Consider the following 52,076-nt stretch of genomic DNA (forward strand, 5'->3'; position numbering starts at 1 on the left):
AACCTGAAAACCTTGTGGGAAGGTTCTGCCTGCTGCACACAGATTTAAACAGCCTCAATTCATCGGGTGGATGGCTGGCTCCTACAATTAAACGGAGTGCAATCAGTTGGAGAATAGTCGGCTGACACACCGCTATCGCGAGCAGGCTCACTCCTACAGGGGATTTACGCAGTCCAGGGTGAATGGCGGATGACCTCAACGAAGTTCATCGGCTTGAACCCCGGCTCCTGATCCACCAGCACATCGGTCTTCACATTGCCAAACGTGGTCTGCGGACGATGGCGCAAGCCATCGGCGAACGCGCAGATGATGCACTCCTTGAAACCTTCCCCGCGCGGGTGCGCATGCACCACCGCTTCACGCTGCACAGTGCTGAACGCGGCGTAATCCATCCCCAGCACGTCCATTTCCACCCCAGCGGTTACCAGCGCCACGGTTGGCCGCAGATGCTTCGGCACGCCGGGCGTCGTGTGCAGGGCAATCGACAGCCAGACCTGTTCGATATCGTCATCGCTCAACCCGTACGGCTTGAGAAACGCTGCCGCCGCGTTGGCGCCGTCGACTTCAAAGCGTTCGTCATCGCTGCGATGGCCTTCGACCAGACCGAGGTCGTGGAACATCGCGCCGACGTAGAGCAACTCCGGATCGTAGGCCAGTTGCTGACGCTCGCCACTCAATGCGCCGAACAGGAATACCCGGCGCGAATGGTGGTAAAGCAGATCGGACTCGATGTCGCGGATGTGCTCGGTGGTGGCGCGGGCGAGGGCGCTGTCGGGGATTTTGATACCGGCGATGGTGCTACTCATAACGGTTTCCTCGTCGAAAACGCCGTCGTGGCGCTGATGGGGAAAGTCTGTTCCCGGCGCTGAAAACGAACAATCGGCGCATGGCTGCGATCCTTGCCAATCCACCTGCAAATCGTGCCAAGCTAAAAGATCGGACGATCTTTTGCTCTTGAAGGGGAATCAACAGCCATGAGTAAAACCGTCGCCATCGTGGTGTTCTCCGGCGTGCAGTCGCTCGACGTCAGCGGCCCGATGGATGTGTTCGCCGAGGCCAACCGCTTTCTGGCGCCCGAGGATCACTATCGGCTTGAGGTGATTGGTGTCGAACACGGCCCGATGGCCTGTTCCAATGGACTGAACTTGAATGCCCACCGGCATTTCAGTGAAGCCCTCGACGCCTATGACCTGCTGCTGGTCGCCGGTGGTCCGCAATTGCCCTTCATGAATTTCGGCAGCGCATTCGATACCTGGCTGCGTGAGGCCTGCGCCCGCGCCGAGCGCTTCGGTTCGATCTGCAACGGCGCGTTCATGCTGGCGCGGGCCGGATTGCTGGAGGGACGTACCGTCACCACGCACTGGAACGATGCCGAGGCGTTGGTGCAGTTGTGCCCGTCGACGCAGGTCGAAGCCGATCGGTTGTATGTCGAGGACGGCACGCTGTACACCTCGGCCGGGGTCACGGCGGGGATCGATCTGTCGCTGTATCTGCTGGCGCGGGATCACGGCGCTGAGGTGGCGTTGAGCGTGGCCAAACGTCTGGTGGTGTTCACTCAGCGTTCGGGCGGCCAGTCGCAGTTCAGCCCGTTCCTCACGCCGCACGCGGAGCCGACGTCGGCGGTGGCGATGGTGCAGTTGTATGTGCTGGCCAATCTCACCGGTGATCTGACGATCGCCGATCTGGCCAATGCGGCGAACATGAGTGCGCGTAATTTCTCGCGGGTGTTTGCTCGGGAATCGAAGGTGACGCCGGCGGAGTTCGTTGAGCGGGCGCGGGTGGACGCGGCGCGGGTCATGCTGGAAAGCACCACGGCGCCGTTGAAGACCGTGGCGTATCAGTGCGGGTTTCGCGATGCGCAGCATATGCGCGGGGTGTTTAACCGGCGGCTGGGCGTGACGCCACAGCAGTTTCGGCTGAATTTTGCGGTGATGGTTTGACCCTCACCCCAGCCCTCTCCCGGAGGGAGAGGGGGCCGATTCGGGGATATTGGGGAGATACGCCGACGTGATGTTGCTGTACCGAATCCATAATCGACTCGATCTCTCAGGCCGGTGCATAGCGAAAGACACCTCGGTCAGTCCCCTCTCCCTCCGGGAGAGGGCTAGGGTGAGGGGCTCTTAAGGTTTCGCCCGCATCGGCAACAGCTTCAACGTACCGTGCGTATTCGCCGTCACCTCTTCCTCGCTGAAATGCGCCTGCACGTACATCCCGTCGACGTACGCTTCAGCCTGATCGTCATAGTGACTGTCGAACGGCACACCACTCTGCCCAACCGGGTTGATCGTCAGCCCATGCGCCGGGTCAGCAAAATCCACCAGGCGCCGCGTCGACGGCCCATACGTCACCGGCCACGGCGCCGGGCCGAGCTTGGCGGAAAGATTGTTCGGCACTTCATGACTGCCGGGTGCCGCAAACGGCCCGACATTAAAAATCCGCTCCAGCGGTTTTTGCTGCCCCAACGGATGGCCATGGGTCAGCGTGTGCGCCGCGCCCCATTTCCACTCGGCAGGGTTGTCACCGAGGGTCAGCTTCAAGTGCTGCATGCTCGCTGCCCACGCCGCGCGCACGACATCGGCACGGGTCTCTTTGGCCGGCGTGTTGCGGTTGTCCCACCACGGTGAATCGGCGTTCGCCGCCAGCCGTGGCAGCGCTGAGTCGATCACCCGCGTCGACAGCAAGGTGTCGAAGAAATCATTGCCCAACTCGTCTCGCATCGCTGCATCGGCGAGGTCGTAGAGGAACTGGTTGAACACCGTGGCGCTGACCGAATTCAGCGGATAGTCGCCCGGCCACTGCGCCAGTTGCTCGACCAGTTTCAGCTGTGCCGGATCGCTGACCACCTCACGCAATACCGGCAGCAATGGCGCGAGCAGACGCGGGCCATAATCGGTGGCGGTGCCCAATTGCAGTTTCTGGTTGGCTTCGTTGCTCCACTTCACGTTCTTGTCGCTGAGCTGGCGATTGAGCTGTTGGCCGCGATCGGCGAGGTTGTAGTAACCGGGAATCTCCATGCCGGTCGGTGACAGCGGTTGGAAGTTGGCCGAGACGATGTAACCGCGCGGCGGGTTCTCTTCCTGCGGGTTGGCGCTGAACGGGTAGAAACCGTCCTTGTCCGCCTGATTGCTGCTGCCGTCGAGAATGAATTCCGGTCTGACCCCGGCCGGGCGCTTGGGCAGCAATGCCGAGGCCCACCAGGCGATATCACCCTTGGCGTTGGCGTAAACCAGATTCAGCCCCGGTGCCTGCACCTTGGCTGCGGCGGCCCGTGCCTTGGCCAAGGTGTCGGCGCGATTGAGCTGGTAGAAACCTTCGAGAATCGGGTTCGGCGTTTCCAGAAACGCCCACCACATTGCAATCGGGGTTTTGCCGGCAGCAGTGCCCAGCGCATCGTTGACGATCGGTCCGTGGGGCGATTGGCGCAGGGTCAGGGTCACCGGCGTTTGGCCCTTCACGTTGATCTGCTGTTGGGTGACGAGCATGTCGGTCCACTGGCCGCGATACCAGACCTGATTCGGGTTGTCCGGGTTGACCTTCTCGGCGATCAGATCCAGATCGTCGTTCTGAAACATGGTCAAGCTCCAGCCGAAATCGAGGTTGTGACCGAGAAACGCAAACGGCACCAGCGCCTGATGATGGCCGTACAACTCAAAGCCCGGCGCCGACAGTTGCGCTTCGTACCACACCGACGGCACCGAGAAACGAATGTGCGGGTCACCGGCCAGCAGCGGCTTGCCGCTCTGACTGCGGCTGCCGGCGATTACCCAGGCATTGCTGCCTTCGAACTGCGGCAAGCCGTTGTCGATCAGCGCCTGTTCGCTGAGGCGGGAGAGGGCATTGAGGTCTTTCCAGTCGCCGGCGGCGAGGCTCGGAATCGACTTGCCATGATCTTTGGCGAGCACGCCCTTGGTCTGCCAGTCGAGGTCGAAAACGTTGAGGTAATCGGCGCCGAGTTGATCGCGCACGTAGGTCAGCAACGGTTCGGTGCGAAACGCCGCCGCAAAGCTGTAAGCCATGTAACCGGCGACGCTGATGCTGTCCTCGGCAGTGAACGGCCGTTTGGGGATGCCCAGCACGTCGAACTCGATCGGCGCGGCGTGGGTGTCCTGATATTGGTTGATGCCATCCAGATAGGCTTGCAGACCCTTCCACGCCGGCGATTGCTTGTCGAGGCTGGCGACATAACTGGCGGCGCGCTCACGGATGCGCAGGCTGCGGAACAGCTTGTCGGTGTCGAGCAGTTTCGGCCCGAGCACTTCAGCCAATTCGCCACGGGCAAGACGGCGCATGGCTTCCATCTGGAACAGGCGATCCTGCGCATGCACGTAACCGAGGGCGCGATAGAGGTCGGTTTCGTTTTCGGCACGAATGTGCGGCACGCCGCGTTCGTCGTAGCGCACGGTCACCGAACCTTGCAGGTTGCGCAGCTCGACCTGGCCTTGGCGCGTTGGCTGTTTGCTGTAGACGTACCAGCCGACGCCGGCGAGCAGGACAACGATGAGCAAGGCGAGAACGGTGAACACGCGCTTCATGGTGACTCCTTGTACCTGCAGGATTGCCGCCCGTCGGGCTGCAAACAATTAGCACAGACCGTTGGGTCGGTGCAGCGCTGTCCTTGAAAAGTCCGGAATGCCTTACTTCGTTTCCACCGGCCACGGGCAATAACAGCCGACCGCCAGGGTGTGCGTGGCGTTGACCGGACGATCGTCCGTCAGAGCGTTGAGAATCGGTTCGATGAAGCTGTTGCTAGAGTTGCAGGTCAGGCCTTCGCTGTACGGGCCGAAGTAGGCCAGTTTGCCACTGCGATCCCAGATCGCCACGGCCGGGCTGGCGGGGACTTGTTCGGAGCCGGGCAATACGGTGATGGTTTTCAGGTTGCTGAGGGTCGCGGGCAACTGGCCGTGGCTGCCGGTTTTCTGCACCGCGAAAAACTCGACACCCTTGGCGCTGAACTGCTCGACCATCTCGTTCAGGTGCTGTTGATTGCCGACGTTGCAGGGGCAGGCCGGGTCCCAGAAGTGCACCAGACGAATCGGCCCGGGCCCGGCGAGATCGTCCGGCAGGCGCAGCGGATCGCCGGAAAACACCGCCGTGTGTTCGCTGAATGCGCGCAGGTAACGCCCCTGAAACCAGTCGTACGCCGCCCACAGCACCCCGGCGCAGATCAGCGCGAGCAGGCTGGCAAACAGTGCGGTGCGGTAGGGCGAACGCATGGTTTTCGATCCCGAAAAGGTGGGCTAGCTTGCCATGTCTGCCACGACAGATGAATATCGCAGGCCGATAAAGTCTGTTTACCGTTTTGGAATTCCCGCATGCCTGCCACTTTCGACCCCGATCAGATCCGCGCCAGCCTCAAGCCTTTGGCCGAGTGGCAGCCGTTGTCGGACGAAGCCAAGGCTTATCAGCGCTTTTATCAGACCGATTTTCCCGAGCGTGATGTGTGGCGTGGCATGGGCCGTTTCGAGGTCGATGGCTACGAACTGGTCAGCCATTGCTGGTGGCCGGAGAAGGTCAAGGCGACGCTGTTTTTGCTGCACGGCTATTACGATCACACCGGGCTCTATCGGCATGTGATTGAGTGGGCGCTGGATCAGGATTTTGCCGTGATCGCCTGCGACCTGCCGGGTCATGGCCTGTCGAGCGGGCCGCGCGCGAGCATTCGCGACTTCTCGGAATATCAGGACGTCCTGCAAGCCTTGTTCGCCGAAGCGCAGTCGATCGCGCTGCCGCAGCCGTGGCACTTGTTTGGGCAGAGCACCGGCGGCGCGATTGTGGTGGATCATTTGCTCAACCATGGCGAGAGCAGTCCGGCGCAGGGTCAGGTGATTTTGTTGTCGCCGCTGGTGCGACCTCGGGCGTGGGGTTGGTCGCAGTTAAGTTATTACGTGCTGAGGCCTTTTGTTCGAGGCATCGCTCGGCGTTTCAGCGAGAACTCGAATGACCCGGATTTTCTGCCGTTTCTGCTGAAAGATCCGTTACAGCCACGACGCCTGCCGACGAAATGGGTCGGGGCATTGTCGCGCTGGATCATCCGGGTCGAGCACGCGAAAAAAAGTCCGCGACGGCCACTGATCATTCAGGGCCAGGCGGACATGACGGTGGACTGGCAGCACAATTTGCAAGTGTTGAAGTGGAAGTTCGATCGACCGCAGATTCTGCTGCTGGCCGAGGCGCGGCATCATCTGGCGAATGAGACGGTGGAGATGCGTGAGGAGTATTTCGAGTTTCTGAGCAAGCGGATCAGGGGCCGGAATCTGTAGCGTTGGTGAGGGCCCTATCGCTGGCAAGCCAGCTCCCACAGGGTTAAGTGTCGATCACGAATATTGTGAACACCCAAGAAAACAGTGGGAGCTGGCTTGCCAGCGATGGCGGCCTATCAGGCTCTGAAGATTATTGCCCGACCGCCAACCCAGCCCGAATCGCCGCCAACGCCGCCTGGTAATAAGCCTTGCCCTCAGCCGATTCGGCAAACGTCGCAAACTCTTCCAGCTCTTCATCCGACAAATCGCGATAAACGTAGAGCAACGTGTTGTTCATGTCCGCGCCGATCTGATCCATCAAGCGCTGGCGCTGACCGTTCAACATGCCTTGCGCCTGACCGCCGCCGAGCAGCCCCGGAATCATCGAACTCAAACTGTCTGCCGCCACGCCAGCAATCGCCAGGCTCACTTCAGCCCCGGCTTCACGCGCCGGCAAGGCTTGGGCGAGGTGGCCGATGATCAGCAGGCGGCTGTCGCTGACCTGCATCTTCGGCAAACCCTTGGCGTTTTTCGCCAGTTGATCGCGGCGCGTTGCGAGCAATTCAGCGGCGACGATTTTCTTGCCCAATGGCGATTGAAAGAAGGTCAGCGCCGGTTTCGGATCGGCGAGGGTCTGCCGCAATTGGGCTTCGGCGCGTTGATCCACGGCCTGTGGGGCGAAGCGCTGGTTGCTGTTGTTCACCAGCGCCTGAAAGACTGCTGGCGGCAGGCTGTTCTGATAGCGCTGCTGCGCGGCGCTCAAGGCATCGTTGAAATGCGCGCGTTGTTCTGGCCAGCCGGCGACCTTGTACAGCTGATCGTGGCCGTCCGCCCAGGCGGGCAAAACACAGAACATCAACAGTGAAAAAAGCAAACGGCGCATAGGGACTCCTGTCAGCAGCGGACTATTCTCCGTGCGGTGCCGGTACTTGTCGAGAATTCGTAGCAAGCCGCCGCGTGGCTCTGTCGGATTTTTCGCCAGCGGCATACTATGCGCGCCATGCAAATATCCTCTGAACACCCACTGCTGTTACGCATTGTCGACGACCTGGCCGAGCACGGCTGGTCGCAGCAGAACATATTCCTGCCCGCCGGTTTGACCCGCGAGCTGGCCGCCGAGTGCCGTAAACGTGAGGCCGAAGGTGAGCTGGCGCCAGCGGCAGTGGGGCGTGGGCCGTTTTCAGAGATCCGCGAGGGCATTCGTGGCGACCACATCCAGTGGATTGATCCGGGCCAGGCGGAGGCCAGCGATCGTTATCTGGACCTGATGGAGAGTCTGCGCGAGGCGCTCAACCGTGGTCTGTTCCTTGGTCTTGAAGACTTCGAATGCCATTTCGCCCTATACCCGCCCGGCGCGTTTTATCGCCGACACGTTGACCGCTTTCGCGACGACGACAAGCGCATGGTCTCGGTGGTGGTCTATCTCAATGAGGCGTGGCTGCCGGAGGACGGTGGTCAGTTGCGCATGTACCTCAACGATGAACGCGTGCATGACGTGCAGCCTACCGGCGGTTGTCTGGTGGTGTTTCTTTCCGGCGAAGTGCCGCACGAAGTATTGCCGGCCCACCGCGAGCGCTTGTCGCTGACCGGTTGGTTCCGTCGCCGTGGCAACGAGCCGTTCTGACATGCACAAGATTCTGGTCAGCCGCTGCCTGTTGGGTCATCGCGTGCGTTACGACGGCGGCGCTAGCGGGCCGTTTGCTGTGCTTGAACAGTGGATTGCCGAAGGACGGGTGGTGCCGTTGTGTCCCGAGGTCGCAGGAGGATTGCCGACGCCACGGGCGGCGGCGGAGATTCCGGGCGGGCAGGGTGCTGAGGTGCTGGATGGCGTCGCTGCGGTGATCACCACTGATGGCGAGGATGTCAGTGCGCAGTTTCTCGATGGCGCACGGCAGGCGCTGGAGCTGGTGCAGAAGCACGGGATTCGGGTGGCTGTGCTGAAAGCCAACAGTCCTTCTTGCGGGAATTTGCTGACGTATGACGGGACGTTCAGCGGTGTGAAGGTCTCCGGCGAAGGCGTCACCGCTGCGCTGCTCAAGCGCCATGGTGTGCAGGTTTTCAGCGAACTCGAATTGCTGCAGGCGGCAGAAGCCTTGGCCCAACTCGACTAAAAACTCACCACAAATCCCGTGTAGGAGTGAGCCTGCTCGCGATCGCGGTGTGTCAGTTAACGGTTATGTCAACTGACCTGACGCCGTCGCGAGCAGGCTCACTCCTACAGGTTTTTGTGTTCACTTGGATTCGGTGAACCACTTCTCGGACAACGCCGCCAAGCGTCCATCCGCCTTGATCCGCTGCATCGCGCTCGCAAGGCTGGCCTGAAACGCTGGATTACCCTTCTGAAACGGTATGGCCAATTCCACCGGCGCGCTGGCCTTAGGCTTTGCCTCAGTCAACGTTTGCACCAGGACCATCGGCTGCGGCTGTTCATCCTTCTTCGCCAGCAACTGCGAATCGACCTTGCCATAAGGCGCGCTGAAGTCGAAACGATCCTTGAGTTCGGGTGTCAGTGCTATGTGATTGAGCGCGACGTCGTACTTGCCGCTTTCGACGCCCTGGAGCAAGTCAGCCTCATCTGTGACGATGAAGTCGGCGCGGACATCCAGCTCGTTGGCCAACAGTTGTCCAAGCTCAACCTCGAACCCCGTGAGTTTGTCGCCGTCATCCTTGTAATTGAAGGGCGGTGTATTAGCCTCAAGGGCTATGCGCAGCTCGCCACGGTCGTTGACGTCATCAATCAGTTCGGCGTGAGCCAAAGGGCTCAAAAGGGGTAGCAGACAGATCAGGCCAGGCAAAAAGCGCATGGTCACTCCTTTGAAATCATTAACGCGATGCTCTGAGTCAGGCTCGCTTTGCTATGGTTGTCGAGTGCCTTCGACAACGAATGGTCATGAAGTTGTCATGACCGTGCGGATTTTACGGAAAAACTGGAGAAGAAAATGAAAAGCTTTATGTCACGTGCAGCGTTGGCGGGTGTGCTGATGGGTGTTTCGGTGCTGGCCAGTGCGGCCACACCGGCGCCAAAAGGCGCCGAAGTGTTCATCGTTTCTCCCGAAGACGGGGCCACGGTTTCGCAAACCTTCACCGTCAAGTTCGGCACCAAGGACGTCGCGCTGGCACCGGCCGGTGACGTCACCAAGAACACCGGTCACCACCATTTGCTGATCGACGTCGACAAGATGCCAGCCGCTGGCGCGCCGATTCCGAATGATGCCAATCACATGCACTTCGGCAAGGCGCAGACCCAGGCCGATATCAAACTGGCCCCGGGCAAACACACCTTGCAGCTGGAACTTGGCGACAGCGGCCATATGCCGTTCGACCCACCAATCGTCTCGAAGAAAATCACCGTCAACGTCGAATAACCTTTTCGCCGTGCATGAAAAAGGGAGCCCGAAGGCTCCCTTTTTTGTCACTCAACGCTAAATCAGAACAACACGCGGCTACGGATAGTGCCGTTGATGTGCTGCAGCTTCTCTTGCGCCAGGTCCGAGTACTCGGCGTCGACGTCGATCACCACGTAGCCAACCTTCTCGTTGGTCTGCAGGAACTGACCGGAGATGTTGATGCCGTTTTCGGCGAAGACCTTGTTGATCTCGCTCATCACACCCGGAATGTTCTCGTGGATGTGCAGCAGGCGGTGCTTGCCAGGGTGAGCCGGCAGGGCCACTTCCGGGAAGTTCACCGACGAAACCGAAGTACCGTTGTCGCTGTACTTGACTAGTTTCTCTGCCACTTCCAGACCGATGTTGGCTTGCGCTTCGGCGGTCGAGCCACCGATGTGCGGGGTCAGGATCACGTTGTCGAGGCCACGCAGCGGGCTTTCGAACTCTTCGTCGTTGGAGCGTGGCTCCACCGGGAATACGTCGATGGCCGCGCCGATCAGGTGCTTGTCCTTGATCGCGTCCGCCAGGGCGTCCAGCTCGACCACGGTACCGCGCGCCGCGTTGATCAGGATGCCGCCCTTTTTGATGGCGCGGATTTCCTTCTCGCCGATCATCCACTGGGTCGCAGCGGTTTCCGGAACGTGCAGGGTGACGATGTCAGACATGCCCAGCAGCTCGGTCAGGCTCCCGATCTGGGTAGCGTTGCCCAGTGGCAGTTTGGTCACGGTGTCGTAGAAATACACCTGCATGCCCAGACCTTCAGCCAGAACCGACAGCTGCGTACCGATCGAGCCGTAGCCGACGATGCCAAGTTTCTTGCCACGGATCTCGAAGGAGTTGGCCGCGGATTTGATCCAGCCGCCACGGTGGCAGGAAGCGTTTTTCTCAGGGATGCCGCGCAGCAGCAGGATCGCTTCGGCCAGCACCAGCTCGGCTACGGAGCGGGTGTTGGAGTACGGCGCATTGAACACGGCGATACCGCGCTCGCGGGCAGCACTCAGGTCAACCTGGTTGGTGCCGATGCAGAAACAGCCGACCGCGACCAGCTTCTTCGCGTGATCGAAGATCTCTTCGGTCAGTTGGGTGCGCGAACGAATGCCGATGAAGTGAGCGTCAGCGATCTTTTCCTTGAGCTGGGCTTCCGGCAAGGAACCTGTCAGGTATTCGATGCTGGTGTAGCCCGCCGCCTTGAGGACGTCGACAGCCGATTGGTGGACGCCTTCGAGAAGAAGGAACTTGATCTTGCTCTTATCGAGAGAAGTCTTGCTCATCTGCGTAAACCTGTATCCCGGAGAAAAATGGCAGGAAATGGTCAACAGACGCTGACCCGGACGACAAGAAAGTCGTCTCCGCGGATCTGGCCTTGGGCACTGTCCTGCGGGGTCGATATGCTAGCATAGCCTCCCCGCTAAACACTCATTCCTGCGACGTGAAGCGTTCTCAGGATGACCATGAATTGTTCGAGAGTTCTGTCGATGACCAATCCTGACCTGATTGATGAACTGAAGACCCTGGTCGAGCCTGGCAAGGTCCTGACCGATGCCGACTCCCTGAATGCGTACGGCAAGGATTGGACCAAGCACTTCGCCCCGGCGCCCAGCGCCATTGTGTTTCCCAAGACCATCGAGCAGGTGCAGGCCGTGGTCCGCTGGGCCAATACGCACAAGGTCGCCCTGGTGCCATCGGGCGGGCGCACCGGGCTATCCGCCGCTGCGGTGGCCGCGAATGGCGAGGTGGTCGTCTCGTTCGACTACATGAATCAGATTCTCGATGTGAACCTCACCGACCGCACCGCCGTTTGTCAGCCGGGCGTAGTCACCGAGCATTTGCAGAACGTCGCCGAAGAAAAAGGCCTGTATTACCCGGTCGACTTCGCTTCCGCAGGTTCCAGCCAGATTGGCGGCAATATCGGCACCAATGCCGGCGGGATCAAAGTGATTCGCTACGGCATGACCCGTAACTGGGTGGCCGGCATGAAAGTCGTCACTGGCAAGGGCGACGTGCTCGAACTGAACAAAGACCTGATCAAGAACGCCACCGGTTACGACCTGCGTCAGCTGTTCATTGGCGCCGAAGGCACGCTGGGTTTCGTCGTCGAAGCGACCATGCGCCTCGATCGTGCGCCGAAAAACCTCACCGCGATGGTCCTTGGCACCGCCGATTTCGACTCGATCATGCCGGTGCTGCACGCCTTTCAGTGCAAGCTCGACCTGACCGCGTTCGAATTCTTCTCCGACAAGGCTCTGGCCAAAGTCATGGGCCGTGGCGACGTACCGGCGCCGTTCGAAACCGATTGCCCGTTCTATGCGCTGCTGGAGTTTGAAGCGACCACCGAAGAAGTGGCTAACAGCGCACTGGAAACCTTCGAACATTGCGTCGAGCAGGGCTGGGTGCTGGACGGCGTGATGAGCCAGAGCGAAACCCAGCTGCAGAACCTGTGGAAGTTGCGCGAGTACATCTCCGAGACCATCTCGCACTGGACGCCGTACAAGAACGACATCTCGGTCACCGTGTCGAAAGTGCCAGCGTTTCTAAAGGAAATCGACGCCATCGTCGGCGAACACTATCCGGACTTCGAAATCGTCTGGTTCGGCCACATCGGCGACGGCAACCTGCACTTGAACATCCTCAAGCCGGATAACCTGAGCAAGGATGAGTTCTTCGCCAAATGCGCGACCGTCAACAAGTGGGTGTTCGAAACCGTCGAGAAGTACAACGGTTCGATCTCCGCCGAGCACGGTGTCGGCATGACCAAGCGCGATTACTTGACCTACAGCCGCTCGCCGGTTGAGATCGAATACATGAAAGCGGTAAAAGCGGTGTTCGACCCGAACGGCATCATGAACCCGGGCAAGATTTTCGCGGTTTGATCTGTAATCTTTGATGAATCAATGAAGGCAGGAGTCGGTAAATGAGCTATCAGCACCAGTACGTCGACGGCACGCGCATCCACTTCCCGATCGGGAAAGTCGTGTGCATTGGCCGTAATTACGCCGAACACGCCAAGGAACTGGACAACCCGGTGCCTACCGAGCCGTTGCTGTTCATCAAGCCGGGCAGTTGTGTGGTTGAGCTGGAAGGCGGTTTCGCCATTCCGACCGAGCGCGGTTCGGTGCACTACGAAGCGGAAATCGCCGTGTTGATCGGCAAACCGTTGTCGACCAAGCCAAGCCGTGAAGAGGTGCTTGATGCGATCTCCGGTTTCGCCCCGGCGCTGGATTTGACCCTGCGCGACAAGCAGGCCGAGCTGAAAGCCAAGGGCCTGCCGTGGGAAATCGCCAAGTCGTTCGACGGCGCGGCAGTGATCGCTCCGTTCGTGGTCGGCAGCACTTTTGCTGATCTGACTGACATCGGCATTCGCCTGACCATCAACGGTGAAGTCCGTCAGGACGGCAACAGCAGCGCGATGCTCAACCCGATCGTGCCGATGATCCAGCACATGGCCGGCTGCTTTTCGCTGCAGGCCGGCGACGTGATCCTCACCGGCACGCCAGTGGGCGTCGGCCCGCTGAATGTTGGCGATGACATCGTCCTCGAACTGCCGGGCGCGAGCAGCTTCACCAGCAGCGTGCGCTGATTCAGCGCGATACCCCTGTAGGAGTGAGCCTGCTCGCGATAGCGGTCTATCAGTAACGATTATTTCGACTGACCGGACGCGATCGCGAGCAGGCTCACTCCTACAGGGTTTTGTGAACCTTCCCACAACGGTGCAGGGCAATCCCGCCATTTGCCGTTTTTTTCACATTCTGTCTGGATAATTCCCGCAATTCTGGCGTCTGAGCCGGCCTCTTTGTGCTATTACCCATAGCCTGAATTTCTGGAACGCGTCCCTCGATGTCCTCTCAAACTCAGCTCAAACCCGTCCGCCGCTCTCGTTTTGCTTTGCGTTGGTATGCCTGGCTGTTGCTGGCCATTGCTGCCGCTTATGGCCTGGCGTTCGCCATGCATTGGGATGACCGTGGCGTGCTCTGGGTGCTGGAGCGTTTCGAGAGCCCGACTGAGCAGAAAGAGAGCGTCTGGCTGCCGGACTATCGCGCGGTGATCGACGCGAAGTTGCTGCCAGGCATGGAAAAGGACGAGGCCTCCGACCTGTCCTATAACCCGCAGACCAAAACCCTGTTTTCGGTGATGGGCAAGAATCCGTTCCTCGCCGAGCTGAGCTTGCAAGGCGACGTCCTGCGCAAGATGCCGCTCAAGGGCTGGAGCAATCCGGAAGGTCTGACCGTCATGGAAAACGGCCTGATGGCGATTGTTGATGAGCGCGAGCACATGCTGTCGATCGTCAAGGTCGACGCCGACACTCGCGAGTTGAACATCGCGGACTTCCCGAAATACGACCTCGGCCCGTCGAAAGACCAGAACAAAGCCTTCGAAGCCATCACTTGGGACTCGCGCAATCAGCAACTGCTGCTGGGTGAGGAGCGACCACCGGCACTGTTCACCTGGAAAAGTGACGGCACCCAGACGCTGAAGGGCGACAAGCAGAAGCTGGACAGCGATGAGCTGGATATCCGCAATCTTTCGGCGCTGGCGATTGACCCGCGCACTGGCCATACATTGGTGCTCTCCGCTGATTCGCACCTGCTGCTGGAACTGGACGAGAAGGGCGAACAGGTCAGCTTCATGACCTTGCTTGGCGGTTTCAACGGCCTGAAGAAAACCATTCCGCGCGCCGAAGGCGTGACCATGGACGAGGCGGGCACGCTGTACATGGTCAGCGAACCGAACCTGTTTTATCGCTTCGAAAAGCAGAAGTAACTTTCCTCGCGGCAATTCCAGACAAGTCTGATTGTCCTGACAGGCAAGTGGCCATTAAGCTTCAGTTCAGACGGGCGTGATATTTCATCCGCCTGTTTTGACTCCGAGCCCGCCCGAATGCGTCGACTTGCCCGTCCCAAGCCCCTGTTTATCTTTCTGTCGGTAATTGCCCTGATCGCGTTGATTGCGATCGGCCAATACATGCGCCTGTTCGAGCGTGCCTGGTTCAATCTGCATACGTTGTGGCAGCCGCAGAGCACTGAGTCCATTGCCTTGGATCAGTACCGCGTGGAAATCGAAGCGCGGGTCATCGACGGTTTGAACGACGATGTTTCAGCACTGACTTTCGATCCGGTGCGCAAAAGCCTGTTCACCGTGACCAACAAGAATGCCGAACTGGTCGAGTTGTCGCTGGAGGGCAAGATCCTGCGGCGCATCGCCTTGATCGGTTTCGGCGACCCGGAGGCGGTCGAGTTCATCAGCGCCGACACCTACGTCATCACCGACGAACGCCAGCAGCGCTTGATCAAGATTCATCTGGAAAAAGACACGACATTCCTCGATGCGGCCGACGCCGAGCAGATGACCCTCGGTGTGCACATGGCCGGTAACAAGGGTTTTGAGGGGTTGGCGTACGATTCGGTGGGCAAGCGCCTGTTCGTTGCGAAAGAGCGCGATCCGATGCTGATCTACGAAGTGCACGGCTTTCCGCACTTCAATCCGGAAAAGTCCTACGCGGTGCACGTCATCAACAACCCCAAGCGCGATGCGGGGATGTTCGTGCGTGATCTGTCTAGTTTGCAGTACGACGAGCGCAGCGGGCATTTGCTGGCGCTGTCGGATGAGTCGCGGTTGATTCTGGAACTGGATGTCGATGGGCGCCCGTTGAGCACCATGTCCATCAGTGGTGGCCGCCAGGGTTTGAAGAAAACCGTGCCGCAGGCTGAGGGGATCGCGATGGATGATGACGGCACGCTGTATCTGGTGAGCGAACCGAATCTGTTCTACGTTTTCAAAAAACCTGCACAGCCCTAACCCACACTACAAAACTAATGTAGGAGTGAGCCTGCTCGCGATAGCGATGTGTCAGTCAACATCTATATCAACCGATACACCGCTATCGCGAGCAGGCTCACTCCTACAAGGGCGCTTCATTTACCCATAAATAGTGGGCAGTCTGGCTTACTCAGCCTTCAGGGTTTTCACGCCTTCAGGTGTACCCAGCAGCAACAAATCCGCCGGACGTGCGGCGAACAAGCCATTGGTGACCACGCCGACAATCGCATTGATCTGCGCTTCCAGCTCCACCGGGTTGGTGATCTGCAGATTGAACACGTCGAGAATGATGTTGCCGTTGTCGGTCAGCACGCCTTCGCGGTACACCGGGTCGCCGCCCAGTTTCACCAGTTGGCGGGCGACGTGGCTGCGGGCCATCGGGATCACTTCGACCGGCAGCGGGAACTCGCCCAGTACCGGCACCAGTTTGCTGGCGTCGGCGATGCAGATGAAAGTTTTGGCCACGGCGGCAACGATCTTCTCGCGGGTCAGGGCCGCGCCGCCGCCCTTGATCAGGTTCAGGTGTGCGTCGCTTTCGTCGGCGCCGTCGACATAGAACTCCAGATCGCTAACCGTGTTCAGCTCATACACCGGAATCCCGTGGCCTTTCAGGCGCGCGGCGGTGGCTTCCGAGCTGGCGACCGCGCCATCGAACGCGCCCTTGTGCTGCGCCAGTGCGTCGATGAAGCAGTTAGCGGTGGAGCCGGTGCCGACCCCGACGATGCTCTTGTCGTCGAGTTTCGGAAGGATGAAGTCGACGGCGGCCTGGGCCACTGCCTGTTTGAGTTGATCCTGGGTCATGCGGGCTCCGGAAGCGGGCAAGGTGAGAACGGAAAGGCCGGCATTATAGCCGCAAGCGCCGCTAAAACCTCTGGATTCGTGTGGTCGTGCGGGCAAAAGCCGGGTTAGACTCCTCGGTCCCGCTCAACCGCTCAGTGATGCTTTCCGATGCTCGAACAGTACGTCAAAAAGATCCTCACCTCGCGCGTTTATGACGTTGCCGTAGAAACCCCGCTGCAGAACGCCCGCCAGCTCTCCGAGCGGCTGGGCAATGACATTTGGCTCAAGCGCGAAGACTTGCAGCCGGTGTTCTCGTTCAAGATTCGCGGCGCCTACAACAAACTGACGCAACTGAGCGATGAAGAGCGCGCCCGTGGCGTGGTCACCGCGTCGGCAGGCAATCATGCGCAGGGCCTGGCCCTGGCGGCGAAAGTGTTGGGCGTTAAAGCCACCATCGTCATGCCCAAGACCACCCCCGAGATCAAAGTCGAAGGCGTGCGTTCGCGCGGCGGCAAAGTGGTGCTGCACGGTGATTCGTTCCCGGAAGCCTTGGCCTACTCGCTGAAACTGGTCGACGAAAAAGGCTACGTCTATATCCACCCGTATGACGATCCGCACACCATCGCCGGGCAGGGCACCGTGGCGATGGAGATTCTGCGCCAGCACCCGCAGCCGCTGGACGCGATTTTCGTCCCTGTCGGTGGCGGCGGTCTGATCGCCGGTATCGCTGCGTACGTGAAATACCTGCGCCCTGACATCAAAGTCATCGGCGTCGAGCCGGACGATTCCAACTGCCTGCAAGCGGCGATGGCCGCCGGTGAACGCGTCGTTCTGCCAACCGTGGGCATCTTCGCCGACGGCGTAGCGGTGGCGCAGATTGGCCAGCACACCTTCGACATCTGCAAAGACTATGTCGATGAAGTGATCACCGTCAGCACCGACGAGATCTGCGCGGCGATCAAGGATATCTACGACGATACCCGCTCGATCACCGAACCTGCCGGCGCGTTGGGCGTGGCCGGGATCAAAAAATACGTCGAACAGCGCGGCGTCAGCGGCCAGACCTTCGTCGCCATCGATTCCGGCGCCAACGTCAACTTCGACCGTCTGCGCCATGTCGCTGAACGCGCCGAGTTGGGTGAAGGCCGCGAAGCGATCATCGCCGTGACCATCCCTGAAAAGGCCGGCAGCTTCAAAGCGTTCTGCGAAGCCGTGGGCAAGCGCCAGATCACCGAATTCAACTACCGCTACAACACCGGCAGCGAAGCGCACATCTTCGTCGGCGTGCAGACCCACCCGGAAAACGACCCGCGCAGTGCGTTGCTGGCGAGCCTGACCGAGCAGGGTTTCCCGGTCATCGACCTGACCGACAACGAACTGGCCAAACTGCACATCCGTCATATGGTCGGCGGTCACGCGGCGCACGTGATTGATGAAGTGGTGTTCCGCTTCGAATTTCCGGAGCGTCCGGGTGCGCTGTTCAACTTCCTCAGCAAGTTGGGTGGGCGCTGGAACATCTCGATGTTCCATTACCGCAACCACGGCGCCGCCGATGGTCGTGTGGTCGCTGGCCTGCAAGTGCCGCACGATGAGCGTCACTTGGTGCCGGCAGCACTTGAGGAAATCGGCTACCCGTATTGGGACGAAAGCGACAACCCGGCCTATCAGCTGTTTCTTGGCTGAACGGCTACGCTGATGGGCAAGCCATAAGGAAATCTGACAATGGAAACGTTAACGGCCCTGAAAATGGCGCACGTGGTCGCAACCGTGGTCTTGCTGGCCAGCGCGCTGGGGCTGGCGATCTGGGTTTTTCTGGCAAAACGCAAAGGTGATGCGACGGCGGGCAGCCGCACGTTGCAGCGGCCACGGGTGTTTATCTGGCTGCTGATGGGTCTGGCGCTGCTGAGCATGCCGTTTACCGGCTGGTGGATGGTCCATCTGGTGGGCTGGCCGCTGGGGCAGACGTGGATTCTGGCGTCGAGCGTGCTCTACACCGTGGCGGCGCTGGCGTGGTTCTGGTTACTGGTGCGCTTGAATCGGTTGCGCAAGGCGCCGGGCGGGGTCGGCAAGTTCAGTTTTGCCTTGGCGTTGTTCAGTTTTGTGTGTTTTGTGGTAATTGCCGGGTTGATGGGTGCCAAACCTGTTTAAGGCTTGAGACCCAGTCGACCCAATCGCTGGCAAGCCAGCTCCCACAAGTTGTTTCTGGTGCTCACAGCATATGTGTTCACTGAAGATCCTTGTGGGAGCTGGCTTGCCAGCGATAGCGGTATCAGCCGCGCAACGAAATCACCGGCCAGCCACGCTTCTGGGCTTCGGCAAGGAGATTCGGATCCGGATCCACAGCCACCGGATTCGCCACTTGCTCCAGCAACGGCAGATCATTCATCGAATCGCTGTAGAAATAGCTGTCGTCCAGCGAATACCCGGTCTCTTCCAGCCAACGGTTCAGGCGCGTCACCTTGCCTTCGCGGAAACATGGAATATCCGTGCTGCGCCCGCTGTAACGGCCATCAACCATTTCACACTCGGTGGCGATCAGGGTTTCAACGCCCAGACGCACAGCAATCGGCGCGGTCACGAAGCGGTTGGTCGCGGTGATGATCACCAGTTTGTCGCCGGCGTCGCGGTGCTTTTTCAGCAGCTCCAGCGCTTTGGGCAGCATGATCGGCTCGATGCAGTCGCGCATGTAATCACTGTGCCATTGATCGAGCACGGCCATTTCAGTGCGGCCGAGGATCTCCAGGCAGAAGTTCAGGTACGCGGCGTTATCCAGTTTGCCGGCCAGGTAATCCTGATAGAACTCGTCGTTGCGCGCTTTGTACGCAATCGGATCGAGGAAGCCGCGTTCACACAGATAGTCGCCCCAGGCGTGATCGCTGTCGCCGCCCAGAAGGGTGTTGTCCAAATCGAAGAGTGCCAGGCGCATTGCAGTTACCCGCTGATAAGTCTGTAAAAAGGCGATAAGAATACGGTCTTTTCACAAGAGTGCACATAAGGTAGGAAGCTTCGTTGCCGCCTTATCAACCTTTGTGGAACAATGCGGCGACATGCGTTTGCGAGGTTGTTGCCGTGATCGACCCCGATGGTTTCCGCCCCAATGTCGGGATCATTCTGACGAATGACGCCGGCCAGGTGCTATGGGCTCGCCGTATCAATCAAGATGCCTGGCAGTTTCCGCAAGGGGGAATCAACCCTGAAGAGACGCCGGAAGACGCCTTGTACCGCGAGCTGAACGAAGAAGTTGGCCTGGAACGTGAAGATGTTGAAATACTGGCCTGTACCCGAGGCTGGTTGCGCTATCGTTTGCCGCAACGTCTGGTGCGTACCCACAGCCAACCGCTGTGCATCGGCCAGAAACAGAAATGGTTTCTCCTGCGCCTGATCTCCAACGAGCAGCGGGTGCGGATGGATTTGACCGGTAAACCGGAGTTCGATGGCTGGCGCTGGGTCAGCTATTGGTATCCGTTGGGCCAGGTGGTGACATTCAAGCGCGAGGTGTATCGCCGCGCCCTCAAAGAGCTTGCCCCGCGCCTTTTAGCGCGCGACTGACGACGGAGTTCGACCCCGAGCCATGCTCAATACGCTGCGCAAGATCGTCCAGGAAGTTAACTCCGCCAAGGATCTCAAGGCGGCGTTGGGGATTATTGTGTTGCGCGTCAAAGAGGCCATGGGCAGCCAGGTCTGCTCGGTCTACCTGCTTGATCCCGAGACCAACCGCTTCGTCCTGATGGCCACCGAGGGCTTGAACAAGCGCTCGATCGGCAAGGTCAGCATGGCACCCAACGAAGGTCTGGTCGGTCTGGTCGGCACGCGTGAAGAACCCCTGAACCTCGAAAACGCTGCGGATCACCCGCGCTACCGCTACTTCGCCGAAACCGGTGAAGAGCGTTACGCCTCGTTCCTCGGTGCACCGATCATTCACCACCGCCGCGTCGTCGGCGTGTTGGTCATCCAGCAAAAAGAGCGCCGCCAGTTCGACGAAGGTGAAGAAGCCTTCCTCGTGACGATGAGCGCGCAACTCGCCGGCGTTATCGCCCACGCCGAGGCCACCGGTTCGATCCGGGGTCTGGGTCGTCAGGGCAAAGGCATTCAGGAAGCCAAGTTCGTTGGTGTGCCGGGTTCGCCGGGCGCAGCCGTCGGTACTGCGGTGGTCATGCTGCCGCCGGCCGATCTCGACGTGGTGCCGGACAAGACCATCACCGATATCAACGCTGAGCTGGCGCTGTTCAAGACCGCCATCGAAGGCGTGCGCGCTGACATGCGCGCGTTGTCCGCCAAGCTTGCGACCCAGTTGCGCCCGGAAGAGCGTGCGCTGTTCGACGTCTACCTGATGATGCTCGACGATGCCTCGCTGGGCAGCGAAATCACCACCGTGATCAAGACCGGCCAGTGGGCCCAGGGCGCGCTGCGTCAGGTGGTCACGGAACACGTCAACCGTTTCGAACTGATGGACGACGCCTACCTGCGTGAGCGTGCGTCGGACGTCAAAGACCTCGGCCGCCGCCTGCTCGCCTATTTGCAGGAAGAGCGCCAGCAGAACCTGGTCTACCCGGAAAAAACCATTCTGGTCAGCGAAGAACTGACGCCGGCAATGCTCGGCGAGGTGCCTGAAGGCACGTTGGTCGGTCTGGTTTCGGTACTCGGTTCGGGTAACTCGCACGTGGCGATCCTTGCCCGGGCGATGGGCATTCCGACGGTAATGGGTCTGGTCGACCTGCCGTACGCCAAGGTCGACGGCATCGAAATGATCGTCGACGGCACACGCGGCGAGGTCTACACCAACCCGAGCGAAGTGCTGCGCAAGCAGTTCGCCGAAGTCGTCGAAGAAGAAAAACAACTGGCGCTGGGCCTCGACACCCTGCGCGACCTGCCGTGCGTGACCCTCGACGGTCACCGCATGCCGTTGTGGGTCAACACCGGTTTGCTCGCCGATGTAGCGCGGGCGCAGAAGCGTGGCGCCGAAGGTGTCGGCCTGTACCGCACCGAAGTGCCGTTCATGATCAACCAGCGCTTCCCGAGCGAGAAGGAACAACTGGCGATCTACCGCGAGCAGCTCGCCGCGTTTCACCCGCAACCGGTGACCATGCGCAGCCTCGACATCGGCGGTGACAAGTCGCTGTCGTACTTCCCGATCAAGGAAGACAACCCGTTCCTCGGCTGGCGCGGCATTCGCGTCACGCTCGATCACCCGGAAATCTTCCTGGTGCAGACCCGCGCGATGCTCAAGGCCAGCGAAGGCCTGAACAACCTGCGGATTCTGCTGCCGATGATCTCCGGCACCCACGAACTCGAAGAAGCCCTCCACCTGATTCACCGGGCCTGGGGCGAAGTGCGTGACGAAGGCACCGACGTGCCGATGCCGCCGATTGGCGTGATGATCGAGATCCCGGCAGCGGTGTACCAGACCAAGGAACTGGCGCGGATGGTCGACTTCCTGTCCGTCGGTTCCAACGACTTGACCCAGTACCTGCTGGCGGTCGACCGCAACAACCCGCGTGTTGCCGATCTTTACGATTACCTGCATCCGGCGGTGCTGCAAGCCCTGCAAACCGTGGTGCGCGATGCCCATGCCGAAGGCAAACCGGTGAGTATCTGCGGCGAGATGGCCGGTGATCCGGCAGCGGCGGTGCTGTTGATGGCGATGGGTTTCGACAGTTTGTCGATGAACGCCACCAACTTGCCGAAGGTGAAGTGGATGTTGCGTCAGGTGAACTTGAGCAAGGCCAAGGAGTTGTTGGCTGAGCTGATGACCATCGATAACCCGCAAGTTATCCACAGCTCGCTGCAATTGGCGCTGAAGAACCTAGGGTTGTCGAAGATGAATCCGCCGGCGGTCGTCAAAGCTCTCTAAAAGATCGCAGCCTGCGGCAGCTCCTACATGGAACGTGTATTCCCGTAGGAGCTGCCGCAGGCTGCGATCTTTAGATTCTGATATCCACCTCGCCCAAATGCCCGCCATACGGCCCAAAACTCCGTTCCACCATCCGCCGCGCTCCATCCGCCTGCACCACCAACGCCGTACTCGCCCGCGTCCCGTAACTCTGGCTGGCAATAAACACACTCGACAATAAAGCCTCAGTCGCCATCCCCACCCCGGTATCCGGCAATTCCGCTTCCGACGCGGTCTGCGCATCGCTTAGCAAATCGAGCAAGCGCTGCGGCTGCGGATCATCCAGCACCGCGCTTAACGCTGCCTTGGCCTTGAGCAACTTCGGCCACGGCGTATCCAGCCCGGCATTCGACAGCCCATAAACCCCAGGCTGCAACATCACCGGCTCCGACATCCGCGCATTGAAATGCCACAGCTCATGACTATTGCCGAGCAGCAGATTGAACCCGGCATATTCCGCCGCACGCCCGACGACATCGCTCAAATAATCATCAATCGACGCATCACCGGTCAGAAACCGCGCCACCAATTCCCCCCGTGACTTGCGCGCGGGCGGCTGCTGCGGATCACGAATATTGGTCAGCGCGGCAAAGCGGCCGTTGGCGCCAATCCCCAGCCAGGTGCCCCCAGCCTCCAGATCACGTCCGGCATGCACATGCGGCGCCTCTGGCCATTGCGCCAGCGGCAAACTGGGACGGGCGTAAAACTCGTCGCGGTTGGCCGCGACGATCAGCGGCTGGGCATGGTCCGGGCGCCAGGCGAAAACAATCAGGCACATAAGGTGGTCCTTGTGTGTTTTTTGTCCACTGTACGCATCCGGCGTCCGTGCATCCATCGCCAGTTCCGCGAGGGGTGTGCATCCGTTACCATGCCGCTCCGGTTTTGCGGATGCGGTCTGGGGAGACGGTCATGGAATTTCTGCTCTATCTGGCGCTGGGCGCCTGTGCGGGCGTGCTGGCCGGACTGTTTGGCGTCGGCGGCGGGATCATCATCGTGCCGGTGCTGGTGTTCAGTTTCACCCTGCAGGGCTTTGATCAGTCGATCCTGACCCATCTGGCGGTCGGTACGTCGCTGGCGACGATCATCTTCACTTCGGTCAATGCCGTGCGTGAACACCACCGTCGCGGCGCGGTGCGCTGGCCGATCTTCATGTGGATGGCCGTCGGCATTCTGTTGGGTGCCGGTTTCGGTGCGCTGACGGCAGAGGCGATCTCCGGCCCGCACCTGCAAAAGATCATCGGCGTGTTCGCCTTGATCATCTCGGTGCAACTGGCGCTGGACATCAAGCCCAAGGCCAGCCGAACCGTGCCGGGCAAATTCGGTCTGACCGTGGCCGGCAGCATCATCGGTTGGGCCTCGGCAATTTTCGGCGTCGGCGGCGGTTCGCTGACCGTGCCGTTCCTGACCTGGCGCAGTGTGCCGATGCAGCAAGCGGTGGCGACTTCGTCGGCCTGCGGTCTGCCGATCGCGCTGGTCAGTGCATTAAGTTTCATGATTCTCGGCTGGCACGATCCGTTGTTGCCGCCGCATAGTCTCGGTTTTGTGTATTTGCCGGCGTTGTTGGGCATCGCCCTGACCAGCATGATCTTCGCCCGCATTGGCGCACGTTTGGCGCATCGATTGTCGCCGCGTTTGCTGAAACGGCTGTTCGCCGCTTTGCTGTTCAGCGTGGGTCTGAGCTTTCTGCTTTAACCGCGTCGCAATCCTGGCTTAATCCTGAGGTGGCAGCGTCGCCCGGGAATTTTGGTTTCAACTCTAACGAGGAGTCGCAATGCTGCCTTACCCGCAGATCGACCCGGTGGCACTGGCCATCGGTCCGCTGAAAATCCACTGGTACGGTCTGATGTACCTGATCGGCATCGGCGGTGCGTGGCTGCTGGCGTCGCGCCGGCTCAACCGTTTCGACCCGACCTGGACCAAGGAGAAACTCTCCGACATGGTCTTCTGGATGTCGATGGGCGTGATCGTCGGCGGACGTCTGGGTTACGTGCTGTTCTACGATCTGAGCGCCTACCTGGCCAACCCGACGCTGATTTTCGAAGTGTGGAAGGGCGGCATGTCGTTCCACGGCGGCTTTATCGGGGTGATGCTGGCCGCGTTGTGGTTCGGCAAGCGCAACGGCAAGTCGTTCTTCCAACTGATGGACTTCGTCGCACCGATGGTGCCGATCGGTCTGGGTGCCGGGCGCATCGGCAACTTCATCAACGCCGAGTTGTGGGGCAAAGCCACCGACGTGCCGTGGGCCATGGTCTTCCCGCCATTCAGCGATCCAGCGCAACTGCCGCGTCACCCGTCGCAGCTGTATCAGTTCGCGCTCGAAGGCGTGGCGCTGTTCCTGATCCTGTGGATTTTCTCGCGCAAACCGCGCCCGACCATGGCCGTATCGGGCATGTTCGCGCTGTTCTACGGCATCTTCCGTTTCATCGTCGAATTCGTTCGCGTACCGGATGCGCAACTGGGCTACCTGGCCTGGAACTGGCTGACCATGGGCCAAGTGCTCTGCGTACCGATGATCGTCGGCGGGCTGTTCCTGATCTGGCTGGCCTATCGTCGCGCACCGGCAGCACCACTCGCGCCGACGGCTTAAACTACGAACCCCGGCGCGCGACGCCGGGGCTCAAAGGACACAGGTAACTCATGAAGCAATATCTCGAACTGGTCTCGCACGTCATCAAGAACGGCAGCAAACAGGCCAACCGCACCGGCATCAACACCATCAGCTTCCCGGGTGCGATGCTGCGTTTCGATCTGCAGGAAGGTTTTCCGGCGATCACCACGCGCAAAATGGCCTTCAAATCGGCCATTGGCGAGATGTGCGGTTTCCTTCGTGGCGTTAACAACGCCGCCGAATTCCGTGCGCTGGGCTGCAAGGTCTGGGACCAGAACGCCAACGAAAACGCGCAGTGGCTGGCCAACCCGTTCCGTCAGGGCGACGACGACCTCGGCGAAATCTACGGCGTGCAATGGCGCAAATGGCCGGCGTACAAGCAGATCCCGCTGAGCAACAGCGCCGCCATCGAGCAAACACTGAGCAACGGCTACAAGCAGATCGCTCAGGGCGAAGAAGACGGCCAGGCTTACGTGGTGCTGTACAAAGCCATCGACCAGGTTCGTCAGTGCGTCGACACGATCATCAAGGATCCGGGCAGCCGCCGCATCCTGTTCCACGGCTGGAACGTCGCTCAGCTCGATGAAATGGCCCTGCCGCCGTGCCATCTGCTGTATCAGTTCCACCCGAATGTCGAGACCAAGGAAATCTCCCTGACCCTCTACATCCGCTCCAACGATCTGGGTCTGGGCACGCCGTTCAACCTCACCGAAGGCGCCGCGCTGCTGAGCCTGATCGGTCGCCTGACCGGTTACACGCCGCGCTGGTTCACCTATTTCATCGGCGACGCGCACGTCTATGAAAACCATCTGGACATGCTCAACGAACAGCTCAAGCGCGAGCCGTTCGCCATGCCGAAGCTGAAGATCTCTGATCGTGTGCCGGATTTTGCCAAAACGGGCGTGTATCAGCCGGAGTGGCTGGAGCTGGTCGAGCCGAGCGATTTCTCGCTGGAAGGCTACGAGCACCACGCGCCAATGACCGCGCCGATGGCGGTCTGACAAGCAATACGCAATAGGATCGTTCCCACGCTCTGCGTGGGAATGAATCCCGTGACGCTCTGCGTCACTTTGGACGCGGAGCGTCCATGGCGGCATTCCCACGCGGAGCATGGGAACGAGCGTTATGCGGTGTTCTTTAGTGGCCGTGGCTGCGGCCTACATGGGAGTGTTCGACTTCCGTCGCGACAACCCCGCCACTCACTTCCAGCCGCTGCAAAATCCCGCATTGATCGGCCATCGGCCCTTCGCCACAGCGTTGGCGCAGGTCGAGCAGTTGCGTCTGCAACGCCAACAACCCATCGATCCGCGCCTTCACATGCTGGATATGCTCGTCGATCAGCGTATTCACGCTTTCACACTGGTCCTGCGGGCTATCACGCATGGCCAGCAGGCTGCGGATTTCTTCGAGGGTCATGTCGAGGGTGCGGCAGTTGCGGATGAAGGTCAGGCGTTCGGCGTGGGCCTGGGTGTAGACGCGGTAGTTACCGTCGCTGCGGGCCGGTTCCGGCAGCAGGTTTTCGCGCTCGTAGTAGCGGATGGTTTCCACGGCGCAGTCGGTCAGCTTGGCCAGTTCTCCGATCTTCATGACGGCAATCTCCAAAAGGGTGCTTGACCCTATAGTGGCTACAGGGTCTTTACTTGGCAACAGGCACCTTCATGGACGCGACCAATGAGCGATTCCCAGCACACCCACAAGCCCGGCGACGGGCACGAACACAGTCATAAATTGCAGCCTGTGCATCAGCATGCCCATGGCGGCGATTCTTGCTGCGGGTCGAAAGCCGCTGCGCCGGCACCGGTTCATTCGCACGAAGACGCCTGCTGCTCGTCGACAGCGGCCGCGCCTGCGTTGGTGCAGCTGAGCGAGAAAACCACTGCCGACGCGCGTCTGAGCAGTTTCCGCATCGAGGCGATGGACTGCCCGACCGAGCAGACGCTGATTCAGAATAAGCTCGGCAAACTCGCCGGTGTGCAGCAACTGGAATTCAACCTGATCAACCGCGTGCTCGGCGTTACCCATAACTTGCCGGGTACCGAGCCAATCGTTGAGGCGATCAAATCCCTCGGCATGCACGCCGAGCCGCTGGAGGCGGGCGTCGATTCGCCAGCCCCGGCGCCGGTGAAAAAGCACTGGTGGCCGCTGGCGTTGTCCGGCGTCGGTGCACTCGCCGCTGAAGTCATTCACTTCACCAACGCCGCGCCAAGCTGGGTGGTGGCGATCATCGCGCTGGTGTCGATCCTCAGCGGTGGCCTGACGACTTACAAAAAGGGCTGGATCGCCCTGAAGAACCGCAACCTCAACATCAACGCGCTGATGAGCATCGCCGTGACTGGTGCCATCCTCATCGGCCAGTGGCCGGAAGCGGCGATGGTGATGTTCCTGTTCACCGTCGCCGAACTGATCGAAGCACGTTCGCTGGACCGTGCGCGCAACGCGATCAGCGGCCTGATGCAGATGACGCCAGAGCAAGCCACGGTGTTGCAGGCTGACGGCAGCTGGATTGAGCAGGAGGTGAAAAGCGTCGAACTCGGCGCCCGCGTGCGGGTGAAACCCGGCGAGCGCATTGCGCTGGACGGTGAAGTGCTCAGCGGCAACTCGACCATCGATCAGGCACCGATCACCGGGGAAAGCCTGCCGGTAGAAAAAACCATCGGCGACAAAGTGTTCGCCGGCACCATCAACCAGGCCGGTTCGCTGGAGTACGCGGTCAGCGCAGCGGCGAACAATTCGACCCTGGCGCGAATCATCCACGCCGTCGAACAGGCCCAAGGCGCGCGCGCACCGACCCAACGATTCGTCGATCAATTCTCGAAAATCTACACGCCCGTGGTGTTCGTGTTTGCCTTGGCCGTGGCGATCATTCCGCCGCTGTTCATGGGTGCCGTGTGGTTCGACTGGATCTATCGCGCGCTGGTGTTGCTGGTGGTTGCATGCCCTTGTGCACTGGTTATTTCCACTCCGGTGACCATCGTCAGCGGCCTCGCGGCAGCGGCGCGCAAAGGCATTCTGGTCAAGGGCGGCGTGTACCTGGAGGGCGGTTTCAAACTCGATTATCTGGCGCTGGATAAAACCGGCACGATCACCCACGGCAAACCGGTGCAGACCGATTACCTGTCTCTCGACGCGAAAGCCGATGCCACGGCGCTGGCCATCGCTGCGGCATTGGCCGGACGTTCCGATCACCCGGTGTCGCTGGCCATCGCCAACGCCGCAGTGGATAAAAACTTCGCCGCGCTGATTGTGGATAACTTCGAAGCGCTGGGCGGGCGTGGTGTCAAAGGCGAAATCAACGGCCAGATCTATCATTTGGGCAACCATCGTCTGGTCGAAGAACTCGGCCTGTGTTCGCCAGCGCTGGAAGAAAAACTCTTCGCGCTGGAGAAACAGGGCAAATCCGTGGTGTTGCTGCTCGACAGTTCCGGGCCGCTGGCGCTGTTCGCCGTGGCCGATACCGTCAAGGAAACCAGCCGCGAAGCGATCCGCCAGTTGCACGAACTCGGCGTGAAAACCCTGATGCTCACCGGTGATAACGTCCACACCGCTCAGGCGATTGCCGCGCAGGTCGGCATCGACGAGGCCCGAGGCGACTTGCTGCCGACCGACAAACTGCAAGCCATCGAAGATCTGTATGCACAGGGTCGACGGGTCGGCATGGTTGGCGACGGCATCAACGACGCCCCGGCGCTGGCTCGCGCCGAGATCGGTTTCGCCATGGCCGCTGCCGGCACCGACACCGCCATTGAAACCGCCGATGTCGCCTTGATGGACGACGATTTGCGCAAGATCCCCGCGTTCATCAGCCTGTCGCGCAATACCGCCAGTATCCTGAAACAGAACATCGCACTGGCCCTGGTGATCAAGGCTATCTTTCTTGCGGTAACCTTCGCCGGGCTCGCCACCATGTGGATGGCGGTGTTTGCCGACATGGGCGTGAGCCTGTTAGTGGTGTTCAACGGTTTGCGCCTGCTGCGCAAATAGATGAGGTAAGGTTGTGCTGAGTGCCGAGCTGAAAGCGTTTTACATGGTCGCCCGCCTGGGCAGCATCACGCTGGCGGCGAAAAAACTCGGCCTCAGCCAACCGACCGTGACCACGCAGATCCGTAATCTGGAAAATCAGTATTCGGTGGAGTTGTTCTACCGTGGCGGCCGGCGTTTGAGCGTCAGCGACGAAGGCGCGCGGTTGCTGCCGATGGTCAAAACGCTGTTGCAGCAGGAAGCCGACATCGAATTCTTCCTGCGCAACAGCGGCCAAGTGCAGGGCACGTTACGCATCGCCGCGACGGCGCCGTATTACATCCTCGATCTGGTGAAGACCTTTCGCGAGCGTTTGCCGCAGGTGGAAGTGTCGGTGGAAATCGGTAACTCGCAGCAAGTGCTCGAAGCGCTGGAGGATTACCGCGTGGACATCGCTGCGTCGTCGCAATTGCTCGATGACGCGCGGTTGATTCGTCGGGTGCTCGGGACGGATCCGCTGGTGCTGGCGGTGCATCGCAATCATCCGCTGGCGGCGCAGGAGCATGTGGCGTTGAGCGCGTTGGCCGGGCATACGCTGTTGATGCGCGAGTCGGGTTCGACCACGCGGCGGCTGACGGAAGAGTTGCTCGCGACTGCCGGGGTGAGTTTCGGGCCGCTGCTGGAGATTGGCAGCCGTGAGTCGATTCGTGAGGCGGTGTTGCGCAATATCGGCATCAGCATTATTGCGCGGCAGGAAGTGCCGCATGATCCGCAGTTGCGCGTGCTGACCATCGAGAATGCGCCGCAGATTCCTGAATATCTGTATTGCCTGAAAGAGCGCAAGGGCGCGCGGTTGCCGGCGGCGTTCCTCGGTTTGGCCCAGGAAATGTCCCCCGCGTAACGATCGTTCCCACGCTCCGCGTGGGAATGCAGCCCGGGACGCTCTGCGTCCCAAGAGCCGAACGCGGAGCGTCCGATGAGGCATTCCCACGCAGAGCGTGGGAACGATCGGTGGTGAACCAAAATCCCCGAATACCACTATCGGCCGTTTTTGCCTCGTTGCCACATGACGGACGCATTACAACTCTAGGATTGGCCTCATCTGCTTGATGAGGTCTGCCCATGAATCCTGCCATCGCAACTGCCCTGACCAACCCCGGTGCGCCGATGAAAGTGCGCGGCGTGCAGAAACGCTTCGGCGCGTTCACTGCGCTGGATAACGTCTCCCTCGACGTCGCCGCCGGTGAACTGGTGTGCCTGCTCGGCCCCTCGGGCTGCGGCAAGACCACGTTGCTGCGCTGCATCGCCGGTCTGGAGAAACAGGACAGCGGCGAGCTGTACCTCGGCGACCGCGACGTCTCGCACCTCGCCCCGCAAGCTCGAGACTACGGGATTCTGTTCCAGTCCTACGCGCTGTTCCCTAATCTGACCGTCGAAGCGAACATTGCCTACGGTCTCGCCGGCAGCGGTCGCGATGAAGTGCGCCGCCGCGTCGGCCAGATGCTGGAGCTGGTCGGCCTCACCGGCAGCGAGAAAAAGTACCCCGGCCAATTGTCCGGCGGCCAACAGCAACGTGTCGCGCTGGCCCGCGCTTTGGCGCCGGCACCGTCGCTGCTGTTGCTCGACGAACCGATGTCGGCCCTCGACGCTCGTGTTCGCGAGCATCTGTGCACCGAACTGCGCCAACTGCAGCGCAACCTCGGCATCACCACGCTGATGGTCACGCACAATCAAGACGAAGCCATGCTGATGGCCGACCGCATCGCCGTGATGAATAACGGTCGCGTCGAGCAATACGCCACGCCGCAGGAAATCTACAACCGCCCGGCCACGCCGTTTGTGGCCGAGTTTGTCGGCCAGGGCAACTGGTTGCCATTCCAGCGCAGCAGCGACACTCACGCGCAGGTCGGCGGAATGAACCTGCGCCTCAGCGACGGCAGCGTCCAGCGTGCTTCGGGTCGTTTGTTCTGCCGTCCGGAAGCGATCAATGTCAATCCGCCGGTGCACGAAGAAAACCTGTTCCCGGCCAAAGTCCGCGAGATCACCTTCCTCGGCAACCGCTGCCGCATGAGCTTCGAACTCGATCAATTGCCGGGCCACGCCTTGCTCGCCGAACTCACCCCGGAAGCCATGCCACGCCTCGGCGCCCAGCAGATCATGGTCGCCTTGCCGCCGCGCAGCCTGCAGGTGTTTGCCTGATGAACAGCAACCTCGCGCTGCCGCTACCGCACAAACAGGTGCGACAGACCTCCAAAGCCGAGATCGGCGATCGCATCTTTGTCGTCGGCGGCAAAGTCCTTCTGCTGCTGTTACTCGGCGTCGCGGTATTGCTGCCGTTGCTGGCGATCTTTTGGCGCGGCTTCAGCAGTGAAGCCGGGCAGGGCGGTGGCTGGATCGCGGCGAAGGAGCTGGTGAGCAGCGAGAATTTCCACTGGCTGCTCGGCAACAGCCTGAAGGTTTCCCTCAGCGTCGCGGCCATCGTCGTACCGCTGGCCTACCTGTTTGCCTACGCGCTGCAACGCACGATGATTCCGGCGAAGGGCATCTGGCGTGGGATTTCTCTGCTGCCGCTGATGGCGCCGTCGATGCTGCCGGGGATTGCACTGGTTTATCTGTTCGGCAACCAAGGCATGTTGCGCGGCCTGCTCTCGGACAACATCTATGGGTTCTGGGGGATTGTGTTGGGCGAGGTGATTTACACCTTTCCGCACGCGCTGATGATTTTGCTCTCGGCGTTGTCGCTGGCCGATGCGCGATTGTTCGATGCGGCGTCGAGCATGGGTGCCAGTCCGGCGAAAGCCTTTCGCAGCATTACCTGGCCGGCGACGCGGCAGGCTGTGTTCGCCGCGTTCTGTCTGGTGTTCACGCTGACCATCACCGATTTTGGTGTGCCGGTGGTGGTCGGCGGCGACTATCAAGTGCTCGCGCTGGAGGCCTACAAAGCCGTGGTCGGCCAGCAGCAATTCGGTCGCGGCGCGTTGATCGGCATGGTGCTGTTGCTGCCGGCGCTGTTCAGCTTCGGCGTCGATGCCTGGCTGCGTCGGCGTCACGGCGACTCCATGAGCGGGCGGGCGCAGGTGTTCAAACCGGCACCGTCGAAACTGCGCGACGGCTGCTATCTGGCGATTGTTGTGTTGATCAGCGCCGCGTTGATTCTGGTGTTCGGCATGGCGGTGTTTTCGTCGCTGGTGAAGTTCTGGCCGTACAACCTGTCGCTGTCGCTCAATCATTACCAGTTCAACGAAACCGCTGGCGGTGGCTGGCTGGCTTACAGCAACAGTTTGAAAATGGCGCTGGGCACGGCGTTGATCGGCAGCGTGCTGATTTTCACCGGCGCTTATCTGATGGAGAAAACCCGCGATCAGCGCGGGCTTAACCTGGCGTTGCGCATGCTCAGTTTTGTGCCGATGGCGGTGCCGGGGCTGGTGCTCGGTCTGGGTTACGTCTTCTTCTTCAACCTCACGGGCAACCCGCTGCATGTGCTGTACGGGACGATGACGCTGCTGATCGTCTGCACCATTGCGCACTACCTGACCACCGCACAAATGACTGCAACCACCGCACTGCGCCAACTCGACGCCGAGTTCGAAGCTGCCGCGCTGTCGCTGAAGGCGCCGCTGTACCGCCACTACCTGCGCGTCACCGTGCCGATCTGCCTGCCAGCACTGCTCGACATCGTGCGCTACCTGTTCGTCTCGGCGATGACCACGGTGTCGGCGGCGATCTTCCTCTACAGCCCCGACACCATCCTCGCGGCGGTGGCGGTGCTGAACATGGATGACGCCGGCAATGTCGGCGGCGCGGCGGCGATGTCGACCCTGATTCTGTTCACCTCGGCGGGCGTGTCCTTGCTGCTGGCGTGGGCCTCGCGCGGCTTGCTGCGCCGTTCCCAAGCCTGGCGGCAAACCGCGCCCGGTCACTGATTCCAACCCCGTTCAACTCATTACAGGAAAACGATCATGTTCAAGCCTATGGCCCTGGCCGCTGCTGTGCTCGCTACTTTCAGCCTGAATGCCTTCGCGGCAAAAACCGAGTTGACGGTGTACACCGCCCTCGAAGCCGAGCAATTGAAGTCCTACAAAGAAGCCTTCGAAAAGGCCAACCCGGACGTCGAGATCAAATGGGTACGTGATTCCACCGGGATCATCACCGCCAAACTGCTCGCCGAAAAGGCCCGTCCGCAGGCTGACGCGGTGTGGGGCCTGGCGGCTTCGAGCCTGGCGATCCTCGATCAGCAAGGCATGCTGCAAAGCTACGCGCCGAAGGATCTCGGCAAGATCGGCGCGAACTACCGCGACGCCGCCAACCCGCCAGCGTGGGTCGGCATGGACGTCTGGGCCGCGACCATTTGCTTCAATACCGTCGAGGCCGAGAAACAGGGTTTGACCAAGCCAGTGAGCTGGCAGGATCTGACCAAGCCTGAGTACAAGGGCAAGATCGTCATGCCGAACCCGGCGTCGTCCGGCACCGGTTTCCTCGACGTCAGCGCTTGGCTGCAGACCTTCGGCGAGAAGCAGGGCTGGGCCTACATGGATGGCCTGCACCAGAACATCGGCCAGTACGTTCACTCCGGTTCCAAGCCTTGCAAACTGGCGGCGGCGGGGGAATTCCCGATCGGCATTTCCTTTGAATACCCGGCGGTACAGCTGAAGCGTCAAGGCGCGCCGCTGGACATCATCCTGCCGAAGGAAGGCTTGGGCTGGGAGATCGAAGCCACCGCCGTGATCAAAGGCACACCGCATGAAGAGGCGGCGAAGAAACTGGCGGACTTCTCGGCGAGTGCTGAGGCGATGGATCTGTACAAAGAGAACTTTGCTGTTCTCGCGCAGCCGGGGATCGCCAAGCCGCAGACGGAATTGCCGGCGGATTATGAGCAGCGTTTGATCAAGAACGACTTCGCCTGGGCTTCGAAGAATCGCGACGAGATTCTGACCGAGTGGCGCAAGCGCTATGACGGCAAGTCCGAGAAAGTCGCTGCCAAGTAACCGTTGCCGATCGTTCCCTCGCTCTGCTGATCGTTCCCACGCTCCGCGTGGGAATGCAGCCTAGGACGCTCCGCGTCCCTGTGACGCGGAGCGTCACGGTATTCATTCCCACGCGGAGCGTGGGAACGAGCATTGAGGTAGCTTCATGACACAACACAAAGACCTGCTGATCGTAGGCGCCGGCATCCTTGGCCTGTCCCACGCCTACGCCGCCGCCAAACGCGGTCTCAAAGTCGCTGTTTTCGAACGCACCGCCACACCCCTCGGCGCCTCGGTGCGCAACTTTGGCCAGGCCCTGGTCACCGGCCAACCACCGGGCCCGATGCTCGAACTGGCCAAGGCCAGCCGCGAGATCTGGGGCGACTGGGCGCAACTCGCCGGTCTGCAAATCAAGCGCAACGGCTCTTATCTTTTCGCCAGAACCGAAGCCGAAGAAGACCTGCTCGAAGCCTTCTGCAACGGCCGCGCCGTGGAGCACGGTTACAACGTTGACCTGCTGCGCGGCGACGCATTGCGCGATCTGTACAACGGCCAGTTCAGCCATCATCGCGCCGCCCTCCACGGCATCGATGATCAACAGCTGTATTCGCGTGAAGCGATCCCAGCGCTGATCGACTATCTGCGCCGCGACCTCGGCGTCGAGTTTCACTTCTCCACGCTGGTGCGCGACGTCGAACCCGGTCACCTTCACAGCACCGCCGGCAGTTTTACCGCCAGGCAGATCATCGTCTGCTCCGGCCACGACTATCAGACCTTGCTGGCCGAACCGATTGCCGCACTCGACCCACAAATCTGCCGCCTGCAAATGCTCCGCGCCAAACCGCTGATCGGTCTGAATCTGCAACACGCTTTGCTCACTGGCCTCAGTTGCGTGCACTACGGCGCCTTCGCCGATCTGCCGGAAGCGGCGGCGGTGCAGGCGCAGATCCTGCGCGAACAACCGCATCTGCACGACAACGGTATCCACCTGCTGATCAGCCCGACGCCCTACGGCGAACTGATCATCGGCGACTCGCACCATTACGGCAGCGACCCTTCACCGTTCAACGCCGAGCAAGTCGATAACTGGATGATCGAGTTGGCCGAACAGACGCTCGGCTGCAAGGTGCAAGTGGTCGAGCGCTGGCAGGGCGTCTATGGTTCTCGGGGGCCGGGGCCGTTTTCTTTCTTGCGCCCGGCACCGGGGCTGAGTGTGGCGCTGATGCACACCGGCGTCGGCATGAGCGTCGGCCCGGCGATGGCCGAGCACAACGTTGCGCAGTTGCTGGAGGAAATTTGATGACAGCTCACGAGCAAACCGTCGCCAAGGTATTCGCGCTGTATGAGCGTTTTGGCACCAGCGATTACATCGGCGAACCGGTGTCGCAGATCGAGCACATGTCCCAGGCCGCCGAACTGGCGATCGCCGAGGGCTTTGATGATGAAGTGGTGCTGGCGGCGTTCTTCCATGACATCGGCCATCTGTGTGCCGAAGGCGCGGAGAACATGGGCGGGTATGGCGTGGTCAGCCATGAACGGCTCGGCGCGGATTATTTGCGCGAGGCTGGTTTCAGTGAGCGGCTGGCGCGTTTGGTGGAATATCACGTGCAGGCCAAGCGGTATCTGACGTTGCGTGAGCCGGGGTATTTCGAGCGGTTGAGCGAGGCGAGCCGGCGGACGCTGGCGTATCAGGGTGGGGTAATGACGGCGGCGGAGGCGGATGTGTTTGAGCGCGATCCGTTGTGTGCCGTCAGCCTGCGGATGAGGCAGTGGGATGAGCTGGCCAAGGAGAGGGCGGTGCCGGTGATTGATCTGGCCGTATTGAAGGAGAAAGCGGCGCGATTGTTGGCTGCTTAGGTCTTGGAACCGGGTTGCTGCCATCGCTGGCAAGCCAGCTCCCACAGGTTTTTCGGTGAATACAATTTTGTGATCAGCGAGATCCCTGTGGGAGCTGGCTTGCCAGCGATGGGGCCAGGTCAGGCACTAGAGCTCTTTGGCTAACGACTCAATCTGCTCCTGCCGCTCCGCCTGATTCAACTTCGCCTGTGGATTCAACGACGACCACTGCGGATGCGCCCGCGCCTTGTTCAGCGCTTCCGGCAACTTTCCCTCGCGCCAGGTCTTGTCCTGCGGCGTCGCCACTTGAACCGCATCCATCGCCGCGTGCCCACGCTGATCCAGCGCCAACACCAACTGCCGCTGGCGCAACGCCAACAGCCGCAACACCCCGTCATCCACCGTCAGCTCGCGCTGCCCTTTGATCTTGCCGAGCAAGCGACTGCCATAACTGCGCGCCGTCTGCAGCGCACCCCCGGCAATCGCCCCTGCCAACGCCGCTGCGCCAAGGGTAATCCCGCCAACCAGCAAGTCCACACCAGCCCCAGCAGCCGCACCGGCAGCAATCCCACCGCCCACGCGCACGCCGAGTTGCTTGAGAGTTTCCGGGTTGAACAGGTCATCGCCCCAGCGCCCATCGAGCAACGGCAAATCACTCGCCGCCGCATCCTGCGGGCGAAACGCATACAGCTTGAGCAGCGCCTCAACACACTTCTGCTCGCGCTGACGCACAGCCTTGCGCAGTTCGCTGATGGCCTGCTGTTCCTGCTCGGCCTCGCTGACCACACTGCGCCGACAAGCCGCACAGTCGATCAATAACTCAGCAATCAATCGCGCCGCACCTTGCTGGCGGGCGAGGCGCTGCGCCTGTTGATCGGCAATCAATCGTTCGAGTTGTGGCCGGGCGTTTTCCAGCAGCAGCGCGAGGCTTTCATACAGCCGCCGCTCGCCATCCTCCGGCGGCGCCACACTGTCGAAACGCACCAGCGCATGCAGCCCCAGCCGCGCCAACGCTTCACGCCAATCCGGCTCGCGATGGTTGGCGCTGCTGACGAAATTCAGCACCGGCAGCAGCGGTTTGCCGCAACTGGCGAGCACTTCCAGCTCATCACGATATTTGGCCAGCACCGGTTCGCGGGCGTCGATGACATAAAGACCGGCGTCGGAGGCGAGCAGTTGCCGCAGCACTTTGGCCTCCTGTTCGAAACGCTGGCGCGCCTCGCTGCCGTCGAGAAACCGCGCCAGTCGCGCCGGGCCATCGAGGCGTTCGCCGGGGCGTTCCAGACGTTCGAGAAAATCCAGCAGGGCGATGGCGTCTTCCAGCCCCGGCGTGTCGTAGAGGTCGAGCAACGGCTCACCGTCCACCGACAAACGCGCGCCTTCGACATGCCGCGTGGTGCTCGGGCGATGGGAGACTTCGCCGAAGCCGACATCGCGGGTCAGCGTGCGCAGCAGTGAGGTCTTGCCAACGTTAGTGTGGCCGACCACCGCGAGTTTCAGCGGCGCTTTCCAGGCATCAGTCATGGCCAGTCTCCAACCAGTTCAGCGGCGCGCAATCGGCAAACGGCAACTCCAGTTGTTGCAGGGCAACATGCCAGTCGCCGAGGCGTTCGGCATCCAATGCTTCACCGGGTGGCGCTTGCAACAGCCAGACGCGAGTTTCCCCGGCGTTGCGCGCCAGTTCGGCGATCAAGGCGAGGCTGCCGCGATCCGGCGAGCGTCGTGGATCGCAGGCAATCGCCAAGCGTGCTGGCGGAAAGCGGCTCAATTGTTCGAGGAGTTTATGGCGCGATTCGCGGCTGTCGAGAATGCCGGCGTTGCTGACATTTTTCGGCAGCGCGGGCGGCCACGGCCGTTGTTCATCGAGTTCGATGGCAACCAGCAGCGCGCCTTCACTGGCGAGTTCGCCGACGCTGCTTTCGACGCGATGCAGTTGCGCAGGCTCCGGATCATTGACGCCGAGGCGTTCGCTGGTCGGCATCAAGCGTTCGCGCAATTGCGCGTAGCCGGGCAGGTTCAAGTCCAGACGCAGCGCGGCTTTGCCGCTGTTCCAGCGCCAAAAGCAAAACAGCGCGAGCAGCAAACGCGGCAGCACACCGTACACCACCAACACGCCGACCAGCCAAGTCGCCCAGGCCTGACGCGCGCTTTCGATGTCGAGCGCGCCGTCGCCGCTGGCGCGGATCATTTCCACGGTCGGCACGTTGAAACCGACCAGCGACGGCAGGTAGCCGAGCGCGTGGGTGACATGGATAAAGGTGTCGGCGCTGAGAATCGTGGTTTCCCAGACGAAGCCGTAGCGTCGGGTCGCCATCAGCGTCAGCAGCAGAATCAGTGCGCTGAGCATCGCCAGCAACCACAGGCCATTGACCAATGTGCCGAGCGCCCAGCGATTGAGTTTCTTGCGTTGCAGCATCAGCAGCAGGGCGGGCGCCAGTTGCGCGGCTTTGGCATCGCGGGCCATTTTTTCGCTGAGCCATAACCACAATCGCCCGAGGGTGGCGCCGGTTTCGCCGGCAAAGATCAATCCCAGCAACCAGCTCAGCAACAGAATCAGGTTCAGCCCGAGCAGGCTGCCCAAGGCCCAGAACACGTTGACCGGGGTTTGTCCCAACGCTGCAAAGGCCAGGCCGGCGCCGCTCAACACCGCGAAGATCATCAACAACACCAGCGCCAGACGCGCGCCTTGCAGCCAGTGTTTGAGGGCATGGGTCAGCCCGTCGCGTTCCGCCAGCCATAACGCCCGGCATTGAATGCGGCTCGGCAGATCGCCGCCGGCGGTGCGGGCCAGACGATTGGCTTCCAGGTCATCCAGCGCGCCTGCGTGTTCTTCGCGCAGGCGCACGGTTTCGGTGAGCCAAAGGTTTTGCAGTGGAGTCAGTTCAGTCACGCGGCGTCCCGTCGCTTCATTGAGCGCTGAGCATAACCGCTGTGGCGCTTATCGGGGTAAGCGCGGCTCTGGTATCCTCGCCGGCATGACTAAATCACTCCCCCTCAGCCTGATCGCAGCCCTCGGTGAAAACCGCGTGATCGGCGTCGACAACAGCATGCCCTGGCACCTGCCGGGCGACTTCAAATACTTCAAGGCCACGACTTTGGGCAAGCCGATCATCATGGGTCGCAAGACCTGGGATTCGCTCGGTCGGCCGTTGCCGGGGCGCCTGAACATCGTGGTCAGCCGTCAGGCCGATCTGGTGCTCGAAGGTGCGGAAGTTTATCCGTCGCTGGAAGCCGCCGTGGTTCGCGCCGAAGAGTGGGCGAAGGCACAGGGCGTCGATGAGTTGATGCTGATTGGCGGCGCGCAGTTGTACGCGCAAGGGCTGGCGCAGGCGGATCGTCTGTATTTGACCCGAGTGGCGCTGAGCCCGGAAGGGGATGCGTGGTTTCCGGAGTTTGATTTGAAGCAGTGGAAGCTGGTTTCAAATGTTGCAAACCCGGCGGTTGAAGATAAGCCGGCGTACAACTTCGAAGTCTGGGAAAAAGCCTAAAAGATCGCAGCCTGCGGCAGCTCCTACACGGTATCTGTAGATCGTTCCCACGCTCTGCGTGGGAATGCCTCAACGGACGCTCTGCGTCCAAGTGACGCGGAGCGTCACCGGCTGCATTCCCACGCGGAGCGTGGGAACGATCGTCTGGGTTAAGCCTGCGCCAACTCCGTATGCTCATCGGCATCCAGCAGTTCTTTATCCGTCTGCTGCATCACCTGACTGGTAATCGCACCGGCCGTGATCGAACCACTCACGTTCAACGCCGTGCGGCCCATATCAATCAGCGGCTCAACCGAAATCAGCAACGCCACCAATGACACCGGCAAGCCCATCGCCGGCAGCACGATCAGTGCGGCGAATGTCGCGCCGCCACCGACACCGGCCACACCGGCCGAGCTCAACGTGACAATCGCCACCAGCGTCGCGATCCACAGCGGATCCAGCGGGTTGATACCCACGGTTGGCGCAACCATCACCGCCAACATCGCCGGGTACAGACCTGCGCAGCCGTTCTGGCCGATGGTCGCACCGAACGACGCCGCGAAACTGGCCACCGATTGCGGAATCCCCAGACGACGGGTCTGCGCCTCAATGCTCAGTGGAATGCTCGCTGCACTCGAACGGCTGGTGAACGCGAACGTCAGCACCGGCCAGATCTTGCGGAAGAAGCGCAGCGGGTTGATCCCGGCCGCCGACACCAGCAAACCGTGCACGACAAACATCAGGCCCAGACCGAGGTACGACACCACGACGAAACTGCCGAGTTTGATGATGTCCTGCAAGTTGGAACCGGCGACCACTTTGGTCATCAGCGCCAGCACACCGTACGGGGTCAGCTTCATCACCAAGCGCACCAGACGCATCACCCAAGCTTGCAGGGTGTCGATGGCGTTGATCACTTTCTGACCTTTTTCGACGTCATCCTTGAGCAATTGCAGCGCGGCAACCCCGAGGAATGCAGCGAAAATCACCACGCTGATGATCGAGGTCGGCTTGGCCCGGGCCAAGTCGGCAAAGGGGTTCTGCGGGATGAACGACAGCAGCAGTTGCGGCACATTCAGGTCGGCGACCTTGCCGGCATAGTCGCTTTGAATGGTTTGCAGGCGGGCCATTTCCTGGGTGCCGGCGACCAGACCTTCGGCGGTGAGGCCGAACAGGTTGGTCAGGCCGATACCGATCAGCGCGGCAATCGCGGTGGTGAACAGCAGGGTGCCGATGGTCAGAAAGCTGATCTTGCCCAACGACGACGCGTTGTGCAGGCGCGCCACGGCGCTGAGGATCGAAGCGAACACCAGCGGGATGACGATCATTTGCAGCAACTGCACGTAACCGTTGCCGACCAGATCGAACCAGCCGATCGACGCTTTCAGCACCGGGTTGCCGGCACCGTAAACGGTGTGCAGCGCGACGCCGAAGGCCACGCCCAGCGCGAGGGCAAGCAGTACTTTTTTCGCCAGGCTCCACGAGGTGTGGCGGGTTTGCGCCAGACCGAAGAGCAGGGCGAGGAACACCAGCAGATTGAGGATCAGCGGCAGATTCATGAAAACTCCGATAAGACTTGTGCCAGTCGCACTCTTGGGCAACTGCGAACCGGCAAGCCTAACAGTTTGATTTGCAATGATTTAATACCGAAATCGCAGGGTGTCCGTCGTTTTTGGAATAAGCGCGTGTCGCTCTCGGCAATGCATTTGACGCAAACAGGGGCGTGAGCGGTCGCTGGCAGACGAGGAATGTCACACTTATTTGTTAGCGTCGATCTCTTTGAATCAGGGAGAAGAGGCTTATGAAGTTCGCACCGAAATTTCTGGCGGTCGCACTGACTGTCGGCATGGGCCTGGCCACTCAGGCCTTCGCCACCGACCTGAAACACTGGCCGGCGGATCAAGCCAAGGCACTGGACGCGATGATCGCTGCCAATGCCAACAAAGGTAACTACGCAGTGTTCGACATGGACAACACCAGTTACCGCTACGACCTTGAAGAATCCTTGCTGCCGTTCATGGAAAACAAGGGCCTGATCACCCGCGACAAACTCGATCCCTCCCTGAAACTGATGCCGTTCAAGGACACCGCCGACCACAAGGAAAGCCTGTTCAGTTATTACTATCGCCTGTGCGAAGTTGACGACATGGTCTGCTACCCATGGGTGGCGCAGGTGTTCTCCGGTTTCACCCTCAAGGAGCTTAAGGGCTACGTCGATGAGTTGATGGCCTCGGGTAAACCGGTACCGGCGACGTATTACGAAGGCGACGTGGTTAAAAAGCTCGACGTCAATCCGCCGAAGATCTTCACCGGCCAGCAAGAGCTGTACAACAAGCTGATGGAGAACGGTATCGAGGTCTACGTGATGACCGCTGCTTCTGAAGAACTGGTGCGTATGGTCGCGGCGGATCCGAAGTACGGCTACAACGTCAAACCGCAGAACGTCATCGGCGTGACCACGCTGCTGAAGAACCGCGAGACCAACGAACTGACCACCGCGCGCAAGCAGATCACTGCCGGCAAATATGACGAGAAGGCCAACCTCGGCCTTGAGCTGACGCCGTATCTGTGGACACCGGCGACGTGGATGGCCGGCAAACACGCGGCAATCCTGACCTACATCGATGAGTGGAAAAAACCGGTCTTGGTCGGTGGCGATACCCCGACCAGCGACGGTTACATGTTGTTCCACGATGTCGACGTGGCCAAAGGCGGGATTCACTTGTGGATCAACCGCAAGGACAAATACATGACGCAGCTGAACGGCATGATGGCCAAGCACGCGGCGGCGCAGGCGAAAGAAGGGTTGCCGGTGACGGCGGACAAGAATTGGGTGATCGTTAAACCGGAGGAGATTCAATAACCCCCAGAATCCCCTGTAGGAGCTGCCGAAGGCTGCGATCTTTGATCGTTCCCACGCTCTGCGTGGGAATGCAGCCCGTGACGCTCCGCGTCACTGGACGCGGAGCGTCCCTTGAGACATTCCCACGCAGAGCGTGGGAACGATCAGCCCCGCACTTGGCGGGGCATTTTTATTGCTGCGATTTGATGCTTACAGCCCGTCGAGCATCGCTTTGTTACGCACAGCACCTTTGTCGGCGCTGGTCGCCAGCAGGGCGTAGGCCTTGAGTGCGGTGGTCACTTTGCGTGGGCGGATCTCGACCGGTTTCCAGCCTTTTTTGTCCTGTTCGGCGCGGCGTGCCGCCAGTTCTTCATCGCTGACCAACAGGTTGATCGAGCGGTTCGGAATGTCGATCAGCACTTTGTCGCCGTCCTGCACCAGACCGATCGCACCGCCGGCCGCTGCTTCTGGCGAAGCGTGACCGATGGACAGACCCGAAGTACCGCCGGAGAAACGCCCGTCAGTGAGTAGCGCACAAGCTTTGCCCAGGCCTTTGGATTTCAGGTACGACGTCGGGTAGAGCATTTCCTGCATGCCCGGGCCGCCTTTCGGGCCTTCGTAGCGAATGATCACGATATCGCCAGCCTTCACTTCGTCAGCAAGGATGCCGCGTACGGCGCTGTCCTGGCTTTCGAAGATCTTCGCGTTGCCTTCAAAGACGTGGATCGATTCGTCGACACCGGCGGTTTTCACCACGCAGCCGTCGATGGCGATGTTGCCGTACAGCACGGCCAAACCACCTTCTTGCGAATAGGCGTGTTCGAAGCTGCGGATGCAGCCGTTTTCACGGTCATCATCCAGGGTTTCCCAACGGGTCGACTGGCTGAATGCCGTCTGGGTCGGAATACCGGCAGGGCCAGCCTTGAAAAAGTGATGCACCGCTTCATCGGTGGTCTGGGTGATGTCCCACTTGGCGATGGCTTCTTCCATGCTGCGGCTGTGTACGGTCGGCAGGTCGGTGTGCAGCAGACCGCCACGGGCCAGCGAACCGAGGATGCTGAAGATGCCGCCGGCGCGGTGCACGTCTTCCATGTGGTACTTCTGAATGTTCGGCGCAACCTTGCACAGCTGTGGAACGCTGCGCGAGAGACGGTCGATGTCGCGCAGGTCGAAATCGATTTCGGCCTCTTGGGCAGCTGCGAGCAAGTGCAGGATGGTGTTGGTCGAACCGCCCATGGCGATGTCGAGCATCATCGCGTTCTCGAACGCCTTGAAGTTGGCGATGTTGCGCGGCAGTACCGAGTCGTCGTTCTCGCCGTAGTAACGCTTGCACAGCTCGACGATGGTACGGCCGGCCTGCAGGAACAGTTGTTCGCGGTCGCTGTGGGTGGCGAGGGTCGAACCGTTGCCCGGCAAGGCCAGACCCAGTGCTTCGGTCAGGCAGTTCATCGAGTTGGCAGTGAACATGCCGGAGCAAGAACCGCAAGTCGGACAGGCGCTGCGCTCGTACTCAGCGACTTTCTCGTCAGAAGCGCTTTCGTCGGCGGCGATCACCATGGCGTCGACGAGGTCGAGGCCGTGGGACGCGAGTTTGGTCTTGCCGGCTTCCATCGGGCCGCCGGAAACGAAAATCACCGGAATGTTCAGGCGTAATGCAGCCATCAGCATGCCTGGGGTGATCTTGTCGCAGTTGGAGATGCAGACGATGGCGTCGGCGCAGTGGGCGTTGACCATGTACTCGACGGAGTCGGCGATGATCTCGCGACTCGGCAGCGAATACAGCATGCCGTCGTGGCCCATGGCGATGCCGTCATCCACGGCGATGGTGTTGAATTCTTTCGCTACGCCACCAGCGCGTTCGATTTCACGGGCGACCAGTTGGCCCAGATCCTTCAGGTGCACGTGGCCCGGTACGAACTGGGTGAACGAGTTGGCAATGGCGATGATCGGCTTTTTGAAGTCGTCATCTTTCATCCCCGTGGCGCGCCACAGTGCGCGGGCGCCGGCCATGTTGCGGCCGTGGGTGGATGTTTTCGAGCGGTAATCTGGCATGGAGCACTCCGGGCGGCTAATCAGGTACTAAATGGGAGTGAGCTTCTATTGACCTCTGGAACACTCAGAAATGGCCGTGTGTCCGGAAGTTGCCGATGACGTTGCGGGATCGCCGCTGGTCTCAGCCTGAGCTCATAAACCCGCCGGGGATGAATGGCGATGAATCTGCCGATTCTACACCGCTGGCGTCTGGAGGGAATGGCGCAAAGTGTTGTTCCAGTGCCGACGGTGTGTGTGGGATGACGACCGGCAGGTTCAATCTGCTCCCGACCGCAGAACGATGGCGGCCTCAAGGTTTCGGGCACGCACGCTGATGCGGCTGTTCAGTACCAGCGCTACGCCGCTGAGCAGCACAAAGCAGTAGCCCAGCGTCGACTGAAGATTGGCAGGGCTCAGGCTGATCAGGGCGCTGATCAAACCGCCGCAGATAAAGATGATCGTGCTGCCCGCCGAGGCCGAGGTGCCTGCGTTGTCCGCAAACAGGCCCATGGCCCGGGATGTAGCTGCCGGGCGTGCGATGGTGGTGCCAGCGGTGCAGATCAGCATCGGGATCAGTACGGTGATGGCGGACAGTTCGACATTGGCCGATAGCGTCAGCATGACCAGCCCCGACATCAGGATCAGGCTCAGTCCGGTAATGATCTGCTGGCCGGGCGTGATCCGCCGGCTGAGCACGGTGGCGACAATGCCGCCGACCACGTAGGCAGCACCGTAGATCAGCAGGATCAGTGAGAAGTCGTAAGCCGACAGCTGCAGTTGATCCATGAAGATCAGCGGTGAAATCACGATGAATGAAAAGTGGCAGGCGAACGCGAAGGCGGAAATCAGCCACAGGCCAACGAAATCGCGATCCCCCAGCACCCGTCGATAAGCCTGGAAGAACTTGAAGGGGCTGCCGCTGGCGACCGGCCGCCCGTTATCCAGAAACCGCCACGCCTTGATCAGCACTGCTGCTGCCAGTGCGGCAAACACCCAGAAACTGCCGCGCCAGCCGAGGCTGGCCTGCAGGAAGGTCCCGGCCAATGGCGATACGGAGATGAAAACCCCCGTCGCGGTGACCATCAGGATGCGCAGGCGATCACGCTCTTCGCCTTCGAACAGGTCCTGCACCAGCGCCTGGGACAGCACGAAGCAGCCGCAGCCAACTGCCTGTACCAGCCGAAAGAACAGGAACAGCGAGTAATCGCTGGTGATCGTGCAACCGAGCGCGCCGAGCATCGAAACCGCCATGCCGGCGAGTAACAGGCCCTTGCGTCCGATCACGTCCGACAGGGGCCCTATCAGCAATTGCGCAAAGGCGATGCCGACGGCGAACAGGCTGATCGACAGTGCTATATCCGCCGGGCTGCTGCGAAAGTGCTCGGCCATGGCCGGGAACGACGGCAACAGCACATCCAGTGGAAACACCCCCAGCAGGACCATGGTCAATAACAGGCTGACAGCGCCGCGTCGTTGTTGGTGTGTGACCACAGGTTTTCCGTCATTCATCGAACAGTCCTGCCTTGGCGAACAGTTTGCGGTTAATGGACAACGCGAAGAAACCGGCCTTTTTCAGTGCATCGAGGGTAGCGATGGCACCCGTCCTGGCGCGCAGACGTTTGGCTTGCGCGTGGGTCAGGCTGCCAAGAATTTCATCGATGGCTGGCTCGGCAATGCCGTTGCTGCGCAGGCTCTGTCGTAACCATTGCTCGTCGATCTCAAAGAAAATGTCGATGATGTTCAGCAGGGTTCTGGCCGCGTAGGTACGCTGGCGAGTGTTCATGGTCAGCCACAGGTAATGGAACACCTCAGCGAAATAACGGCTGTGCCGGGCTTCATCCGCAAGGTGATCACGCAACATGTCGTTGACGCTGGACACCAGAGTGTCGCGGCAGACATCGAGCAACTCGCGGGCAATGATGGTTTCCGAAACGAAGCCAAGCAGAAACCAGGCCAGCGCGCGGTTGTTGTCGGGAGTGCGGGCGATCAGGGCGTTCAACCGGCTGATGCGCAACGGCATCTGAGGGCGGTGGGTGAAGCCGTACAGACTGGCGATCTGTTCTGCGAGGCGGTTGGAGAACAGGGCATGGTAGCCCTCGTCGGTATAGAGCTGGAGCGCCGCGGTTTTCATGCGACCTGGGACGGAGGCAGGCAGCTCGCCGTGGACAATTACCTCGACAGCGCGGTTGACGATGCGGTGTTCGAGCAGTGTTGTGTAGTCGAGAAAGTGCACCAGATGATTGGCTGTCAGCCGGTGGGTGACCTCACGGCCTGCGGCGACGATGGCCGGGTGGGCCAGATAGGGCAGGAAGGCCGGCGGAAACCAGTGACGGGTCAGCAACTGCTGCTGCACGTCATCGGGCAATAGATAGTCGTGCTGACTGGTGCGCACCGACGCGCGAGTGTTCCAGTCGCCGAGAGTGAAACGCAGCGCCCAGGAAACCGGCGCCTCATCCTGTTCGATAATGGGCGCGTTCATGCCTGCTCCTCGCGCAACAAATCGAGCATTTCCTGACACATCGCCCGACCATCGCTTTCACCGCAACCGACAAAGAACAGCGGTTGTTCGGCGCTGCCTTCGATCTTGAGCAAGGATTCGACCTGATCGTCGGCAAACGCGCCGGTCAGCCAGGTATTGAGGCCCAGCGCCGTGGCGACCAACTGGAAGGTTTGCGAAAGATGACCGGCCTCGATGAAGGCCATGCGATAGGCGCGCGAATGTTGGTATTTCCACCATAACTTGTCGAAGCGAGCGGTGATGAACAGGCCCAACGGCAGGTTGTTGATGAAATGCTGCCCGCCGAGCAGTTGCCCCAGCGGGCATTGCGGCGATGGGCTCACAGGGGTGAGGACATGCTCGGCAGGGTGGTAGGCATACACACCGGGATCCAGGCCCTCGATGTTCTGTGCCAGCAAAAAACACTCGCAGGCATTCAATCCGCCCCCGGAAGGGCTGCTGCGTCGCGCATCGAGGCCTTCTGCAATGCCGTCTGCAGAGCTGTCGCGTTCACGCAGGTAGCCGAAAGACAGGTACAGCAAAGAGCTGACGTCGTTGAGGGAAATGGCGGCTCCCGTGAAGGAGCGACAGGTTTTGCGACGAGTCAGCACGTGAGTCAGGTTGTCGTGATCGGGCGTGGTGGGTGTGGGGAGGGCAATTCGCGTGGTTGTGTTGTCGAGCACCCTTCCTGCCTCGGGCAAGGGGGCTGCCAATACTTCGTTACAGTGGTCCAGATATTCTCTGCTCCACTCGTGAATGTTTTGCGGAATATGTTTGCATGGGATGTTCTGGGTGCCGATGTGATAGATCTTCGACAGTTCGTCCCAACCCCATTCCGTATTGTCGGTTTCTGAAATGGTTAATATCCCTGCATTCAATAGTTGTATGTCTATAGTATTGCGACTATTGAATAAATCGGGATTGCTGATCAATTGGGTGAGACGTGATGAATAGTCGAAGTCCAGCTCGTGCTGGATATGGTCTTTATAGTTCCAGACAACTTGAGCAGGCGTGCGCGGCAAGATGAATAAGTAAGGGTTGATGTGCATATCGGGAGCTTCTCTGGTTGAAAGTCTGAAAGACGCCGGATTGCCGGCACTCTCCGGCGTCTAGACTTGCTTAGCGGGCTTTAGGCGCTACGAGAAAAGCCAGGTTTGCGATTTTGTTGCCTTCCATAGAGATAACTTTCATAACGTGAACTCCTTGTTCAATGTTTGGTAAGTGCCACCTCGTGGTGACAACTCAATAATAGTTTGTAATGGATTATTGGCAAGCGGATATTAAGTAGGAAAATTCCAGTAATTTTGTCGGACGCATCTTTAGGTTGGAAAGAGCTTGTGGGACAAAGTTAGATAGCTAAAAGAAGCAAGGAAATTTCCTGCACGCCAAACGGAAGTTTGATGTGGGAAGTACGAAGTTCGAAGGTCAATGAGGCGGGGATGCCAGGCGTGTAAACAGCAAACGAGGAGCCCTGAGGCTCCCCGCCGATTCGCCAATCAGCTGTTAGGCAGCAGACGGCAAGTAATGCTCTTGATGTAGCGGGTCTCGTCAATCGCCGGGTGCACCGGGTGATCCGGGCCCTGACCGCCGCGCTCCAGCAACTGGATGTTGCGATCCAGGTGACGAGCGCTGGTCAGCAGAATGTTCTGCAGACTGTCTTCCGCCAGGTGCATCGAGCACGATGCGCTGACCAGGATGCCGTCCTTGTTGAGCAGGCGCATGGCTTGCTCGTTCAGGCGACGGTAGGCACCTTCGCCGTTTTTCATGTCTTTCTTGCGTTTGATGAACGCTGGCGGATCGGCGACGATCACGTCGAAGCGCTCTTCGCTGGCTTTCAGTTCTTTCAGGGCTTCGAAGACGTCGCCTTCGATGCAGGTCATCTTGTCGGCGAAGCCGTTGAGGGCCGCGTTGCGCTCAACGCCGTCGAGGGCGAACGCCGAAGCATCGACGCAGAACACTTCGCTGGCCCCGAAAGCGGCAGCCTGCACGCCCCAGCCACCGATGTAGCTATAAAGGTCGAGAACGCGTTTGCCCTTGGCGTAAGGCGCCAGACGTGCGCGGTTCATGCGGTGGTCGTAGAACCAGCCGGTTTTCTGACCCTGGATGACCGGGGCTTCGAACTTCACGCCGTTCTCTTCCAGCGCAACCCACTCAGGCACCAGGCCGAAGACGGTTTCGACGTAGCGGTTGAGGCCTTCGGCGTCGCGGGCTGCGGAGTCGTTCTTGAACAGGATGCCGCTTGGCTTGAGCACTTGGGTCAGTGCCGCAATCACGTCATCTTTATGCGCTTCCATGGTCGCCGAGGCGATCTGCACCACGAGGATGTCGCCGAAACGGTCGACAACCAGGCCAGGCAGCAAGTCGGAATCGCCATAGACCAGGCGATAGAACGGCTTGTCGAACAGGCGCTCGCGCAGCGACAAAGCAACGTTCAGGCGGTGCACCAGCAGGGATTTGTCCAGCGACAGTTTGACGTCGCGCGACAACAGGCGCGCGCAGATCAGGTTGTTCGGGCTCATCGCCACGACGCCCAGCGGCTTGCCGCCGGCCGCTTCGAGGATGGCTTGATCGCCGGCCTGAAAACCGTGCAGAGGGGTGGCGGCTACATCGATTTCGTTGCTATAGACCCACAGGTGACCGGCGCGCAGGCGACGGTCGGCGTTGGCTTTGAGGCGCAAGCTAGGCAGGGACATGACGTCGCTCCGGAAAAAAGAGCGGGAGTATACCGTGTTGCGACTTGTGTCGGGTTTGATGGGCGATGAAACGCTGATGGCCCTTCGCGAGCAAGCTCGCTCCCACAAAGGGCTTGTGACCGACACAAGACTAATGTGGGAGCGAGAGGGCTCGCGAAGGCGGTTTTGACTATTACGCCGACAGCGCGTCGATCAGCTCTTTATTGAACGCCGGAATGTCATCCGGCTGCCGGCTGCTGATCAGGTTGCCGTCCTTGACCACCTCTTTATCCACCCAATGCGCGCCAGCATTCACCAGGTCATCCTTGAGTGTCTTGTAGCTGGTCATGGTCTTGCCGTTGACCAGCCCCGCCGAGATCAGCAACCAGCCGCCATGACAGATCACCGCAATCGGTTTGCCAGCGGAGGCGCCGGTCTTGACCAGATGCTGGGCATCCTGATCGATACGAATGGTGTCGGAGTTCTGCACGCCGCCCGGCAGGACGATTGCGTCGTACTGCTCGCTGCTGGCGCCCTGAAAGGTCTGGTCAACCTTGAAGTCGTCCGCCGGCTTGTCGTGATTCCAGCCTTTGACCTTGCCGGCCTCGGCCGAAAGGATGTCGACCTGCGCGCCAGCCTGCTCCAGCGCTTGCTTGGGACCTGTCAATTCAACCTGTTCGAAACCATCGGTTACCAAAAAAGCGACGCGCTTGCCGTTGAGGGAAGTGGCCATCGATAAGCTCCTGAGTCTATGGGGATTTGTTGCCGTGCCGGACAGAAACTGTCCATCGGGCCTTACAAAATCCGAAGCCTGAGCTTGAATGAAAGTTCCTCCGATATGCCGGTCGGTGTGTCGTACCCATGCTTCAGCGGTTAGAATCGCCGCCTGTCCCAGAGTGTGTACTTATGTCCCAAGAGCTGACCACCGAACAGATTCAACAATCGCTGCAAGGCATCAGTGTGCCCGCGCAACCGCAGATCATGGTGGATCTGCAAATGGAGCAGTACATGCCCGATCCGGACCTGGAAGTGATCGCCAAATTGATCGCTCAGGATCCGGGCCTGTCCGGCTCGCTGCTGAAAATCGTCAATTCGCCGTATTACGGCTTGAGCAACAAGATCACCTCGATTCAACGCGCGGTGAACCTGTTGGGCAGCCGCTCGATCATCAACCTGATCAACGCGCAGTCGATCAAAGGCGAGATGAATGACGACACCATCGTTACCCTCAACCGTTTCTGGGACACCGCTCAGGATGTGGCGATGACTTGTCTGACCCTGGCCAAGCGCGTTGGCACCCAGGCCGGTGACGAAGCTTACGCTCTGGGCCTGTTCCACGACTGTGGCGTGCCGTTGATGTTGCAGCGTTTCCCCAACTACATGTCGGTGCTGGAACAGGCTTACGCTAACGCCAGTCCGGAATGCCGGGTGGTCGACACCGAGAACCGTGAGTTCAACACCAACCACGCCGTGGTCGGTTATTACACCGCCAAATCGTGGCGCCTGCCGGAGCATGTCAGCGCGGCCATCGCCAATCACCACAATGCCTTGGCGATTTTCAGCGATGAGTCGTCGCGCAACAGTCAGCTGAAAAACCTGCTGGCGATCCTGAAGATGGCCGAGCACATCTGCGCTTCGTATCGCGTGCTGGGCAATCAGACCGAAGATTTCGAATGGAACGCTGTCGGGCCGCTGGTACTCGATTACGTAGGGTTGTCGGATTACGACTTCGAATCCCTCAAACAAACGATCCGCGACCTCGGCGCGCATTGACTCGAGAACACCATGCCTGAATTGCCGGAAGTCGAAACCACCCGCCGCGGCATTGCTCCGCACCTGGAAGGCCAGCGCGTCAGCCGGGTGATCGTGCGTGACCGGCGCCTGCGCTGGCCGATCCCGGACGATCTCGATGTGCGTCTGTCGGGGCAGCGCATCGTGCTGGTCGAGCGCCGCGCCAAGTATCTGCTCATCAACGCCGAAGTCGGCACGTTGATCAGCCATTTGGGCATGTCGGGCAATTTGCGTCTGGTCGAGGCCGGTTTGCCGGCGTTGAAGCACGAGCATGTCGATATCGAACTGGAGTCGGGCCTGGCGCTGCGCTACACCGACCCGCGCCGTTTCGGCGCAATGCTGTGGAGTACTGATCCGCTCAATCACGAACTGCTGATTCGACTCGGGCCCGAGCCGTTGACCGATCTGTTCGATGGCGAGCGCTTGTTCCAGTTGTCGCGCGGGCGTTCGATGGCGGTGAAGCCGTTCATCATGGACAACGCAGTGGTGGTGGGCGTCGGCAATATTTATGCGACCGAAGCGCTGTTCGCTGCCGGGATCGATCCGCGTCGCGAGGCCGGGGGGATTTCCCGGGGGCGCTATCTGAAGTTGGCGATCGAGATCAAACGCATCCTCGCCGCTGCGATTGAGCGCGGCGGCACCACGCTGCGCGATTTCATCGGAGGTGATGGTCAGCCGGGGTATTTCCAGCAGGAGCTGTTTGTCTACGGCCGTGGCGGTGAACACTGCAAGGTCTGCGGCACTGGTCTGCGGGAAGTGAAGCTGGGTCAGCGGGCCAGTGTGTTCTGCCCGCGCTGCCAGACCTGAGGCAATCGGCTGAAAAAGTCCTACGGTCTATAGTGAGTTGTCTCACTGTTCAGCCCGAAGGATCGTGCCATGAAATCCTTGCAAGTCTTCGTTGTTGCGCTGCTGCTGTGTTCCAGTCTGGCCGTTCAGGCCACGGAAAACGGCAGCGGTGACCCGCGCTACACCATCCAGAATCCCCCGGCCTACGCCATGCTCGGCGATTTGCTGATTGCCCGACCGTTACTGGTGGTGGCAACGGTGATCGGTGCGGGGGCGTTTGTCGTGTCACTGCCATTTACTGCGCTGGGTGGCGGAATTGGCGATGCGGGCCAGGCGTTGGTGGTGGATCCGGCGAAGGCAGCGTTTGTGCGATGTCTGGGGTGTATAGGGGAGGGGTTTGAGCAGCGCGAGTGAGCTGATCAGGATTCTGCTATGTGGCTGACGGCCCTTTCGCGAGCAAGCTCGCTCCCACATTGGAACGCATTTCAATGTGGGAGCGAGCTTGCTCGCGAA

General features: G+C 60.4%; 47 protein-coding genes. 28 read left to right on the forward strand and 19 right to left on the reverse strand.

What is annotated here, in order from left to right; translation table 11 throughout:
* Window positions 1-164 precede the first annotated feature (164 nt).
* Window positions 165-806, reverse strand: a complete 642-nt coding sequence (locus tag EJA71_RS14710) for an HD domain-containing protein (RefSeq protein WP_158957983.1) — start codon at window positions 804-806, stop codon at window positions 165-167.
* Between the two features lie 168 nt (window positions 807-974).
* On the opposite strand from EJA71_RS14710, the gene EJA71_RS14715 reads away from it, so the two are divergent.
* Window positions 975-1,940, forward strand: coding sequence for a GlxA family transcriptional regulator (locus tag EJA71_RS14715; RefSeq protein WP_158957985.1), 966 nt, complete (start codon window positions 975-977; stop codon window positions 1,938-1,940).
* 180 nt (window positions 1,941-2,120) lie between these two features.
* Here EJA71_RS14715 and EJA71_RS14720 read toward each other — a convergent pair whose 3' ends face one another.
* On the reverse strand, window positions 2,121-4,532 hold the full coding sequence (locus EJA71_RS14720) for a penicillin acylase family protein (protein ID WP_158957987.1): 2,412 nt from the start codon (window positions 4,530-4,532) through the stop codon (window positions 2,121-2,123).
* 102 nt (window positions 4,533-4,634) lie between these two features.
* Entirely contained in the window at window positions 4,635-5,213 is a 579-nt protein-coding gene (locus EJA71_RS14725) for a DUF6436 domain-containing protein (protein ID WP_158957989.1), read from the reverse strand.
* 99 nt (window positions 5,214-5,312) lie between these two features.
* Here EJA71_RS14725 and EJA71_RS14730 point away from each other — a divergent pair, with 99 nt between their 5' ends.
* Complete coding sequence (locus tag EJA71_RS14730; RefSeq protein ID WP_158957991.1) at window positions 5,313-6,260, forward strand: alpha/beta hydrolase; 948 nt, start codon at window positions 5,313-5,315, stop codon at window positions 6,258-6,260.
* 130 nt (window positions 6,261-6,390) lie between these two features.
* On the opposite strand, the gene EJA71_RS14735 is transcribed toward EJA71_RS14730, so the two are convergent.
* Window positions 6,391-7,122 (reverse strand): DUF2059 domain-containing protein, encoded by a 732-nt coding sequence (locus EJA71_RS14735; protein ID WP_158957993.1) that lies wholly within the window; start codon window positions 7,120-7,122, stop codon window positions 6,391-6,393.
* A 108-nt stretch (window positions 7,123-7,230) separates the two neighbouring features.
* Here EJA71_RS14735 and EJA71_RS14740 point away from each other — a divergent pair, with 108 nt between their 5' ends.
* Window positions 7,231-7,863, forward strand: coding sequence for a 2OG-Fe(II) oxygenase (locus EJA71_RS14740; RefSeq protein WP_158957995.1), 633 nt, complete (start codon window positions 7,231-7,233; stop codon window positions 7,861-7,863).
* 1 nt (window position 7,864) lies between these two features.
* Entirely contained in the window at window positions 7,865-8,350 is a 486-nt protein-coding gene (locus tag EJA71_RS14745; protein WP_158957997.1) for a DUF523 domain-containing protein, read from the forward strand.
* A gap of 120 nt (window positions 8,351-8,470) precedes the next feature.
* Here the strand turns inward: EJA71_RS14745 and EJA71_RS14750 are convergent, their stop codons facing one another.
* Window positions 8,471-9,043 (reverse strand): transporter substrate-binding domain-containing protein, encoded by a 573-nt coding sequence (locus tag EJA71_RS14750; RefSeq protein WP_158957999.1) that lies wholly within the window; start codon window positions 9,041-9,043, stop codon window positions 8,471-8,473.
* 135 nt (window positions 9,044-9,178) lie between these two features.
* Between EJA71_RS14750 and EJA71_RS14755 the strand changes: the two genes are divergently transcribed.
* On the forward strand, window positions 9,179-9,604 hold the full coding sequence (locus tag EJA71_RS14755) for a DUF4399 domain-containing protein (RefSeq protein ID WP_122594629.1): 426 nt from the start codon (window positions 9,179-9,181) through the stop codon (window positions 9,602-9,604).
* A 62-nt stretch (window positions 9,605-9,666) separates the two neighbouring features.
* On the opposite strand, the gene serA is transcribed toward EJA71_RS14755, so the two are convergent.
* Entirely contained in the window at window positions 9,667-10,896 is a 1,230-nt protein-coding gene (gene serA / locus EJA71_RS14760) for a phosphoglycerate dehydrogenase (RefSeq protein ID WP_008085296.1), read from the reverse strand.
* A 204-nt stretch (window positions 10,897-11,100) separates the two neighbouring features.
* On the opposite strand from serA, the gene EJA71_RS14765 reads away from it, so the two are divergent.
* The 4 genes from EJA71_RS14765 (at window position 11,101) to EJA71_RS14780 (ending at window position 15,418) form a co-directional block, all read left to right on the forward strand.
* Window positions 11,101-12,495 (forward strand): FAD-binding oxidoreductase, encoded by a 1,395-nt coding sequence (locus EJA71_RS14765; protein ID WP_158958001.1) that lies wholly within the window; start codon window positions 11,101-11,103, stop codon window positions 12,493-12,495.
* A gap of 41 nt (window positions 12,496-12,536) precedes the next feature.
* The gene (locus EJA71_RS14770) at window positions 12,537-13,202 is read left to right on the forward strand and encodes a fumarylacetoacetate hydrolase family protein (protein WP_158958003.1); all 666 of its coding nucleotides are present in this window, start codon (window positions 12,537-12,539) and stop codon (window positions 13,200-13,202) included.
* A gap of 257 nt (window positions 13,203-13,459) precedes the next feature.
* Entirely contained in the window at window positions 13,460-14,383 is a 924-nt protein-coding gene (locus EJA71_RS14775) for an SdiA-regulated domain-containing protein (protein ID WP_158958005.1), read from the forward strand.
* Window positions 14,384-14,500: 117 nt separating this feature from the next.
* Window positions 14,501-15,418, forward strand: a complete 918-nt coding sequence (locus EJA71_RS14780) for an SdiA-regulated domain-containing protein (RefSeq protein WP_158958007.1) — start codon at window positions 14,501-14,503, stop codon at window positions 15,416-15,418.
* A gap of 147 nt (window positions 15,419-15,565) precedes the next feature.
* Here EJA71_RS14780 and rpiA read toward each other — a convergent pair whose 3' ends face one another.
* A complete protein-coding gene (gene rpiA / locus EJA71_RS14785; RefSeq protein ID WP_008088454.1) occupies window positions 15,566-16,240 on the reverse strand; it encodes a ribose-5-phosphate isomerase RpiA in 675 nt (224 codons plus the stop codon).
* A gap of 147 nt (window positions 16,241-16,387) precedes the next feature.
* Between rpiA and ilvA the strand changes: the two genes are divergently transcribed.
* Window positions 16,388-17,902: a threonine ammonia-lyase, biosynthetic gene (gene ilvA, locus EJA71_RS14790; RefSeq protein ID WP_122594633.1), complete on the forward strand. Its 1,515-nt coding sequence runs from the start codon at window positions 16,388-16,390 to the stop codon at window positions 17,900-17,902.
* A 39-nt stretch (window positions 17,903-17,941) separates the two neighbouring features.
* Window positions 17,942-18,367, forward strand: a complete 426-nt coding sequence (locus EJA71_RS14795) for a DUF2269 domain-containing protein (protein ID WP_158958010.1) — start codon at window positions 17,942-17,944, stop codon at window positions 18,365-18,367.
* A gap of 121 nt (window positions 18,368-18,488) precedes the next feature.
* On the opposite strand, the gene EJA71_RS14800 is transcribed toward EJA71_RS14795, so the two are convergent.
* On the reverse strand, window positions 18,489-19,145 hold the full coding sequence (locus tag EJA71_RS14800; protein WP_158958012.1) for an HAD family phosphatase: 657 nt from the start codon (window positions 19,143-19,145) through the stop codon (window positions 18,489-18,491).
* 143 nt (window positions 19,146-19,288) lie between these two features.
* On the opposite strand from EJA71_RS14800, the gene EJA71_RS14805 reads away from it, so the two are divergent.
* Window positions 19,289-19,768, forward strand: a complete 480-nt coding sequence (locus tag EJA71_RS14805; protein WP_003229203.1) for an RNA pyrophosphohydrolase — start codon at window positions 19,289-19,291, stop codon at window positions 19,766-19,768.
* 22 nt (window positions 19,769-19,790) lie between these two features.
* Complete coding sequence (ptsP, locus tag EJA71_RS14810) at window positions 19,791-22,070, forward strand: phosphoenolpyruvate--protein phosphotransferase (protein WP_158958014.1); 2,280 nt, start codon at window positions 19,791-19,793, stop codon at window positions 22,068-22,070.
* Between the two features lie 70 nt (window positions 22,071-22,140).
* Here ptsP and EJA71_RS14815 read toward each other — a convergent pair whose 3' ends face one another.
* On the reverse strand, window positions 22,141-22,887 hold the full coding sequence (locus EJA71_RS14815; protein WP_158958016.1) for an NRDE family protein: 747 nt from the start codon (window positions 22,885-22,887) through the stop codon (window positions 22,141-22,143).
* A gap of 131 nt (window positions 22,888-23,018) precedes the next feature.
* On the opposite strand from EJA71_RS14815, the gene EJA71_RS14820 reads away from it, so the two are divergent.
* The 3 genes from EJA71_RS14820 (at window position 23,019) to EJA71_RS14830 (ending at window position 25,718) form a co-directional block, all read left to right on the forward strand.
* Window positions 23,019-23,801, forward strand: coding sequence for a sulfite exporter TauE/SafE family protein (locus EJA71_RS14820; RefSeq protein WP_158958018.1), 783 nt, complete (start codon window positions 23,019-23,021; stop codon window positions 23,799-23,801).
* Between the two features lie 79 nt (window positions 23,802-23,880).
* Window positions 23,881-24,696, forward strand: coding sequence for a prolipoprotein diacylglyceryl transferase (gene lgt / locus EJA71_RS14825; RefSeq protein WP_007913003.1), 816 nt, complete (start codon window positions 23,881-23,883; stop codon window positions 24,694-24,696).
* Between the two features lie 50 nt (window positions 24,697-24,746).
* Window positions 24,747-25,718 carry a thymidylate synthase gene (locus tag EJA71_RS14830; protein ID WP_158958020.1) on the forward strand — a complete coding sequence of 324 codons (972 nt, stop codon included), beginning with the start codon at window positions 24,747-24,749 and terminating at the stop codon, window positions 25,716-25,718.
* Between the two features lie 136 nt (window positions 25,719-25,854).
* Here EJA71_RS14830 and cadR read toward each other — a convergent pair whose 3' ends face one another.
* Complete coding sequence (gene cadR / locus EJA71_RS14835) at window positions 25,855-26,304, reverse strand: Cd(II)/Pb(II)-responsive transcriptional regulator (protein ID WP_016983204.1); 450 nt, start codon at window positions 26,302-26,304, stop codon at window positions 25,855-25,857.
* A gap of 84 nt (window positions 26,305-26,388) precedes the next feature.
* Here cadR and EJA71_RS14840 point away from each other — a divergent pair, with 84 nt between their 5' ends.
* From EJA71_RS14840 to EJA71_RS14870, 7 genes are all read left to right on the forward strand, one after another.
* The gene (locus tag EJA71_RS14840; protein WP_158958022.1) at window positions 26,389-28,698 is read left to right on the forward strand and encodes a heavy metal translocating P-type ATPase; all 2,310 of its coding nucleotides are present in this window, start codon (window positions 26,389-26,391) and stop codon (window positions 28,696-28,698) included.
* 13 nt (window positions 28,699-28,711) lie between these two features.
* Window positions 28,712-29,575 carry a LysR family transcriptional regulator gene (locus EJA71_RS14845; protein WP_158958024.1) on the forward strand — a complete coding sequence of 288 codons (864 nt, stop codon included), beginning with the start codon at window positions 28,712-28,714 and terminating at the stop codon, window positions 29,573-29,575.
* A 221-nt stretch (window positions 29,576-29,796) separates the two neighbouring features.
* Window positions 29,797-30,873, forward strand: a complete 1,077-nt coding sequence (locus EJA71_RS14850; RefSeq protein WP_158958027.1) for a putative 2-aminoethylphosphonate ABC transporter ATP-binding protein — start codon at window positions 29,797-29,799, stop codon at window positions 30,871-30,873.
* A complete protein-coding gene (locus tag EJA71_RS14855) occupies window positions 30,873-32,597 on the forward strand; it encodes a putative 2-aminoethylphosphonate ABC transporter permease subunit (RefSeq protein ID WP_158958029.1) in 1,725 nt (574 codons plus the stop codon). The genes EJA71_RS14850 and EJA71_RS14855 overlap by 1 nt, the downstream gene beginning before the upstream one ends.
* 36 nt (window positions 32,598-32,633) lie before the next feature.
* Window positions 32,634-33,659 carry a putative 2-aminoethylphosphonate ABC transporter substrate-binding protein gene (locus EJA71_RS14860; RefSeq protein ID WP_007912988.1) on the forward strand — a complete coding sequence of 342 codons (1,026 nt, stop codon included), beginning with the start codon at window positions 32,634-32,636 and terminating at the stop codon, window positions 33,657-33,659.
* Window positions 33,660-33,804: 145 nt separating this feature from the next.
* Window positions 33,805-34,938: a TIGR03364 family FAD-dependent oxidoreductase gene (locus EJA71_RS14865; protein WP_158958031.1), complete on the forward strand. Its 1,134-nt coding sequence runs from the start codon at window positions 33,805-33,807 to the stop codon at window positions 34,936-34,938.
* The gene (locus tag EJA71_RS14870) at window positions 34,938-35,495 is read left to right on the forward strand and encodes a phosphonate degradation HD-domain oxygenase (protein ID WP_158958033.1); all 558 of its coding nucleotides are present in this window, start codon (window positions 34,938-34,940) and stop codon (window positions 35,493-35,495) included. Before EJA71_RS14865 ends, EJA71_RS14870 begins: the two co-directional genes overlap by 1 nt.
* 126 nt (window positions 35,496-35,621) lie before the next feature.
* On the opposite strand, the gene EJA71_RS14875 is transcribed toward EJA71_RS14870, so the two are convergent.
* Together EJA71_RS14875 and EJA71_RS14880 are read right to left on the reverse strand one after the other, a co-directional pair.
* Window positions 35,622-36,998, reverse strand: a complete 1,377-nt coding sequence (locus tag EJA71_RS14875; protein ID WP_158958035.1) for a GTPase/DUF3482 domain-containing protein — start codon at window positions 36,996-36,998, stop codon at window positions 35,622-35,624.
* Window positions 36,991-38,364: a DUF2868 domain-containing protein gene (locus EJA71_RS14880; protein ID WP_158958037.1), complete on the reverse strand. Its 1,374-nt coding sequence runs from the start codon at window positions 38,362-38,364 to the stop codon at window positions 36,991-36,993. The genes EJA71_RS14875 and EJA71_RS14880 overlap by 8 nt, the downstream gene beginning before the upstream one ends.
* Window positions 38,365-38,449: 85 nt before the next feature.
* Here EJA71_RS14880 and EJA71_RS14885 point away from each other — a divergent pair, with 85 nt between their 5' ends.
* Window positions 38,450-38,962: a dihydrofolate reductase gene (locus tag EJA71_RS14885; RefSeq protein ID WP_158958039.1), complete on the forward strand. Its 513-nt coding sequence runs from the start codon at window positions 38,450-38,452 to the stop codon at window positions 38,960-38,962.
* Between the two features lie 149 nt (window positions 38,963-39,111).
* On the opposite strand, the gene EJA71_RS14890 is transcribed toward EJA71_RS14885, so the two are convergent.
* On the reverse strand, window positions 39,112-40,503 hold the full coding sequence (locus EJA71_RS14890) for an L-cystine transporter (RefSeq protein WP_158958041.1): 1,392 nt from the start codon (window positions 40,501-40,503) through the stop codon (window positions 39,112-39,114).
* Window positions 40,504-40,745: 242 nt separating this feature from the next.
* On the opposite strand from EJA71_RS14890, the gene EJA71_RS14895 reads away from it, so the two are divergent.
* Window positions 40,746-41,807 (forward strand): hypothetical protein, encoded by a 1,062-nt coding sequence (locus tag EJA71_RS14895; RefSeq protein ID WP_064116295.1) that lies wholly within the window; start codon window positions 40,746-40,748, stop codon window positions 41,805-41,807.
* A 189-nt stretch (window positions 41,808-41,996) separates the two neighbouring features.
* Here EJA71_RS14895 and ilvD read toward each other — a convergent pair whose 3' ends face one another.
* The 6 genes from ilvD to EJA71_RS14925 all read right to left on the reverse strand — a co-directional run bounded on the left by ilvD (window position 41,997) and on the right by EJA71_RS14925 (window position 49,719).
* A complete protein-coding gene (ilvD, locus tag EJA71_RS14900; RefSeq protein ID WP_158958043.1) occupies window positions 41,997-43,838 on the reverse strand; it encodes a dihydroxy-acid dehydratase in 1,842 nt (613 codons plus the stop codon).
* Window positions 43,839-44,093: 255 nt separating this feature from the next.
* On the reverse strand, window positions 44,094-45,326 hold the full coding sequence (locus tag EJA71_RS14905) for a multidrug effflux MFS transporter (RefSeq protein ID WP_158958045.1): 1,233 nt from the start codon (window positions 45,324-45,326) through the stop codon (window positions 44,094-44,096).
* A complete protein-coding gene (locus tag EJA71_RS14910; RefSeq protein ID WP_158958047.1) occupies window positions 45,319-46,296 on the reverse strand; it encodes a diiron oxygenase in 978 nt (325 codons plus the stop codon). Before EJA71_RS14910 ends, EJA71_RS14905 begins: the two co-directional genes overlap by 8 nt.
* On the reverse strand, window positions 46,293-47,363 hold the full coding sequence (locus EJA71_RS14915) for a SagB family peptide dehydrogenase (protein WP_158958049.1): 1,071 nt from the start codon (window positions 47,361-47,363) through the stop codon (window positions 46,293-46,295). The genes EJA71_RS14910 and EJA71_RS14915 overlap by 4 nt, the downstream gene beginning before the upstream one ends.
* Window positions 47,364-47,810: 447 nt before the next feature.
* Window positions 47,811-49,007: a class I SAM-dependent rRNA methyltransferase gene (locus EJA71_RS14920; protein ID WP_158958051.1), complete on the reverse strand. Its 1,197-nt coding sequence runs from the start codon at window positions 49,005-49,007 to the stop codon at window positions 47,811-47,813.
* 172 nt (window positions 49,008-49,179) lie between these two features.
* Entirely contained in the window at window positions 49,180-49,719 is a 540-nt protein-coding gene (locus tag EJA71_RS14925; RefSeq protein ID WP_158958053.1) for a type 1 glutamine amidotransferase domain-containing protein, read from the reverse strand.
* A gap of 227 nt (window positions 49,720-49,946) precedes the next feature.
* Between EJA71_RS14925 and EJA71_RS14930 the strand changes: the two genes are divergently transcribed.
* The 3 genes from EJA71_RS14930 to EJA71_RS14940 all read left to right on the forward strand — a co-directional run bounded on the left by EJA71_RS14930 (window position 49,947) and on the right by EJA71_RS14940 (window position 51,977).
* A complete protein-coding gene (locus EJA71_RS14930; protein WP_178113700.1) occupies window positions 49,947-50,759 on the forward strand; it encodes an HDOD domain-containing protein in 813 nt (270 codons plus the stop codon).
* A 12-nt stretch (window positions 50,760-50,771) separates the two neighbouring features.
* Window positions 50,772-51,584: a bifunctional DNA-formamidopyrimidine glycosylase/DNA-(apurinic or apyrimidinic site) lyase gene (gene mutM, locus EJA71_RS14935; RefSeq protein WP_158958057.1), complete on the forward strand. Its 813-nt coding sequence runs from the start codon at window positions 50,772-50,774 to the stop codon at window positions 51,582-51,584.
* Window positions 51,585-51,653: 69 nt separating this feature from the next.
* Window positions 51,654-51,977, forward strand: coding sequence for a multidrug transporter (locus tag EJA71_RS14940; protein ID WP_158958059.1), 324 nt, complete (start codon window positions 51,654-51,656; stop codon window positions 51,975-51,977).
* Window positions 51,978-52,076 lie beyond the last annotated feature (99 nt).

This window comes from Pseudomonas sp. PB106, assembly GCF_009764645.1.
GTDB lineage: Bacteria > Pseudomonadota > Gammaproteobacteria > Pseudomonadales > Pseudomonadaceae > Aquipseudomonas.

Coding starts and splice junctions, on each gene's coding strand:
- EJA71_RS14710 (WP_158957983.1), bottom strand. CDS start 806: ATGAGTAGCACCATCGCCGGTATCAAAATCCCCGACAGCGCCCTCGCC.
- EJA71_RS14715 (WP_158957985.1), top strand. CDS start 975: ATGAGTAAAACCGTCGCCATCGTGGTGTTCTCCGGCGTGCAGTCGCTC.
- EJA71_RS14720 (WP_158957987.1), bottom strand. CDS start 4,532: ATGAAGCGCGTGTTCACCGTTCTCGCCTTGCTCATCGTTGTCCTGCTC.
- EJA71_RS14725 (WP_158957989.1), bottom strand. CDS start 5,213: ATGCGTTCGCCCTACCGCACCGCACTGTTTGCCAGCCTGCTCGCGCTG.
- EJA71_RS14730 (WP_158957991.1), top strand. CDS start 5,313: ATGCCTGCCACTTTCGACCCCGATCAGATCCGCGCCAGCCTCAAGCCT.
- EJA71_RS14735 (WP_158957993.1), bottom strand. CDS start 7,122: ATGCGCCGTTTGCTTTTTTCACTGTTGATGTTCTGTGTTTTGCCCGCC.
- EJA71_RS14740 (WP_158957995.1), top strand. CDS start 7,231: ATGCGCGCCATGCAAATATCCTCTGAACACCCACTGCTGTTACGCATT.
- EJA71_RS14745 (WP_158957997.1), top strand. CDS start 7,865: ATGCACAAGATTCTGGTCAGCCGCTGCCTGTTGGGTCATCGCGTGCGT.
- EJA71_RS14750 (WP_158957999.1), bottom strand. CDS start 9,043: ATGCGCTTTTTGCCTGGCCTGATCTGTCTGCTACCCCTTTTGAGCCCT.
- EJA71_RS14755 (WP_122594629.1), top strand. CDS start 9,179: ATGAAAAGCTTTATGTCACGTGCAGCGTTGGCGGGTGTGCTGATGGGT.
- serA (WP_008085296.1), bottom strand. CDS start 10,896: ATGAGCAAGACTTCTCTCGATAAGAGCAAGATCAAGTTCCTTCTTCTC.
- EJA71_RS14765 (WP_158958001.1), top strand. CDS start 11,101: ATGACCAATCCTGACCTGATTGATGAACTGAAGACCCTGGTCGAGCCT.
- EJA71_RS14770 (WP_158958003.1), top strand. CDS start 12,537: ATGAGCTATCAGCACCAGTACGTCGACGGCACGCGCATCCACTTCCCG.
- EJA71_RS14775 (WP_158958005.1), top strand. CDS start 13,460: ATGTCCTCTCAAACTCAGCTCAAACCCGTCCGCCGCTCTCGTTTTGCT.
- EJA71_RS14780 (WP_158958007.1), top strand. CDS start 14,501: ATGCGTCGACTTGCCCGTCCCAAGCCCCTGTTTATCTTTCTGTCGGTA.
- rpiA (WP_008088454.1), bottom strand. CDS start 16,240: ATGACCCAGGATCAACTCAAACAGGCAGTGGCCCAGGCCGCCGTCGAC.
- ilvA (WP_122594633.1), top strand. CDS start 16,388: ATGCTCGAACAGTACGTCAAAAAGATCCTCACCTCGCGCGTTTATGAC.
- EJA71_RS14795 (WP_158958010.1), top strand. CDS start 17,942: ATGGAAACGTTAACGGCCCTGAAAATGGCGCACGTGGTCGCAACCGTG.
- EJA71_RS14800 (WP_158958012.1), bottom strand. CDS start 19,145: ATGCGCCTGGCACTCTTCGATTTGGACAACACCCTTCTGGGCGGCGAC.
- ptsP (WP_158958014.1), top strand. CDS start 19,791: ATGCTCAATACGCTGCGCAAGATCGTCCAGGAAGTTAACTCCGCCAAG.
- EJA71_RS14815 (WP_158958016.1), bottom strand. CDS start 22,887: ATGTGCCTGATTGTTTTCGCCTGGCGCCCGGACCATGCCCAGCCGCTG.
- EJA71_RS14820 (WP_158958018.1), top strand. CDS start 23,019: ATGGAATTTCTGCTCTATCTGGCGCTGGGCGCCTGTGCGGGCGTGCTG.
- lgt (WP_007913003.1), top strand. CDS start 23,881: ATGCTGCCTTACCCGCAGATCGACCCGGTGGCACTGGCCATCGGTCCG.
- EJA71_RS14830 (WP_158958020.1), top strand. CDS start 24,747: ATGAAGCAATATCTCGAACTGGTCTCGCACGTCATCAAGAACGGCAGC.
- cadR (WP_016983204.1), bottom strand. CDS start 26,304: ATGAAGATCGGAGAACTGGCCAAGCTGACCGACTGCGCCGTGGAAACC.
- EJA71_RS14840 (WP_158958022.1), top strand. CDS start 26,389: ATGAGCGATTCCCAGCACACCCACAAGCCCGGCGACGGGCACGAACAC.
- EJA71_RS14850 (WP_158958027.1), top strand. CDS start 29,797: ATGAATCCTGCCATCGCAACTGCCCTGACCAACCCCGGTGCGCCGATG.
- EJA71_RS14855 (WP_158958029.1), top strand. CDS start 30,873: ATGAACAGCAACCTCGCGCTGCCGCTACCGCACAAACAGGTGCGACAG.
- EJA71_RS14860 (WP_007912988.1), top strand. CDS start 32,634: ATGTTCAAGCCTATGGCCCTGGCCGCTGCTGTGCTCGCTACTTTCAGC.
- EJA71_RS14865 (WP_158958031.1), top strand. CDS start 33,805: ATGACACAACACAAAGACCTGCTGATCGTAGGCGCCGGCATCCTTGGC.
- EJA71_RS14870 (WP_158958033.1), top strand. CDS start 34,938: ATGACAGCTCACGAGCAAACCGTCGCCAAGGTATTCGCGCTGTATGAG.
- EJA71_RS14875 (WP_158958035.1), bottom strand. CDS start 36,998: ATGACTGATGCCTGGAAAGCGCCGCTGAAACTCGCGGTGGTCGGCCAC.
- EJA71_RS14885 (WP_158958039.1), top strand. CDS start 38,450: ATGACTAAATCACTCCCCCTCAGCCTGATCGCAGCCCTCGGTGAAAAC.
- EJA71_RS14890 (WP_158958041.1), bottom strand. CDS start 40,503: ATGAATCTGCCGCTGATCCTCAATCTGCTGGTGTTCCTCGCCCTGCTC.
- EJA71_RS14895 (WP_064116295.1), top strand. CDS start 40,746: ATGAAGTTCGCACCGAAATTTCTGGCGGTCGCACTGACTGTCGGCATG.
- ilvD (WP_158958043.1), bottom strand. CDS start 43,838: ATGCCAGATTACCGCTCGAAAACATCCACCCACGGCCGCAACATGGCC.
- EJA71_RS14905 (WP_158958045.1), bottom strand. CDS start 45,326: ATGAATGACGGAAAACCTGTGGTCACACACCAACAACGACGCGGCGCT.
- EJA71_RS14910 (WP_158958047.1), bottom strand. CDS start 46,296: ATGAACGCGCCCATTATCGAACAGGATGAGGCGCCGGTTTCCTGGGCG.
- EJA71_RS14915 (WP_158958049.1), bottom strand. CDS start 47,363: ATGCACATCAACCCTTACTTATTCATCTTGCCGCGCACGCCTGCTCAA.
- EJA71_RS14920 (WP_158958051.1), bottom strand. CDS start 49,007: ATGTCCCTGCCTAGCTTGCGCCTCAAAGCCAACGCCGACCGTCGCCTG.
- EJA71_RS14925 (WP_158958053.1), bottom strand. CDS start 49,719: ATGGCCACTTCCCTCAACGGCAAGCGCGTCGCTTTTTTGGTAACCGAT.
- mutM (WP_158958057.1), top strand. CDS start 50,772: ATGCCTGAATTGCCGGAAGTCGAAACCACCCGCCGCGGCATTGCTCCG.
- EJA71_RS14940 (WP_158958059.1), top strand. CDS start 51,654: ATGAAATCCTTGCAAGTCTTCGTTGTTGCGCTGCTGCTGTGTTCCAGT.